The organism is Pukyongiella litopenaei, from assembly GCF_003008555.2.
Classification (GTDB): Bacteria; Pseudomonadota; Alphaproteobacteria; order Rhodobacterales; family Rhodobacteraceae; genus Pukyongiella; species Pukyongiella litopenaei.
In genome coordinates this window covers 112910-167744 of sequence record NZ_CP027665.1, presented here as the reverse complement: position 1 = coordinate 167744, position 54835 = coordinate 112910, and the positions used below count along the sequence as shown (strand labels likewise).

At 68.2% G+C, this 54835-nt stretch carries 54 protein-coding genes (2 of these 54 cut by a window edge); 33 read left to right on the top strand and 21 right to left on the bottom strand.

What is annotated here, in order from left to right:
- Positions 1-1221, top strand: partial view of a 4Fe-4S binding protein gene (locus C6Y53_RS00845; protein WP_106470711.1) — the 3' portion only. 747 nt of this gene lie to the left of the window's left edge; the window shows 1221 of its 1968 coding nt (coding positions 748-1968); the start codon falls outside the window, past its left edge; the stop codon is at positions 1219-1221.
- Here C6Y53_RS00845 and C6Y53_RS00840 read toward each other — a convergent pair.
- A complete protein-coding gene (locus tag C6Y53_RS00840; RefSeq protein WP_106470710.1) occupies positions 1215-1961 on the bottom strand; it encodes a c-type cytochrome in 747 nt (248 codons plus the stop codon). The two genes, C6Y53_RS00845 and C6Y53_RS00840, sit on opposite strands and share 7 nt — an antisense overlap.
- A gap of 65 nt (positions 1962-2026) precedes the next feature.
- Here C6Y53_RS00840 and C6Y53_RS00835 point away from each other — a divergent pair, with 65 nt between their 5' ends.
- The 4 genes from C6Y53_RS00835 to C6Y53_RS00820 are packed head-to-tail and all read left to right on the top strand — an operon-like array spanning position 2027 to position 4486.
- Entirely contained in the window at positions 2027-2224 is a 198-nt protein-coding gene (locus tag C6Y53_RS00835) for a DUF6494 family protein (protein WP_106470709.1), read from the top strand.
- On the top strand, positions 2221-3282 hold the full coding sequence (gene apbC / locus C6Y53_RS00830; RefSeq protein ID WP_106470708.1) for an iron-sulfur cluster carrier protein ApbC: 1062 nt from the start codon (positions 2221-2223) through the stop codon (positions 3280-3282). Before C6Y53_RS00835 ends, apbC begins: the two co-directional genes overlap by 4 nt.
- A gap of 33 nt (positions 3283-3315) precedes the next feature.
- The gene (locus tag C6Y53_RS00825; RefSeq protein WP_106473879.1) at positions 3316-3996 is read left to right on the top strand and encodes a biotin/lipoate--protein ligase family protein; all 681 of its coding nucleotides are present in this window, start codon (positions 3316-3318) and stop codon (positions 3994-3996) included.
- 10 nt (positions 3997-4006) lie between these two features.
- Positions 4007-4486, top strand: a complete 480-nt coding sequence (locus C6Y53_RS00820) for a DUF6505 family protein (protein ID WP_106473878.1) — start codon at positions 4007-4009, stop codon at positions 4484-4486.
- A gap of 132 nt (positions 4487-4618) precedes the next feature.
- Here C6Y53_RS00820 and C6Y53_RS00815 read toward each other — a convergent pair whose 3' ends face one another.
- Genes C6Y53_RS00815 through ccmI form a run of 3 tightly spaced genes read right to left on the bottom strand, consistent with a single transcriptional unit; the run spans position 4619 to position 6563 of the window.
- On the bottom strand, positions 4619-4864 hold the full coding sequence (locus C6Y53_RS00815; protein WP_106470707.1) for a DUF1289 domain-containing protein: 246 nt from the start codon (positions 4862-4864) through the stop codon (positions 4619-4621).
- A complete protein-coding gene (gene ruvX / locus C6Y53_RS00810) occupies positions 4861-5337 on the bottom strand; it encodes a Holliday junction resolvase RuvX (protein WP_106470706.1) in 477 nt (158 codons plus the stop codon). Before ruvX ends, C6Y53_RS00815 begins: the two co-directional genes overlap by 4 nt.
- On the bottom strand, positions 5334-6563 hold the full coding sequence (gene ccmI, locus C6Y53_RS00805) for a c-type cytochrome biogenesis protein CcmI (RefSeq protein ID WP_106470705.1): 1230 nt from the start codon (positions 6561-6563) through the stop codon (positions 5334-5336). The genes ruvX and ccmI overlap by 4 nt, the downstream gene beginning before the upstream one ends.
- Positions 6564-6813: 250 nt before the next feature.
- Between ccmI and C6Y53_RS00800 the strand changes: the two genes are divergently transcribed.
- The 6 genes from C6Y53_RS00800 to C6Y53_RS00775 all read left to right on the top strand — a co-directional run bounded on the left by C6Y53_RS00800 (position 6814) and on the right by C6Y53_RS00775 (position 13101).
- Positions 6814-8058: a sarcosine oxidase subunit beta family protein gene (locus C6Y53_RS00800; RefSeq protein ID WP_106470704.1), complete on the top strand. Its 1245-nt coding sequence runs from the start codon at positions 6814-6816 to the stop codon at positions 8056-8058.
- Positions 8058-8390: a TfoX/Sxy family protein gene (locus C6Y53_RS00795; protein ID WP_106470703.1), complete on the top strand. Its 333-nt coding sequence runs from the start codon at positions 8058-8060 to the stop codon at positions 8388-8390. The genes C6Y53_RS00800 and C6Y53_RS00795 overlap by 1 nt, the downstream gene beginning before the upstream one ends.
- A 4-nt stretch (positions 8391-8394) precedes the next feature.
- Complete coding sequence (locus tag C6Y53_RS00790) at positions 8395-8724, top strand: sarcosine oxidase subunit delta (protein ID WP_106470702.1); 330 nt, start codon at positions 8395-8397, stop codon at positions 8722-8724.
- A 67-nt stretch (positions 8725-8791) separates the two neighbouring features.
- Positions 8792-11803: a sarcosine oxidase subunit alpha family protein gene (locus C6Y53_RS00785; protein ID WP_106470701.1), complete on the top strand. Its 3012-nt coding sequence runs from the start codon at positions 8792-8794 to the stop codon at positions 11801-11803.
- Positions 11796-12371, top strand: coding sequence for a sarcosine oxidase subunit gamma (locus C6Y53_RS00780; RefSeq protein WP_106470700.1), 576 nt, complete (start codon positions 11796-11798; stop codon positions 12369-12371). The genes C6Y53_RS00785 and C6Y53_RS00780 overlap by 8 nt, the downstream gene beginning before the upstream one ends.
- A gap of 127 nt (positions 12372-12498) precedes the next feature.
- Complete coding sequence (locus tag C6Y53_RS00775; protein WP_106470699.1) at positions 12499-13101, top strand: superoxide dismutase; 603 nt, start codon at positions 12499-12501, stop codon at positions 13099-13101.
- Between the two features lie 129 nt (positions 13102-13230).
- On the opposite strand, the gene C6Y53_RS00770 is transcribed toward C6Y53_RS00775, so the two are convergent.
- Entirely contained in the window at positions 13231-13782 is a 552-nt protein-coding gene (locus C6Y53_RS00770) for an LOG family protein (RefSeq protein ID WP_106470698.1), read from the bottom strand.
- A 108-nt stretch (positions 13783-13890) separates the two neighbouring features.
- Here C6Y53_RS00770 and C6Y53_RS00765 point away from each other — a divergent pair, with 108 nt between their 5' ends.
- The gene (locus tag C6Y53_RS00765; RefSeq protein ID WP_106470697.1) at positions 13891-15219 is read left to right on the top strand and encodes a LysM peptidoglycan-binding domain-containing protein; all 1329 of its coding nucleotides are present in this window, start codon (positions 13891-13893) and stop codon (positions 15217-15219) included.
- 9 nt (positions 15220-15228) lie between these two features.
- Positions 15229-17040 carry an ABCB family ABC transporter ATP-binding protein/permease gene (locus tag C6Y53_RS00760; RefSeq protein ID WP_106470696.1) on the top strand — a complete coding sequence of 604 codons (1812 nt, stop codon included), beginning with the start codon at positions 15229-15231 and terminating at the stop codon, positions 17038-17040.
- Between the two features lie 22 nt (positions 17041-17062).
- Here the strand turns inward: C6Y53_RS00760 and C6Y53_RS00755 are convergent, their stop codons facing one another.
- From C6Y53_RS00755 to C6Y53_RS00745, 3 genes are read right to left on the bottom strand one after another with little or no spacing between them, the layout of a single operon-like run.
- Complete coding sequence (locus C6Y53_RS00755) at positions 17063-17602, bottom strand: hypothetical protein (protein WP_106470695.1); 540 nt, start codon at positions 17600-17602, stop codon at positions 17063-17065.
- Positions 17603-17660: 58 nt separating this feature from the next.
- On the bottom strand, positions 17661-21488 hold the full coding sequence (locus tag C6Y53_RS00750; protein ID WP_106470694.1) for an efflux RND transporter permease subunit: 3828 nt from the start codon (positions 21486-21488) through the stop codon (positions 17661-17663).
- Positions 21485-22723, bottom strand: a complete 1239-nt coding sequence (locus C6Y53_RS00745; protein WP_106470693.1) for an efflux RND transporter periplasmic adaptor subunit — start codon at positions 22721-22723, stop codon at positions 21485-21487. The genes C6Y53_RS00750 and C6Y53_RS00745 overlap by 4 nt, the downstream gene beginning before the upstream one ends.
- 244 nt (positions 22724-22967) lie before the next feature.
- Here C6Y53_RS00745 and C6Y53_RS00740 point away from each other — a divergent pair, with 244 nt between their 5' ends.
- From C6Y53_RS00740 to C6Y53_RS00720, 5 genes are all read left to right on the top strand, one after another.
- Positions 22968-23639: a tetratricopeptide repeat protein gene (locus C6Y53_RS00740; RefSeq protein ID WP_106470692.1), complete on the top strand. Its 672-nt coding sequence runs from the start codon at positions 22968-22970 to the stop codon at positions 23637-23639.
- A 45-nt stretch (positions 23640-23684) separates the two neighbouring features.
- Complete coding sequence (locus C6Y53_RS00735) at positions 23685-25028, top strand: PQQ-like beta-propeller repeat protein (RefSeq protein WP_106470691.1); 1344 nt, start codon at positions 23685-23687, stop codon at positions 25026-25028.
- A 46-nt stretch (positions 25029-25074) separates the two neighbouring features.
- Positions 25075-26538, top strand: coding sequence for a ribosome biogenesis GTPase Der (gene der, locus C6Y53_RS00730; RefSeq protein ID WP_106470690.1), 1464 nt, complete (start codon positions 25075-25077; stop codon positions 26536-26538).
- Positions 26539-26583: 45 nt separating this feature from the next.
- Positions 26584-27222, top strand: a complete 639-nt coding sequence (locus C6Y53_RS00725) for a MarC family protein (protein WP_106470689.1) — start codon at positions 26584-26586, stop codon at positions 27220-27222.
- A 145-nt stretch (positions 27223-27367) separates the two neighbouring features.
- Entirely contained in the window at positions 27368-28351 is a 984-nt protein-coding gene (locus C6Y53_RS00720) for a fatty acid desaturase (protein WP_106470688.1), read from the top strand.
- A 48-nt stretch (positions 28352-28399) separates the two neighbouring features.
- Here C6Y53_RS00720 and serS read toward each other — a convergent pair whose 3' ends face one another.
- Positions 28400-29692 (bottom strand): serine--tRNA ligase, encoded by a 1293-nt coding sequence (serS, locus tag C6Y53_RS00715; protein WP_106470687.1) that lies wholly within the window; start codon positions 29690-29692, stop codon positions 28400-28402.
- A 172-nt stretch (positions 29693-29864) separates the two neighbouring features.
- On the opposite strand from serS, the gene yajC reads away from it, so the two are divergent.
- From yajC to C6Y53_RS00665, 10 genes are all read left to right on the top strand, one after another.
- Positions 29865-30149, top strand: coding sequence for a preprotein translocase subunit YajC (yajC, locus tag C6Y53_RS00710; RefSeq protein ID WP_106470686.1), 285 nt, complete (start codon positions 29865-29867; stop codon positions 30147-30149).
- Positions 30150-30182: 33 nt separating this feature from the next.
- Complete coding sequence (gene secD / locus C6Y53_RS00705) at positions 30183-31844, top strand: protein translocase subunit SecD (RefSeq protein ID WP_106470685.1); 1662 nt, start codon at positions 30183-30185, stop codon at positions 31842-31844.
- Between the two features lies 1 nt (position 31845).
- Positions 31846-32814 carry a protein translocase subunit SecF gene (gene secF / locus C6Y53_RS00700; RefSeq protein ID WP_106470684.1) on the top strand — a complete coding sequence of 323 codons (969 nt, stop codon included), beginning with the start codon at positions 31846-31848 and terminating at the stop codon, positions 32812-32814.
- Between the two features lie 24 nt (positions 32815-32838).
- Positions 32839-33597, top strand: coding sequence for a sulfite exporter TauE/SafE family protein (locus tag C6Y53_RS00695; RefSeq protein ID WP_244614911.1), 759 nt, complete (start codon positions 32839-32841; stop codon positions 33595-33597).
- Position 33598: 1 nt separating this feature from the next.
- Positions 33599-33952 (top strand): Mth938-like domain-containing protein, encoded by a 354-nt coding sequence (locus tag C6Y53_RS00690; protein WP_106470683.1) that lies wholly within the window; start codon positions 33599-33601, stop codon positions 33950-33952.
- A gap of 85 nt (positions 33953-34037) precedes the next feature.
- On the top strand, positions 34038-34652 hold the full coding sequence (gene ccmA / locus C6Y53_RS00685; RefSeq protein WP_106470682.1) for a heme ABC exporter ATP-binding protein CcmA: 615 nt from the start codon (positions 34038-34040) through the stop codon (positions 34650-34652).
- Positions 34649-35305, top strand: a complete 657-nt coding sequence (gene ccmB / locus C6Y53_RS00680; RefSeq protein WP_106470681.1) for a heme exporter protein CcmB — start codon at positions 34649-34651, stop codon at positions 35303-35305. The genes ccmA and ccmB overlap by 4 nt, the downstream gene beginning before the upstream one ends.
- Before the next feature lie 45 nt (positions 35306-35350).
- Positions 35351-36124, top strand: a complete 774-nt coding sequence (locus tag C6Y53_RS00675; RefSeq protein ID WP_106470680.1) for a heme ABC transporter permease — start codon at positions 35351-35353, stop codon at positions 36122-36124.
- Positions 36121-36279: a heme exporter protein CcmD gene (ccmD, locus tag C6Y53_RS00670; protein ID WP_211299431.1), complete on the top strand. Its 159-nt coding sequence runs from the start codon at positions 36121-36123 to the stop codon at positions 36277-36279. Before C6Y53_RS00675 ends, ccmD begins: the two co-directional genes overlap by 4 nt.
- Entirely contained in the window at positions 36272-36817 is a 546-nt protein-coding gene (locus C6Y53_RS00665; protein WP_244614910.1) for a DsbE family thiol:disulfide interchange protein, read from the top strand. The genes ccmD and C6Y53_RS00665 overlap by 8 nt, the downstream gene beginning before the upstream one ends.
- Before the next feature lie 99 nt (positions 36818-36916).
- Here the strand turns inward: C6Y53_RS00665 and C6Y53_RS00660 are convergent, their stop codons facing one another.
- Positions 36917-37702: an inositol monophosphatase family protein gene (locus C6Y53_RS00660; RefSeq protein WP_106470678.1), complete on the bottom strand. Its 786-nt coding sequence runs from the start codon at positions 37700-37702 to the stop codon at positions 36917-36919.
- Positions 37703-37856: 154 nt separating this feature from the next.
- On the opposite strand from C6Y53_RS00660, the gene C6Y53_RS00655 reads away from it, so the two are divergent.
- Positions 37857-38897 (top strand): NADP-dependent oxidoreductase, encoded by a 1041-nt coding sequence (locus tag C6Y53_RS00655; protein ID WP_106470677.1) that lies wholly within the window; start codon positions 37857-37859, stop codon positions 38895-38897.
- A 66-nt stretch (positions 38898-38963) separates the two neighbouring features.
- Here C6Y53_RS00655 and C6Y53_RS00650 read toward each other — a convergent pair whose 3' ends face one another.
- The 3 genes from C6Y53_RS00650 to C6Y53_RS00640 form a co-directional block, all read right to left on the bottom strand.
- The gene (locus C6Y53_RS00650; RefSeq protein WP_244614909.1) at positions 38964-39302 is read right to left on the bottom strand and encodes a DoxX family protein; all 339 of its coding nucleotides are present in this window, start codon (positions 39300-39302) and stop codon (positions 38964-38966) included.
- A 183-nt stretch (positions 39303-39485) separates the two neighbouring features.
- Positions 39486-39896, bottom strand: a complete 411-nt coding sequence (locus C6Y53_RS00645; RefSeq protein WP_106473874.1) for a DUF1801 domain-containing protein — start codon at positions 39894-39896, stop codon at positions 39486-39488.
- Between the two features lie 60 nt (positions 39897-39956).
- Positions 39957-40628 (bottom strand): TetR/AcrR family transcriptional regulator, encoded by a 672-nt coding sequence (locus tag C6Y53_RS00640; protein WP_106473873.1) that lies wholly within the window; start codon positions 40626-40628, stop codon positions 39957-39959.
- Between the two features lie 65 nt (positions 40629-40693).
- On the opposite strand from C6Y53_RS00640, the gene C6Y53_RS00635 reads away from it, so the two are divergent.
- The 4 genes from C6Y53_RS00635 to C6Y53_RS00620 are packed head-to-tail and all read left to right on the top strand — an operon-like array spanning position 40694 to position 44647.
- A complete protein-coding gene (locus C6Y53_RS00635) occupies positions 40694-42031 on the top strand; it encodes a flavin-containing monooxygenase (protein WP_244614908.1) in 1338 nt (445 codons plus the stop codon).
- Positions 42031-42945, top strand: a complete 915-nt coding sequence (locus C6Y53_RS00630) for a bile acid:sodium symporter family protein (protein ID WP_106470675.1) — start codon at positions 42031-42033, stop codon at positions 42943-42945. Before C6Y53_RS00635 ends, C6Y53_RS00630 begins: the two co-directional genes overlap by 1 nt.
- Positions 42930-43868 (top strand): SDR family oxidoreductase, encoded by a 939-nt coding sequence (locus C6Y53_RS00625; RefSeq protein ID WP_106470674.1) that lies wholly within the window; start codon positions 42930-42932, stop codon positions 43866-43868. The genes C6Y53_RS00630 and C6Y53_RS00625 overlap by 16 nt, the downstream gene beginning before the upstream one ends.
- Complete coding sequence (locus C6Y53_RS00620; RefSeq protein WP_106473872.1) at positions 43865-44647, top strand: SDR family NAD(P)-dependent oxidoreductase; 783 nt, start codon at positions 43865-43867, stop codon at positions 44645-44647. Before C6Y53_RS00625 ends, C6Y53_RS00620 begins: the two co-directional genes overlap by 4 nt.
- A 22-nt stretch (positions 44648-44669) precedes the next feature.
- Here C6Y53_RS00620 and C6Y53_RS00615 read toward each other — a convergent pair whose 3' ends face one another.
- The 8 genes in view from C6Y53_RS00615 to C6Y53_RS00580 are tightly spaced (at most 12 nt apart) and all read right to left on the bottom strand, a layout consistent with a single transcriptional unit that may run on beyond the window.
- Positions 44670-46214, bottom strand: a complete 1545-nt coding sequence (locus C6Y53_RS00615) for a hypothetical protein (RefSeq protein ID WP_106470673.1) — start codon at positions 46212-46214, stop codon at positions 44670-44672.
- A 2-nt stretch (positions 46215-46216) separates the two neighbouring features.
- Positions 46217-48196, bottom strand: coding sequence for a hypothetical protein (locus tag C6Y53_RS00610; RefSeq protein WP_106470672.1), 1980 nt, complete (start codon positions 48194-48196; stop codon positions 46217-46219).
- A 3-nt stretch (positions 48197-48199) separates the two neighbouring features.
- On the bottom strand, positions 48200-49684 hold the full coding sequence (locus C6Y53_RS00605; RefSeq protein WP_106470671.1) for a hypothetical protein: 1485 nt from the start codon (positions 49682-49684) through the stop codon (positions 48200-48202).
- A gap of 1 nt (position 49685) precedes the next feature.
- On the bottom strand, positions 49686-52076 hold the full coding sequence (locus C6Y53_RS00600; RefSeq protein ID WP_106470670.1) for a two-component regulator propeller domain-containing protein: 2391 nt from the start codon (positions 52074-52076) through the stop codon (positions 49686-49688).
- A gap of 3 nt (positions 52077-52079) precedes the next feature.
- Entirely contained in the window at positions 52080-53819 is a 1740-nt protein-coding gene (locus C6Y53_RS00595) for a baseplate J/gp47 family protein (protein WP_106470669.1), read from the bottom strand.
- Positions 53816-54292, bottom strand: a complete 477-nt coding sequence (locus tag C6Y53_RS00590; protein ID WP_106470668.1) for a hypothetical protein — start codon at positions 54290-54292, stop codon at positions 53816-53818. Before C6Y53_RS00590 ends, C6Y53_RS00595 begins: the two co-directional genes overlap by 4 nt.
- Positions 54293-54295: 3 nt before the next feature.
- Positions 54296-54691: a PAAR domain-containing protein gene (locus C6Y53_RS00585; protein ID WP_106470667.1), complete on the bottom strand. Its 396-nt coding sequence runs from the start codon at positions 54689-54691 to the stop codon at positions 54296-54298.
- Between the two features lie 12 nt (positions 54692-54703).
- Positions 54704-54835, bottom strand: partial view of a phage baseplate assembly protein V gene (locus C6Y53_RS00580; RefSeq protein WP_211299430.1) — the final stretch only. 516 nt of this gene lie beyond the right edge of the window; only the last 132 of its 648 coding nucleotides appear in the window; its start codon lies beyond the right edge, outside the window; it ends in the stop codon at positions 54704-54706.

Sequence of the window (54835 nt, the reverse complement as noted above, 5' to 3'; positions counted from 1 at the left end):
GCGTTCGAGGCGGCGCAACTGGTCGGGGTCTTCGAGAAACCGCTCTACCTGCGGCTGGAGCCGTCGCTATGCGCCCATTCCCGCGCTCGCCAGCCGGGCTGCTCGAACTGTCTCGATATCTGCCCCACCGGGGCGATCGATCCGGCCGGCGATCATGTCACCATCGATCCGATGATCTGCGCGGGGTGCGGCTCCTGTGCCGCGCTGTGCCCGTCCGGCGCGATCACCTATGACGCGCCGCCCTTCGGGTATCTGCTGACCCGGATGCAGACGCTCGCCACGGCGTTCCGGCGGGCGGGCGGGCGCGACCCGCGCCTGTTGGTTCACGATGGGCATGGCGCAGAGATGATCCGTCTCGCCGCCCGTCACGGGCGCGGCCTGCCGGCGGATGTCGTTCCGATGGAACTGGATGTCGTATCGGGCTTTGGCCATGCCGAGATGCTGGCGGCGCTGGCGCATGGCTTTGCCGGGGTGACGGTCCTGTTGTCGCCCGCGACCGAGCGCGACGCGCTGGCCCGCGACCTGGTTCTGGCCGATGCGATCGCTGGCCCGGGACGGATCGGCCTGCTGGACGAGGCCGACCCCGATCGCATGAGCGACGCCCTTTATGGTGCTGAAAAACGCGGATCAATCGAAAACCCGGTTCTGCCGTTGGGCAATCGGCGGCAGGTGGCGCGGCTGGCGGCGCAGGCGCTGAACCCCGATGCCACCGACCCGTTGCCCCTGCCCGGACCGGCGCCTTATGGCGCGGTCCTCGTCGATACCGGGGCCTGCACCCTGTGCCTGTCCTGCGTGTCGCTGTGCCCCTCCGGCGCGCTGATGGACAATCCCGACCTGCCGCAATTGCGGTTTCAGGAGGACGCCTGCCTGCAATGCGGGCTCTGCGCCAATGTCTGCCCCGAGGATGCGATCACGCTGCGCCCGCGGCTGGACCTGTCGGACCGGGCGCTGACGCAGGTGGTTCTGAACGAGGAGGAGCCCTTTGCCTGTATCGAATGCGGTGCGCTGTTCGGGGTGAAATCCACCGTCGAGCGGATCATGGAGAAACTGGCCGGCAACCATGCGATGTTCGCCGGGTCCGACCAGGCCCGGTTGATCCAGATGTGCGACAATTGTCGGATACAGGCGCAGTTTCACAGCGAAAACAACCCATTCGCCGGCGATCCCAAACCCAAGGTGCGCACCACCGACGACTATCTGGCGAAGCGGCGGGATCACTGATGGCGCAACGGTGCGCCCAGGTCGGCGGGAGCGATGGCCGAGACATAGGCGAGGATCGCCTCCAGTTCACCGGGTTTCAGGCGCAGCGGTACGATCGGCGGCGGGCGCGCCGGATCGAAGGGCGGGGTGACGCCTTCGATCTGGGTAAAGGCCCCGTGCGGGTTGCGGGCAAAGAACCCCTCGAACCGCATGTCCCAGTCGGGCAGCGTGCGCAGCACCGCGAAAGAGGGCGTGCTGCCCAGCCCGTTCATGCGGTTTTTCGGCCCGATCACATGGCAGCGGCCGCAATGGGCAAACGACAGTTCCTCGCCGCGCGCCGCGTTGCCGTCGAAGACCGGCACACCCGGTTCCGCGGGCGCCGCCGTGACCGGGGTGAAACGCGGCGCGCCTTCGGGGCTGAACGCCGCGACGGTGCGCCGGCCGATCTCCGAGGTGAGCCAGTCGCGGAACCGTGCCGCGCCGTCGCTGTTGCTGCCGCTGTCGCCGCCGCGCAGGTAATATGTGGCCCGGTCGTCCGCGAACACCGCCACGCCGGGCGGTTCGCTGGCCAGAACCAGCGTGCCGTCAGGGTCGGGCTGCACGCGGATGCCGGTTTTCAGCGAAAACCGGGGCAGCAGGTGGCCCAGCAATCCGCTTTCCACGATCTCGGCGGGGGCGGCGAGGCCGATTGCCGCGCCGGATTGCGCCAAGAGGGGGCTGGCGGTCAGCAGCAGGCTCAGGCACATATGGATCATGCGCATGCCGCCCAACCTAGTTGCGCCGGTGCGGATGCGTCAACTTTACATGCGTTCAGGGAGCAGATGCGATGAGCGATGAGTTCAACATGTCGATGCGGAAGTTTCTCAAGCAGGTCGGTGTAACCAGCCAGCAGGCGATCGAGGACGGGTTGCGCAACGCCGGGGACGGCGCGGGCGACAGCTTCGAGGCCAAGGTGGTGCTGACCGTCGATGGCCTGAATGTCGAGCACGTCGTCACCGGCACGATCAAACGCGGCGGCGCATGAGTACCCGCGAGGCGGTTCTCGATGAACTGAAGCGGATCACGGACCCGGTCTCGGGGCAGGATATCGTTGCCGCCGGGCTGGTGCGGGCGCTGAACGTCGACGATGGCACCGTGCGCTTCGTGATCGAGATCGACCCGGCCCGCGCCGAGGCGATGGAACCGGTGCGCGCCGAGGCCGAGGCCCGCGTGCAGGCGCTCCCCGGCGTGTCCCGGGTATCCGCGATGCTGACCGCCCACAGCGCAAAGTCTCCGCCGGATCTGAAGCCGCGGCCCAAGGCCGCGCCGCAGGGGCCGCAGGCGGTGCCCGGTGTCGCGCGGATCATCGCGGTGGCCTCGGGCAAGGGCGGGGTGGGCAAATCCACCATTGCCGCCAACCTGGCCTGTGCGCTGGCGGCCGAGGGCCGCCGGGTCGGGCTGCTGGATGCCGATGTCTACGGCCCGTCGCAACCGCGGATGCTGGGCGTCTCGGGCCGGCCGGCCAGCCCCGATGGCAAGACCATCCTGCCGCTGCGTAACCACGGCGTCACCATGATGTCGCTGGGGCTGATGACCAATGACGACCAGGCGGTGGTCTGGCGCGGGCCGATGCTGATGGGCGCGCTGCAGCAGATGATGATGCAGGTGCAATGGGGCGCGCTCGACGTGCTGATCGTGGACCTGCCGCCGGGCACCGGCGACGTGCAGCTGACCCTGACGCAGAAATTCGTCGTCGATGGCGCGATCATCGTCTCCACGCCGCAGGATGTCGCTCTGCTGGACGCGCGCAAGGGGATCGACATGTTCCGGCAGATGAAGACGCCGATCCTGGGCATGATCGAAAACATGTCGACCCATATCTGTTCGAATTGCGGGCACGAGGAACACCTGTTCGGCCATGGCGGCGTGGCCGCCGAGGCCGATAAACTGGGCGTGCCGCTGCTGGCGGAGATACCGCTGCACCTGGACATCCGCACGACCTCGGACGGGGGCGCGCCGATCGTGGTGGCCAAACCCGACAGCCCGCAGGCGCAGGCGTTTCGCGAGGTCGCGCGCGGCCTGATCGCAGACGGGACGGTCTGAGCGGTGGCGCCGGCGCCCGGCTTTCCGCCGCTGATGTGCGGCGAAGCGGTGACCGGCGCCACCGATCCCTTCGATCATGCCCGCGCGCGCGCGGCGCTGGGCTGCGATGGCGGGACAGTGGTGCACAACATTCAGGCCGACCGGCTTCGCGCAGCGCTGGTGCTGGCCCCCGAGGTGCCGCTCGCCGACGCGATGGCGATGCTGCCGGTCTGCGGGATCGGCTTTCAGAACGCCCTCGGCGCGCTGGCCCCGCCCGAGGTGGCGGTGCATCTGGGCTGGAACGGCGCGATCCGCGTCAACGGCGCGCTCTGCGGCGGCTTCCGGATCGCGGCCTCGACCGGCGATCCGCAGGCGCGGCCCGACTGGCTGGTGATCGGTCTCGACCTGTCCCTGATCCGCACCACCGAGGCGCCGGGCGACACACCCGACGTGACGGCGCTCTACGACGAAGGCTGCGCCGATGTGGGCGCGGTGCAGCTGCTCGAGGCCTGGGCGCGGCACACGCTGATCTGGATCAACCGCTGGGGCGAGGACGGCAACGCACCGCTGCACAGGGAATGGATGGGTCTGCTGCATGGGGTCGGCGAACCCGTGACGCGGGCGGACTGTTCCGGCCGGTTCCTGGGCACCGACGACAGGTTCGGCATGCTGGTCCGCAACGCGGAAACCACCCGCCTGGTGCCGCTGACCCATCTGCTGGAGCCGATGCAATGAAGACGACATGATGAAACTGGCCCGCGCGATCCATTTCGACGACAGCGACACCCGGATCTTCCATTCGCCCGCCCGGACCGGCGAATGGTGCATCTCCGGCGGGTTCGAGTTCTCCGACTGGACCGGCGCCGATCTCACCGGCAAGGCGCGCCAGGCCTTTGCCAATGGCTGGCTGGGGCTGGACACGTTCGGCCGGGTCACCTTTGTCGCCGTGACCACGATCGAACAGGCCGAACTCGACGCGCTGACCATCGCCCTGGCGGGGCATTTCACCACCCTCTACGGCGCGCCCTCCATCGACGCGGCCTTGCCGGTGGCGCGGGACGAGCTTGCCCATATGACCGATCTCTGTGCCGATCATGCACCCAATACGCTGCTGACCGTGGCGCGCGATCTGACCGGGGCGGGGGTGCGCGAAAGCTTTCGCGTGATCGAGGCGCCCGAGGCGGATATCGCCCAACTCGCCATCCACGCCACCCCCGACGAATAGTCCGCCATTCCGACCGCGCCCGCCGTACCCTGACGCGGCGGGGCTCCCTTCATCTTGCCGGAAAAACTCCGGGGAGCGCGAGGGGCTGGCCCCTCGTTCCCGCACTCAGCCTTCTGCCGATGGCCGGGAAAATCAGGTCCCGGCCTTGCCCAGCCGCGCCATGCGCCCGCCGCGCCGCCGCGCCAGCCGGGGCGCGCGTGCCGGCAGTTCGGCCATGATCGCGCGGCGTTCATCCGGGGTCATCTGCGACCAGCGGGTGATTTCCTCGATGCTGCGATAACAGCCGGTGCAGATGCGTTCGGCAGGATGGATCACGCAGACCTGGATGCAGGGACTTTCCAGCTCGTCGCGCGTCCAGACCTTGCTGCGTTCGTTCATTCCCGTCCTCCCAGGTGGCGCATCCGGTCCAGCGCCCCCTGCAGGATATAGCCCGCGGCAACATGGTCGATCACCTCGGCGCGACGTTTTCGTGACGTATCCGCCTCCAGCAGCGCCCGTTCGGCGGCCACCGTGGACAACCGTTCGTCCCAGAACCCGATCGGCAGGTCGGTGAGGCGGGTCAGGTTGCGGGCAAAGGCGCGGGTCGACTGGCAGCGCGGCCCCTCCGAGCCGTCCATGTTGCGCGGCAGCCCGATCACCAGCCCGCCGATCCCGCGATCCGTCGCGATCTCCAGCAGCCGCGCGGCATCCGCGCCGAATTTCCGCCGCCGGATGGTTTCCAGCGGGCTGGCCACGGCGCGGAACCCGTCCGACACCGCCACGCCGATGGTGCGTTCGCCGTAATCCAGCCCGATCAGCGCGGTGCCGGGGGCGCAGGCGGCGGCAAAATCCTCGATTTCCTCGTGGATCATGGCTCCAGCCCGGCCTGTCGCGCGGCGGCGGCGATCAGGTCCAGCGCGTCTGGCCTGCCCGCGAACACGCGGCTGGCCTCGTCGTGGATCGCGCGGGCCCGGTCGGCTTCGCCCAGCACGCCCAGCGCACCGATCAGGCGGGCCCATTCCTCCGGCGGGCCGCCCTCGGTCGCCAGCCGGTCGGACAGCCCGTCGACCATCGACCCGATCATGTCCGCGCGGTCGGTTGCGCTCATCCGTGACGCGGCGTCGATATCGGCCGCACTCGGGCCGCGTCCGCCGGTGGGTGCGGGCAGCGCGTAATCGACGCCGGCGCGCAGCGCCATGTCCGCGATCTGCGCCCGGATCGGCGGCACCCAGGGCGCATCGGGCGGGCTGTCGTTCAGCAGGATCGCCCAGCGGCGAAAGGCCAGGTCGGGACGCCCGGTCTGGGCCTCCATCAACCCCCAGTAATACCGCGCGATGCCATTGGACGGATCACGTTTCAGCGCTCGGCTCAACGCCGCCTCGGCCTCGGGCGAGACATAGCCGCCGGCGGCAAGGATCAGCTTGTCGGCCAGTTCCGCATGATCGCCGGCAGAGGCCGCTGCCCCTTTGAGTTCGATGACCTTGCGCTGCGCGGCGTAGGAGGCGGCGAAATTGCCGACGACCGCCTCGTTGCGAGCCAGCAACTGCTGCCCCTGCAGATCGTCGGGCCGGTCCGCGACGGTGTCGCGCAGCTTTTCGAGCAGCGCGAGATAATCCGCCGCCGGTTTCTGCGCCATGTCGGGCATCGGCGGCAGGCTGTTCTCCGCCTCGGCCTGCGATGGCCGCGCCGCGCGCATCTCGGCGGCCAGCTCGATCCGGCGCGACAGCGCCAGGTCGCCATAGCCCGGCGCCCCGAGAACGCGATAGATCGCCAGGCTGCCGCCGATGACGACGAGCCCCAGCGCGGCCGCCGCGGCCAGCGTCAGCCCCCGCGATGCCCCGGCGCCCGACCCGGTGGCCCGCAGCTTGGCGTCCGCGGCCAGGATGCGCCGCGATACCTCGGTGCGCACGCGATCCGCATCCGCCGCGCCGATCACCCCGCGGGCCAGGTCGCGCTCGACCTCGCGCAGCTGGTCGCGATAGACCCGCATGTCATAGGCCGCAGCGGGTTCTTCGGTCGTATGTCGGCGCAGCAGCGCCAGCGCCAGCAGGGCCGAAACGACAAGCGCGAGCGCGGATGAGATGATCCAGAACGTCATCGGAACCTTCGCCAGATTGATACCCGGCCCGGTTTATCGCCGCCGGGGCCGGGACAAAAGCCACAAAGATGTGCGCCTTGCGAACCGTGGCGCGGCAAATCCGCGCTTTGGTGCCGCGCGGGTCGCCCGATGTCGCAAATCGTACCGAATATGCCGTGTCGGGTATCCTCCACTCTGCGCGCCGGTGGTGATACCAATGCTACAATTCGCTGATGCGATTCCCGTCGCAAACCCGTCCCGGAGGGTCCGCATGAAACGCTATTCCGCCTTCGCCGTCGCGCGCGAAGCCTTCCGCAACCACAGCGGCTGGACCCGTGCCTGGGCCAGCCCCGAGCCGCGCGACCGCTATGACGTGATCATCGTCGGCGCGGGCGGTCACGGGCTGGCGACCGCCTATTACCTGGGCCGCAATTTCGGCATCACCAATGTCGCGGTGCTGGAAAAGGGCTGGCTGGGCGGCGGCAATACCGGGCGCAACACGACCATCATCCGCTCCAACTACCTGCAGGATCCGTCGGCGGCGATCTACGAAAAGGCGCGCGGTCTCTACGAAACGCTCAGCCAGGACCTGAACTACAACGTGATGTTCAGCCCGCGCGGCGTGATCATGCTGGCCCAGACCGAACACGAGGTGCGCGGCTACAGGCGCACCGCCCATGCCAACGCCCTGCAGGGGGTTCAGACCGAATGGATCAGCCCGGCGCGGGTCAAGGAACTGGTGCCGATCATCAATCTCGACGGGCCGCGCTACCCGGTGCTGGGCGGGCTGTGGCAGGAACGTGGCGGCACCGCGCGCCATGACGCCGTGGCCTGGGGCTATGCGCGGGCCTGTTCGGACATGGGCATGCACATCATCCAGAAATGCGAGGTGACCGGCGTGCGCACCGAGGCCGGGCGCGTGACCGGCGTCCAGACCAGCCGGGGCACGATCGGCTGCGCCAAGCTCGGCCTCGTGGTCGCGGGGCATTCCGGGGTGCTGGCGGGCATGGCCGGGTTCCGCCTGCCGATCGAAAGCGTGGCGCTGCAGGCGCTGGTCTCCGAACCGATCAAGCCCTGCATGGACGTGGTGGTGATGGCCAACACCGTGCATGGCTACATGAGCCAGTCGGACAAGGGCGAAATGGTGATCGGCGGCGGCGCGGACGGGTTCAACAACTACACCCAGCGCGGCAGCTTCCACCATGTCGAGGAAACCGTGCGCGCGCTGGTCGAGACCTTCCCGATGATCAGCCGCCTGAAGATGCTGCGCCAATGGGGCGGGATCGTGGACATGACCGGCGACCGTTCTCCGATCCTGTCGAAAACGCCGCTCGACGGCTGTTTCATCAACTGCGGCTGGGGCACCGGCGGGTTCAAGTCGATCCCCGGCTCGGGCTGGGGCATGGCCGAACTGATGGCCACCGGGCGGTCGCCCCTGACCGACCCGTTTTCGCTGGACCGGTTCCGCGACGGCCGTTTCATCGACGAAAGCGTGGCCGCGGGGGTGGCGCATTGATGGCCTGTTCCCGGACCCAGGCCGACACCATGCGCGCCGATCTCGGCCCGCTGCCGGGGCTGTCGGAAAAGAAGATGTTCGGCGGGCTGTGCTTCCTCCTGCATGGCAACATGATCGGCGGTGTGGGCGGGCAGGGCGCGCTCTACCGCCCCGGCAAGGACCGGGAGGCCGAGGCGCTGGCGCTCCCCGGTGTCGGGCCGATGATCATGGGCGGGCGCAGGATGGGCGGTTTCGTCCGGCTTGACGACGACCGGTTCGATGACACCGCCACCCGCACCCGCCTGACCGAACTGGCGCTGGCCCATGTGGCGGCCCTGCCACCGAAGGAGTGAGCCGATGCTGATCCTGACCTGCCCCTGCTGCGGCGTCGAGGCCGATGAAACCGAACTGCATGGCGGGGGCGAGGCCCACCTGTCCCGCCACGGTCCGGGCTCGACCGATGACGCGTTTCGCGACTACCTGTTCTCGCGCGAAAACCCCCGTGGGGTGCATTTCGAACGCTGGCGGCATGTGAACGGATGCGGCAAATGGTTCCACGCCGCCCGCTGCACCGCCACGCTCGAGGTGTTCGGCACCTATCCGGCGCAGACGACCGAGCCGCCGCAGTCGATCCGCGACGCGATCACCGCAAGACGCTCTGGCTGGCGGTGGAGGGATATCGCCTGATGCTTCCTCTTGCCAGAAATATCCCCGCCGGAGGCTCCGGCATCTCGACCCGCGAAAGGCCAGCCGCATGAGCACACGCATCGCCACTCAGGGCCGCCTGATCGACCGCGGCAAGACCCTGCGCTTTACCTTCAACGGCCGGGACCTGACCGGCCATCCCGGCGACACGCTGGCCTCGGCGCTGCTGGCCAACGACCAGGTCATGATGGGCCGGTCCTTCAAGTATCACCGCCCGCGCGGCGCGGTGGCCGCTGGTGCCGAGGAACCCAACGCGCTGGTCAATCTCGGCGACGGGGCGCGGTTCGAACCCAACCAGCGGGCCACCACGACCGAACTGTTCGACGGGCTCAGGGCGCGATCGCAGAACCACTGGCCCAGCCTCGAATTCGATATCGGCGCCATCAATGCCAAGCTGTCGCGGTTCCTGCCGGCGGGGTTTTACTACAAGACCTTCATGTTTCCGCGCGCGTTCTGGAAACATGTCTATGAACCCGTCATCCGCCGGTCGGCGGGGCTGGGGCAGGTCCCCAAGAGCCGGGATGCCGACCGCTATGAACACCTGCACGCCAGTTTCGACGTGGCGGTGGTCGGGGGCGGCGTGGCCGGGCTGACCGCTGCGCTGGAGGCCGCCCGCGCGGGCGCGCGGGTGATGCTGATGGAGCAGAGCGCCCATTGGGGCGGCCGCGCCCCGGTCGACGGGGGCGAGATCGACGGGCGCGCGCCGCAGGCCTTCGTCGATGCCGCCCTGGCCGAACTCGGCGCGATGGACAATGTCACCCTGCGGCTGCGCTGCATGGGGGCGGGGGTCTATGACCACGGTTACCTGCTGGGCTATGAACGGCTGACCGATCACGCGCCCGAAACGGCGGCGCCGCGCCACCGGCTCTGGCGTATTCGCGCCCGCCGGATCGTGACCGCCACCGGCGCCATCGAACGGCCGCTGTCATTCGCCGGCAATGACGTGCCGGGGGTGATGCTGGCCTCGGCCATGCGCGACTATGTCGTGAACTGGGCCGTCGCGCCCGGCTCGCGCGTGGTCATCGCCACCAACAACGACGACGCCTATCGCACTGCGCTGTGCCTGCGGGCGGCGGGGATCACCGTGCTGCGGGTGCTGGATGCCCGCGAAACCGGCGGCGGAGAGCTGATGCAACAGGCGGTCGAGGCCGGGATTCGCGTCGATTGCGGCCGCGCCATCGGCAAGGTCACCGGCGGCAAACGCGTGCGCAAGGTCCAGATCTGCGCCCAGCACGGGCAGGGCGGCGCGCTCGAAGCGATCGAGGCCGACGCGGTCGCCATGTCGGGCGGCTGGTCGCCGGTCGTGCATCTTTGGTCCCATTGCGGCGGCAAGTTGGCCTGGGACGCGGCGCAGGCGCATTTCCGCCCCGACCCGGACCGCCCGCCCACCGGGGCCGACGGGCAGGGCTTCGTGATCGCCGCCGGTGCCGCCAGCGGTGTGCTCGATCTGGCCGCGGGGCTGGCCGATGCCCACGCGGCGGGCCGCGCCGCCGCCGAAGGCGCAGGGCTGAAGCCGCGGAAATCCGCCGTGCCACGGGCCGCGGCGGCGCCCGAGGCCGCACCCGAGCCGGTATGGCTCATGCCGGCCCGGGCGGAACCGGCGCTGCGGGCCAAGGCGTGGCTGGATTTTCAGAACGACGTCAAGGTGTCCGATGTCCAGCTCGCCGCGCGCGAAGGCTATGAAAGCGTCGAACACACCAAGCGCTACACCACGCTGGGCATGGCCACCGACCAGGGCAAGCTGAGCAATATCAACGGGCTGGCGACGCTGGCCGATGCGCTGGGTGCCGAGATCCCGGCCGTGGGCACCACCACCTTCCGGCCGCCCTATACGCCGATCTCGATGGGGGCGATCGCCGGCGAGGCCCGCGGCGCATTGTTTCAGCCGGTGCGGCAGACGCCGATACATGACTGGCATGCCGCCCATGGCGCCCATTGGGAACCGGTCGGCCACTGGCGCCGGCCCTACGCCTATCCGCGCGCGGGCGAAACCATCCATGACGCGGTGATGCGCGAGGTGAGGAACACGCGGGAAGCCCTTGGGATGCTTGATGCTTCCACGCTGGGCAAGCTGCTGGTCAAGGGCCCCGACGCGGGCCGGTTCCTCGACATGCTCTATACGAACATGATGTCGACGCTGAAACCCGGACGCTGCCGCTATGGGCTGATGTGTTCGGAAAACGGCTTCCTGATCGACGATGGCGTGGTGGCGCGGATCGACGACGACACCTGGCTGTGCCACACCACCACCGGCGGGGCCGAGCGCATCCATGCCCATATGGAGGAATGGCTGCAGACCGAATGGTGGGACTGGCAGGTCCATGTGGCCAATGTCACCGAACAATACGCGCAGGTGGCCGTGGTCGGACCGAAGGCCCGCAAACTGCTGGAGAAACTGGGCGGCATGGATGTCTCGAAGGAGGCGCTGCCGTTCATGGCCTGGGCCGATGGCGAGATCGGCGGAGTTCCGGCCCGCGTCTTCCGCATCTCGTTCTCGGGCGAACTGAGCTATGAAATCGCGGTGCCCGCATCGCGGGGCCGTGCCTTCTGGGACACGCTCCATGAGGCCGGGCGCGAGTTCGGGGTCATGCCCTATGGCACCGAATGCCTGCACATCATGCGTGCCGAGAAGGGCTTCATCATGATCGGCGATGAAACCGATGGCACCGTGATCCCGCAGGATCTCGGCCTCGACTGGGCGATCTCGAAGAAGAAGGACGATTACCTGGGCAAGCGGGCCCAGGCCCGCAGCCACATGACCGACCCCGGCCGCTGGAAACTGGTGGGGCTGGAAACCACCGACGGATCGGTTCTGCCCGATGGCGCCTATGCGGTCGATGAGGGCGTCAACGAAACCGGACAGCGCAAGGTCCAGGGGCGGGTTACCTCGACCTATCATTCCCCGACGCTGGACCGGGGCATTGCCATGGGGCTGGTGCGTCACGGGCCCGACCGCATGGGCGAGGTGCTGGAATTTCCCGGCACGGACGGCAAGACCTATCATGCCCGGATCGTGGATCCGGTATTCTATGACAGGGACGGGGAGAAGCAGAATGTCTGAAGCGAAGAGCGCGCTGGACGGCATGACCTTCGACGGGTTCGTGGCCCTGCGCGAAACCGGCCTGCAGGGGATGATCACCCTGCGCGGAAATCTCGATGCGCGGCCGCTGAAGGCCGCCCTGAAGACCTTTGGCGTGGCGATACCGAAACAGCGTGCGATCGTGCAGGCGGAGGACCGCGCCGCCGCATGGATGTCGCCGGACGAGTTGCTGCTGTTCTGCCCCTATGACGAGGTTTCCGGGGCGCTGGCGGCGCTGCATGTCACCCTGGCCGGCAGCCATGCGCTGGCGGTCGACATGTCGGATGCCCGCGCCATGTTCGAACTGCGCGGGGACCGGGTGCGCGAGGTTATGGCCAAGCTCGCCCCGGTGGATTTCGCCCCCGGCATCTTCGAGCCGGGAGAGTTTAGGCGGTCGCGCATGGCCCAGGTGCCGGCGGCGTTCTGGATGCCCGATGGCGAAACCATGCGGATCGTCTGTTTCCGCTCGGTGGCGCCCTACATGTTCGAGTTGCTGAAGACCTCGGCCCTGCCGGGCTCGGAGGTGGGATTGTTCCGCACCGGGGCGTGACCCGGGCGCGGGTGGGGTGGCGCGCATCCCTGCCTGCCATCCGCCGTTCTTTGGGACGCCCCCTTGACCTGCCGGGATGCGCGGCCCATGAAACGGGTAACGCACACCAATCACGGAGGGCCGACACATGGCTTTTGAACTACCGGATCTTCCCTACGCACATGACGCGCTGGCAGCCAACGGGATGTCGGCGGAAACGCTGGAATATCACCACGACCTGCACCACAAGGCCTATGTGGACAACGGCAACAAGCTGATCGAAGGCACCGAATGGGCCGGCAAGAGCCTCGAGGAGATCATCGTCGGCACCTATGATGCCGGCGCGGTGGCCCAGAACGGGATTTTCAACAATATCAGCCAGTTGTGGAACCACAACCAGTTCTGGGAAATGATGGGGCCGGGCGAAAGCAAGATGCCGGGCGAGTTGGAGAAGGCGATCACCGGCAGCTTCGGATCGGTGGACGAGTTCCGGGCGGCCTTCGGCGCCGCGGGCGCGGGCCAGTTCGGATCGGGCTGGTGCTGGCTGGTGCAGAACCCGGACGGGTCGCTGGCGGTCACCAAGACCGAGAACGGCGTGAACCCGCTGTGTTCGGGCCAGACCGCGCTGCTGGGCTGCGACGTGTGGGAGCATTCCTACTACATCGACTTCCGCAACAAGCGGCCGGCCTATCTGGAGAACTTCCTGAACAATCTCGTGAACTGGGAAAACGTCGCCTCGCGGATGAGCTGACACCGCGCGTCGCAGGACGGCAGGGCGCCCGGGCCAGATGTCCGGGCGCTTTGCGTTCAGGGCTTGCGCGGGTGGCGGATTGCGGGAGCCTCCGGCGGGGATATTTCCGGCAAGAGGAAGCGGGCGCGATCAGGCCAGGGCGGCGCGCAAGGTGGCCATTGCCGCGTCGGGGGTATCCGCCCAGTCGATGAACCCGGCCAGCGACGCCTCGGCAAAACCATCCGCGATGATGCCGTCCAGAAGCGTCCGGAGCGGTGTCCAGTAGCCGCCGGAATTCAGCACCACGATCGGCTTGGCGTGCAGGCCGAGCTGGCGCCAGGTGAGCGCCTCGAACAGTTCGTCCAGCGATCCCGCGCCGCCGGGCAGGACCACCACCGCGTCGGCATTCATGAACATGACCTTCTTGCGTTCATGCATCGTTTCGGTGACGACATAGCGGTTCAGGTCGGTCTTGCCGACCTCGCGCGAGACGAGATGGGCGGGGATGACGCCGAACGTGTCGCCGCCGCCCGCCTGCGCGGCCCGGGCGACCGCGCCCATCAGCCCCACATCGCCCGCGCCATAGACCAGACGCCAGCCTTCGGCCGCCAGCGCGTGGCCCAGGGCGGTGGCGTGTTCGGTGTAGAGCGGCGTTGCGCCTGCGCGCGATCCGCAATAGACACAGACGGATTTGGCGGACATCGGCGGCCTTTCGCGTTGATTGTCGGGTGTAACTTCGGCTCGGACCGGTGATAGCGCGGTCGCCGGAGCGGCTCAACCGGCAGCGGCAGGCGGGCAAGAGGAAAGCGCATGGCAAGATTTTCCGGCGCATATGGAACCGGGTGGGCCAGCTGGGCACTGGGCGCGGCGATTGCCGCGGTTGTGGCCCTGGCCTGGTATCGCACGCCCGGGCCGGATGCGCCCGGGCCGGATGCGCCGGGACCCGGTGACGTTCGGCCAGAGCGGGCGGAGACCGGGATCGCGGCGGGGCCAACCGGTTCGGGTATTGCACCGGAAGAAGCGGCCGTTCCTGAAACCGTTGCCGAGGTCGCCGTGATGGATGCGCCGACGCCGCAGCCCGCGCCGGTTGCGGCGCCGCCGGCGGATGCACCCGCACCGGTTTTACCCTCGATCGATCTGGCACGGGTCGACGATAGCGGGATGGTGGTGGTCGCGGGCCGCGCCGCCCCCGGCAGCCGGGTGACGGTGCTGCTGGACGGGCGCGCGGGCGCGGTGCAGGAGGCCGATGCCGGTGGCGCATTTGCCTCGATCATCGCGATGGAGCCGGGCGACGATCCCGTGGTCCTGACCCTGAGCGCGGAGGCGGACGGGGCCGTGGCGGCATCGGAAGACCAGGTGATTCTCGCCCCGCGCCCGGCTAGGCCGCCGGCCGCGGATGCCGGTCAGGTGATCGCGGAGGACGATGCGGGTGCGGTGGCCCGGCCGATGCCCGCCGGGCCGAAGGAGGACGCCAAACCCGACCAGATGGCTGTGGCATCGGTGTCGCCCGCCATGCCGCAGACACCGTCCGGGTCCGGACCCACGGCGGACGCGACAGAGGTAACAGAGGCATCGGGAACGGTCGCGGTGCTGCGGGCATCGCGCGACGGGGTGGACCTGATATCGCCCTCCGCGGACGCCGCAGGGGCGCCCGATCAGGTTCAGCTGGATACCATCGGCTATACCGATCGCGGCGAAGTGCTGCTGAGCGGCCGTGCCGGGGCCAACCGCTCGGTGCGGGTCTATCTCGACAACAGGCTGGTGGCCGAGCTGGGCGCCGATGGGGCCGGGCGCTGGAAGGGGCGGTTGCCGGATGTGCCGCCGGGGGTTTACGCATTGCGGCTCGACGAGATGGGCGATGGCGGCGGCGTGACCAGCCGGCTGGAAACCCCGTTCCAGCGCGAGGCGCCGGAGGTCCTGGAGCGGCCCGGCGCGCAATCGCCCGGATCGGCGGTGCTGCGCGAGGTGACGGTGCAGCGCGGCGACACGTTATGGGCCATTTCGCGCGAACGCTACGGGGACGGTTTTTTCTATGTCCGCGTGTTCGAAGCCAATCGTTCGGCGATCCGTGACGCCGACCTGATCTATCCCGGCCAGGTCTTTGCCCTGCCGGACGACCCGATCCAACGCCAGGAATGACCGTTCTACATGTCCCCAGCACCTGATCCCGAACTCCATGCCGACGAGCGCCGGTCGGGGATGCGCACCATCCGCAAGGTCGCCCCCTATCTCTGGCCCGACGACCAGCCCTGGGTCAAACGCCGGGTGGTGGGCGCACTGCTGCTGCTGCTGCTGTCCAAGCTGATCGCGGTCGGCACGCCGATCCTCTACAAGGGCGCGGTCGATGCGCTGGCCAAGGATGGCGCCGTGCCGGTGCTGGCCCTGGGGGCGGTGGGGCTGACCGTGGCCTATGGCGTCGCGCGGCTGTTGAACGTGGGGTTCCAGCAATTGCGGGACGCGGTCTTTGCCCCGGTGACGCAACGGGCGCTGCGACAGCTGGCGCTGGAAACCTTCGGCCACATCCACCGCCTGTCGCTGCGCTATCACATTTCGCGCCGGACCGGCGGCCTGAGCCGGATCATCGAACGCGGGGTCAAGGGCGTCGAGTTCCTGTTGCGGTTCATGCTGCTCAGCGTCGGGCCGCTGATCCTGGAGCTGCTGCTGGTCGCGATCATCCTGACCACGCTGTTCGACGTCTGGTATCTCGCAATCGTGAGCGTCACCATCGCGCTTTATGTCTGGTTCACCTTCAAGGTCACCGAATGGCGGGTCAAGCTGCGCCGCGAGATGAACGACCAGGACACCGACGCCAACCAGAAGGCGATCGACAGCCTGCTGAACTATGAAACGGTCAAGTATTTCGGGGCCGAGGCCCGCGAGGCCGAACGCTATGACGGCGCGATGCGGCAATACGAACAGGCGGCGCTCAAGACCTCCTATTCGCTGGCCTTTCTCAATTTCGGCCAGTCGCTGCTGATCACCGCGGGGCTGGTGGGCGTGATGGTCCTGGCGGCGCTGGGGGTGCAGGCGGGCACGCTGACGGTGGGCGATTTCGTCATGGTCAACGCCTACATGATCCAGATCACCATACCGCTGAACTTTCTCGGCACCGTCTATCGCGAGATCCGGCAGAGCCTGGTCGACATGGGTGAAATGTTCGACCTGCTGGAACAGCCGACCGAGGTGGCGGATCGCCCCGGCGCGCCCGATCTGGCCGTGACCGGCGGCGCGATCGAGCTGCGCGACGTCCGGTTTTCCTATGATCCGGACCGCGAGATCCTCAAGGGGGTCAGTCTGACCGTGCCCGCGGCCCGGACGGTGGCCATCGTCGGGGCGACCGGTTCGGGAAAATCCACCATCGGGCGGCTGCTGTTCAGGTTCTACGACGTGACCGGGGGCGCGCTGCTCATCGATGGCCAGGACATCCGCGAGGTGACCCAGCAGAGCCTGCATGCCGCCATCGGCGTGGTGCCGCAGGATACGGTGCTGTTCAACGACACCATCCGCTACAACATCGCCTATGGGCGCGACGGGGCCACGCAGGCGGATGTGGAGACGGCGGCTGCTGCCGCGCAGATCCACCAGTTCATCATGTCGCTGCCCGATGGCTATGACACGATGGTGGGCGAACGCGGCCTGAAACTGTCGGGCGGCGAAAAGCAGCGGGTCGGCATCGCCCGGACCTTGCTGAAGAACCCGCCGATCCTGTTGCTGGACGAGGCGACCAGCGCGCTGGACACCGAAACCGAACAGGAAATCAAGGGTGCACTGGCGCAGGCGGGGCAGGGGCGCACGGTGATCACCATCGCGCACCGGCTGTCCACCATCGCCGAAGCGGACCGCATCGTGGTGCTGGAACGCGGCGAGATCGTCGAACAGGGCACCCATGACGAACTGCTGGCACGGGGCGGGCGTTACGCCCAGCTCTGGTATCGCCAGCAGACCGACGAGGCGGCCTGAGCGGGCCAGCCCAGCGGCCGGTTCAGGGTTCTGCCCACACGATCCGGTCCAGTCCGAACGCGGTGGTGATCTCGTCCTGCAGCCGCGATTGCAGGGCGCCGTATTCATCCTGAACCTGCCGCGCGGCCGCATCGTCAGGCGTGTTGGCCAACCGGATCAGCAGCCCGGCCATCTGGCCCAGGATCGGGTGGAACCGCTCGGTCAGGATATGCCGCCGCGCGCCCAGGATCTCGAACACCTCGGTCAGGGGCACGATGTCGCCGTCGCGGATCAGCCCCTCGACCTCGGTGCCGTGGCGGCGCCGGTTCAGGTCGCTGGCGATCCGGGTCAGGCGGTTCAGGATATCGCCGATGGTCTCGTAACGTTCGAGCAGGATCATCTCCTCGAAGCGCGACCGGCGCTCGACGCCAAGCTCGAACAGCTTGGCGCGGCGGTCGAACTCGGCCAGGATCGCGCGTTCGGTGGATTTCTGGACCAGGAACACGCCGGCGGCCACCAGCGCGGCAAAGAGAATCGCCAGCGGCGAATAGGTTGCCAGCAGTTCGAGTATGTCGCCGGTCATGGTGGCCCGTCCCCGGTGGATGGGGCCAGCCTAGCAGCGGGGCGGGGCAAAGTCGCGCCTATTCGGCGGCGCGCAGCGGCGAGGCCGGCGGGTGGGGCGACTTGCCGGTGTCGTCGGGTCCATCACTGTGCGCCGGAACATCACCCGTGGCGTCCCGGGCGGCGCCGTCTTCCCAGATGATCTCGATCGGACCGAGCGCCCGCGCCGCCTTGCGCAGCCGCGCGTCGCGGGCGGCCAGCCCGTCGCGCCCGCCGGTCAGCCGCGCCCAGAGCCGGCCGATCCAGCGCATATAGGTTCCCGCCCAGACCCTGAGCGCGAGGAAGGACGGCGTGACGATCAGCGTCAGCATGGTGGCGATGCCCAGCCCGAACACCACCGCGGTGGCGAGCTGTTTCCACCACAGCGAGGTCGGGCTGTCGATGGAGTAGCCGCCGCCGATGAAATCGAGCGACAGGCCGAACATCATCGGGGTCAGGCCGGCCATGGTGGTGATCGTGGTCAGCAGCACCGGGCGGATCCGCGCCTCGGCGGTGCGCACGATCGCCTCGATCGGCGGCATGTGGCTGGAAAACTCCTGATAGGTGTCGATCAGCACGATGTTGTTGTTCACCACGATCCCCGCCAGCGCGACGATGCCGGTGCCGGTCATGATGATCGAGAACGGCTGATCCATCACCATCATCCCGATCAGCACGCCGGTGGTGGACATGATCACCGCCAGCAGAACCAGGACCGAGTTGTAGAAACTGTTGAACTGGGTCAGCAGGATCACGAACATCAGCCCCAGCGCCGCGGCAAAGGCCTTGGACAGAAAGGCTTGCGATTCGGCCTGTTCCTCGCGGTCGCCGGTCCATTCCCAGTCCACCGAGGCCGGGAAGGGGCCGGTGTCGAGCCAGGCGTCCAGCGATGCGATCCGTTCGTTGGCATTGACCGGAACCAGCCGCGCGGTGCCCGCGTCATAGGCCGCGCGGGCGTCCTCGAACCCCTCCGCGCCCAGCAGTTTCCTCAGTTCCAGCGTTGCCCCGGACGGCGCGGTCAGGGTCGGGCCGGTCGCGACCTCGCTGCCGGTCACTTCGTGCAGCAAGGCCAGCGGCGTCTCGCCGCCGGTTCCGGCGTCGCGGGCGACCAGCTTGGTCAGCCCGGTTTCCACATCCGCCTTGACGTCGTAGAAACGATGCTGGTCGACGCGGCTGATCGAGGCCAGTTTCCCGACCGGTTTGCGGGTGATGAAATTCGACAGCGGCACCAGCCCGTCATGGGTGCGCACCCGCAGGTTGTCGAGCGTGGACAGCACGCGAAACTCGTCGGGCAGGCGAACCCGGATCTCGATCTCCTCGTCCGAGCTGTCGACCCGCATGGTATCGAGCAGGATGCCGCGCGTGACCAGCTGCACCATCGCGCCCACGGTGGCCACGTCGGCGCCGAAACGGCCGGCCTTTTCCACGTCCACGTCGATCTGCCAGTCGATGCCGGGCAGCGGCAGCGTGTCCTCGATCTGCACCAGCCCGGGCATCTGGTCGAACTGCGCGCGCGCCAGTTCGGTCGCGGCCAGCAGGTCGGCGCCATTGTCGGATTTCAGCCGCAGATGGACCGGCTTGGCCGAGGCCGGGCCACGGCCCAGCGGCAGGATTTCGGTTTCAAAGCCGGGCAGTTCGGCCAGGGCGGTTTCCAGTTCGGCGATCACGGCGTCGCCGTCATAATCCTCGGCGCGAATCTCCCGTTCGAACCAGCCGCCGAACAGGCTCTGGGTGGTGGACGGGCGGTCCTCCCACGGGATCAGCTCGAACTGGATCCGGCCCACGGTATCGGCCGGCACCTGCGCGCCGCTGGCGTCGGTGTTCAGCCCGCCATCGCCGGCAAAGGCGAACATGTTGATGACCGCCGGGTGCGCGTCCAGCACCGCTTCGGCCTCGCGGACCAGCGCATCGGCCTGATCCAGCGACAGGTTGCCGCGCGCGCGCACGAACAGCGTGGCCTGTTCCGGTTCCGATTCGACAAAGAACTCGACCCCGCGCGACCGCGCCGGGTATTCCACGAACACCACCTGGAAGATCGCCATGAACACCAGGCCGATCGCCACGAGGGGCATCACCGGGTTGCCCGCGATCAGCTTGATGAAATGACCGAACAGCGTGTGCCTGTGGCCGGTCTGCACGCGGCGCGGGGTGCGTTCGATACGCGCGGCGTCCAGCGTGATCGAGGCGGCAAAGGCGGCGGCGATGAACAGCAGGGCGCCGATCAGCGACCCGGCCAGGGCAGGGGTTTCGGCGGGCAGCAGGTATTGCGGGTTCAGCACCTGCATAGCCGCCACGAACAGCCCGTAGAGCGCGACCGGCACCAGGGCCGCGCACGCGATCCAGGGCAGGCGGGCGCGCAGCCCGTCCGAGGCCCCGGCAAAGAGCCGCGAAATCCGTCCGGTGACACCGCCGACCACCGGCAGGTACACCAGCGCCACCACCAGCGATGCCGACAGCACGAAGATCAGCGTGATCGGCAGCATCCCCATGAATTCGCCGGGCACACCCGGCCAGAACAGCATCGGCAGAAAGGCGCAGAGCGTGGTCGCGGTCGAGGCGACGATGGGCCAGAACATGCGCTTGGCGGCCTCGACATAGGCATGCATGGGGCCGACGCCCTCGTGGATGCGCTTGTCGGCATATTCCACCACGACGATGGCACCGTCGACCAGCATCCCCACCGCCAGGATCAGGCCGAACATCACGATGTTGGATATCGAGACGCCCATCGCGGCGAGATAGGCAAAGCACAGCAGGAACGAGGTCGGGATCGCGAATCCGACCAGCAGCGCCGCCCGGCTGCCCAGCGCGGCAAGCACCACGATCATCACAAGCGCCACGGCGGTCAGGACCGACCCCTCGAGCTGGCGCACCATCGACCCGACGATGCGGCTCTGGTCGTTCGAGGTGCCGACCTCGACAGCGGCCTGCAATTCCGGTGGCCACTTGGCGCGGGTTTCCGCGATCACCGTCCTTACCTCGTCGACGGTGTCGATCAGGTTGAACCCCTTGCGTTTCACCACCTGCAACGCCACCGTTTTCTCGCCGTTGAACCGGGCGGTTCCGACGCGGTCCTCGAAGGTGAAATTGATCTGGGCCAGGTCGCCCAGCGTCACCACCCGGTCGCCATTGGTCTTGACCGGCAGGTCGTAGACATCCAGCGGGTCGTCGAAGGATGACGGGATCTTGACCGCGAACGTGCCCTGCGCGGTTTCCACCTCGCCGGCGGCAATCAGCTGGTTGTTGTTCTGCACCACGTTGATCAGTTCGAGCGCGGTGACATTGTAGGATTCCAGCCGCAGCGGGTCGATGATCACCTCGAGCATCTCGTCCCGGCTGCCCGCGATCCCGGCCTCGAGCACGGAATCGAGCGTCTCGATCTCGTCGCGCAGGTCGCGCGCGATCTGCGCCATGGTCCGTTCGGGCACCGCGCCGGTCAGGTTGACGATCACGATCGGAAACTCCGAGAAATTGATCTCGGTCACCTCGTATTGCTCGGCCCCGTCGGGAAACTTGCCCTGCGCCGAGTTCATCGCGTCGCGCACGTCGGCCACGGTGGCGGACTTGTCCCAGCCGAAATCGAACTCGAGCAGGATACCGGCATAGTTTTCCGCCGCGGTGGCGGTCATCTTGTCCAGCCCGTCGAGATCGGACAGCTCGGTTTCCATCGGCTTGATCAGCAGGCTTTCGCTGTCCTCGGCGGAAATGCCGGGAAACTGGACCGAGACGAACAGCATCGGGATGTCGATGTCGGGTTCGCCTTCCTTGGGCAGGCCGACATAGGCCGACGCACCGATCACCAGCGACAGCGCGATGAAGGCCAGGACCATGCGCGCCCGCGCAGCGGCCCAGTCGACGATACCGGTCATTGGTCCGTTTCCTGCCAAGTCGGTTTCACCCGAACCCCGGCGGTGACGAAATCCTGCCCGACCACGATCACGTTGGCCTCGGCGGGCAACCCGTCGACCCAGATGCCATCCACCGTATCCCTGACCAGCGACACCGGCAGGAAACCGACGATGGCATCGTCGCTGACCACCCGCACGCCGAGCTGGCCGTCATTGTTCAGCGTCAGCGCCGATTGCGGCAGCAGGTGGGCCATCGCGCCCGCCGCCTGCACGGCGATGGCGGCGGTCTGGCCGTCACGGATCGCCAGATCGGGGTTGGGCACGGAGATCTCGACCTCGAAGGTGCGGGTGAGCGGATCGGCGGACCGGCTGATGAAGGTCACCTTGCCCTCGACGCGCTGGCCGGTCGCCAGTTCGGCGCCCGCGGGCGCACCGACCTTGACCCGCGCGACCTCGGTTTCGGGGACGAACCCGACCAGCTTGACCGGGTCGAGCTGGATCACGGTGGCGCAGAGGCTGCCGGGCTGCATCAGGCTGCCCAGTTCGGCGGCATCGGATTCCAGCAGCCCGTCGAAGGGGGCGGTGATGGTCAGCCGGGCGATTTCCCGTTCCGCGGCGGCCACGGCGGCCTGCGCCGCCTCGATCCCCGAACGGGTGGTGTCCAGCCGCGTTCGCGCGGTGGCAAGGTTGGCTTCGGCGGCGCGAATGGCCGCCTCGGTCGCGGCCAGCCGGGTGTCGGAGGCATAGCCGCCTTCTTTCAGCTTTCGCGCCGCGTTGTAGTTGATCTGCGCCTCGCCCAGCCGGGCATGGGCCTCTTTCAGCCAGGCCTCGGATTCGGGCACCCGGCTGCGGGCTTCCTTCAGTTTCGCGCTGGCCTCGGCCAGCGCCGCCTCGCGCACGCCGGGATCCAGCTTGCACAGCAGGTCGCCCCGTTTGACGAAGGCCCCCTTGCGCAGCGGATCCGAGATCACGATGGCCGAGGTTTCGGCGCGCACCTCGACCTGCCGCAAGGCACGCGTCTGGCCGCGCAGGATCACCGCGCTGTCGATTTCGCGCGCGGTGCTGCGGCGCACGACGACGCCGATCAGATCCGGTTGCGGTGCGGCTTGCGCCGGGATATCGGCGGTGAATGACGGGTCTGCCTGCTGGTCCTGCGGTTCGCCGCGGGCAAAGGCCAGCAGCGCGTCGCGCTGCAGCACCAGACCATAAAGCGCGAGCATCACCAGAATCGCTGTGAGCAAGGGGATCGGTCGCATCGTCTGCCTCGGGCTCCTCCTTTCCGGCCATGAAAAGCCGGCACGGCGGTGTATATATGGGTTTTTTTCATTCCGACAGCACCCAGGGCATCAAACTTCGGGTTTTCTGCCGTGCTGCGACGGGTTTTGCGGCGGTTTGCCCGCGACTTGCGCGGCGCCGGGCCGCGTATCGGTCGCCGCCACTTGGCTTGGCCGGACGGGCGCGATAAGACGGGCGCCACAGGACCGCCCGCAGGACAGATACATGAGCGATACCGACAGTTTCATCGAAGAAGTGACCGAAGAGGTCCGCCGCGACCGTCTCTATGCGCTGCTCAAGCGGTATGGATGGATTGCCGTGCTGGCGATCCTGTTGATCGTGGGCGGGGCCGGGTTCAACGAATACCGCAAGGGCCAGGCCCGCGCCGCCGCCGAAAGGCTGGGCGACGACATCATGGCGGCCCTGGCCCCGGATGCCGCCGGGGACCGCGCCGCCGCGCTGGAGGAGATCGCCACCGACAGCCATGGCGGGCAGGCCATCGTGCGGATGCTGACCGCCGCGGCACAGTCCGAGGCCGGCGACCGCGCGTCGGCGGTGGCCCAGCTCGAGGCGGTGGGCGCCGATGGCGAATTGCCGGCGATCTATCGCCAGATCGCCACCTTCAAGGCGCTGACGCTGCAAATGGACAGCCTCGACGAACCGGCGCTGCGGCAGGGGTTCGAGGCGCTGGCCGCGCCCGGCGCGCCGCTGCGGCTGCTGGCCGAGGAACAGCTGGCGCTGCTCGATATCTCGGCCGGTGACGCCGGCGCGGCGATCGGCCGGCTGAACGCGATCCTGCAGGACGCCGAGGCGACGCCGGACTTGCAACAACGCGCGGTGCAGGTGATTGTGGCGCTTGGCGGCACGCCTCAGATGCCCGGGGCTGCCCAGGGCTAGGCGGCGGCGCGGCGAAAGGGCAGCGAAGGGAGCGGGCGCAGGCACATGACTTATCTGAACAATCCGGGGCGCGGCGGCATCGGCGCCGCGCTGATCGCCGCGCTGGTTCTGCTTACCGGCTGCGCGGAGAAAGAAGTGATCCTGCCGGGCGTGCGCGAGGACATCCGTCCCGAACTGGCCGAGGACTCGCCGACCGCGCCCGCCACCACCGCGAACCGGTCACGCGCCATCGGCCTGCCGGGGCAGCGCGGCAATGCGGACTGGCCGCAATCGCCGGGAACCCCGGCATATCGCACCGCGAATGCCGCGCTCCGGGTTGCGCCGCAGCGGATCTGGTCGGTCAATATCGGCGCTGGCGACAGCCGCAAGCTGCGCATCACCGCGGCCCCGGTCGTCGGTGGCGGCCTGGTCTACACGCTCGATTCGGGCGCGCGGGTGTCGGCGGTTACGCCGCAGGGCGCCGTCGCCTGGAGCGTGGACCTGACCCCGCCCGCCGACAAGCCCGGCGAGGCAACCGGGGGCGGGCTGGCCTATGCCGGCGGCACGCTCTACGTTTCGACCGGGTTCGGGGAACTGACGGCGCTCGATGCCCGGTCGGGGGGCGTGCGCTGGAACCAGAAGCTGGGCGCGACCGGATCGGGCGCGCCGCTGGTTAGCGGCAGCCTCGTTTACCTGGTGGCCGGTGACAGCACCGGCTGGGCGGTGAACACCGCCGACGGACGCATCCTGTGGCAGACCGAGGCCCCGGTCAGCGGGTCCAACGTCCTGGGCGCGCCCGCGCCGGTGCTCGCCGGCGACCTGGTGGTGTTTGCCTTCGGCTCGGGCGATATCGTCGGCAGTTTCCGCCGCGGCGGGCTGCGCCGCTGGAACGCCTCGGTGGCGGGCCGGCGCAAGGGCAGCGCCGCGGCCCGGATCGGCGACGTGACCGGCGCGCCGGTGGTGTCGGGCAGCCGCATTTACGCGGGCAACCATTCGGGCCGGATCGTGGCGCTGAATGCCAGCACCGGCGACCGGATTTGGACCGCCCGCGAAGGCGCGCTGGGGCCTGTCTGGCCGGTCGGCGATTCGATCTTTGCGGTGTCCGACCTGAACCGCCTGCTGCGTATCGATGCAGGCGATGGCAGCGTGATCTGGTCGGCGAACCTGCCCGGGTTCCTCAAGGACAAGCCGCGCAAGCGCGGGCCGTCCTATGCGAATTACGGTCCGATCCTCGCCGGGTCGCGGCTCGCGGTGGCCTCGGGCGACGGCCAGTTGCGGTTCTTCGCGCCGGAAAACGGGGTGCTCGTCGCCTCGACGGCCATCCCCGATGGCGCGGCGACGCCCCCGGCGGTGGCGGGCGGAACGCTGTATGTGGTCAGCCGCAAGGGTGAACTGCACGCTTTCCGTTGAGCGGCGGATGCGCTAAAGGGCGCATTCCTATTCGGGATGCATCGCCATGAGTTTCACCCTAGCCATCGTGGGCCGGCCCAATGTGGGCAAATCCACGCTGTTCAATCGCCTCGTCGGCAAACGGCTGGCGCTGGTCGACGACCAGCCGGGCGTGACCCGCGACCTGCGCGAAGGCGCGGCGCGGCTGGGTGACCTGCGGTTCACCGTGATCGACACGGCGGGGCTCGAGGATGCCAATGACGACAGCCTGCCGGGACGTATGCGGCGGCTGACCGAACGGGCGGTGGACATGGCCGATATCTGCCTGTTCCTGGTCGACGCCCGCACCGGCATCACACCGACCGACCGGGTCTTTGCCGAGATCCTGCGCAAACGGGCGGCGCATGTGATCCTCGCGGCCAACAAGGCCGAGGGGGCCGCCGCCGATGCGGGCGTGCTCGAGGCGTGGGAACTGGGGCTCGACGAACCGATCCGGCTGTCGGCCGAACATGGCGAGGGATTGAACGAGCTTTACGCCCAGCTGATGCCGATCGCCGACGAGATGGCCAAGCGGGCGGCGCAGGATGCACCTGTCACCGATGTCATGCTGGACGAGGACGACACGGGCGAAACCGACGGCGCCGGTCACGCGCCGACGCCGGAGCGGCCGCTGCAGGTTGCGGTGGTGGGGCGGCCCAACGCGGGCAAATCCACCCTGATCAACCGTATCCTCGGCGAAGACAGGCTGCTGACCGGACCCGAGGCCGGGATCACCCGCGACGCGATTTCGCTGCGCGTGAACTGGGACGGCATCCCGATGCGGATTTTCGACACCGCCGGGATGCGCAAGAAGGCGCGGGTCCAGGAAAAGCTGGAGAAGCTGTCGGTCTCGGACGGGCTGCGCGCGGTCAAGTTCGCCGAGGTGGTCGTGGTGCTGCTCGACGCCGCGATCCCGTTCGAGCAGCAGGATCTGCGCATCGCCGACCTGGCCGAGCGCGAGGGCCGTGCGGTGGTCGTGGCGGTGAACAAATGGGATATCGAGGATGACAAGCAGCAGAAGCTGCGCGACCTCAAGGAAGCCTTCAACCGGCTGTTGCCGCAATTGCGCGGCGCGCCGCTGATCACGGTCAGCGCAAAAACCGGGCGCGGGCTGGACCGGTTGCACGCGGCGATCCTGCGGGCCCACGAGGTCTGGAACCGCCGGGTGCCCACGGCGGCGCTGAACCGCTGGCTGACCGGGATGCTGGAACAGCACCCGCCGCCCGCGCCCCAGGGCAAGCGGATCAAGCTGCGCTACATGACCCAGGCCAAGACCCGCCCGCCGGGTTTCGTGGTGATGTGCAGCCACCCCGACAAGATGCCCGCCAGCTATTCGCGCTACCTCGTCAACGGGCTGCGCGAGGATTTCGACATGCCTGGCACCCCGATCCGGCTGCATATGCGTGGGCAGGGTGATAAAAATCCCTATAAGGGAAAGAAGAAGGCCGCACCGTCGCGGCTGCGCAAACATATCGAGGGCCGCAGATCCTGATCCCGTCCGGGCTGCGCGCCGGAACCGGAGCTTCGGGAGGCGCCCATGCAGTGGCAGGACATAGTCCGAGAATTCGTTACCCTCTTCGTGGTCATTGACCCGGTGGGCAGTATCCCGGTGTTCATGTATGCCACCGCCGCCATACCGGCGCGTCTTCACCGGTCGTTCGCCTTGCGGGCGGTTCTCGTGGCGGCAATCGTGCTCGGCGTCTTTCTGGTCGGAGGGCAGTTGCTTCTCGAGGCGATCGGCCTGAGGCTCGGCACGTTCCAGATCGCCGGCGGGATCGTGCTGTTCCTGTTCGCGCTCAGCATGATCTTTGGCGAGAGCAAGGCCGACAGCGAAATCAAGGAAGCGGAAACCGAGGATCTGTCGGGCGCGGTCTTTCCACTGGCGATCCCGTCGATCGCGTCCCCCGGCGCCCTGCTTGCCATCGTCATACTCACCGACAATCATGCCAACGCGGTCGCGGAACAGGCCCTGACCGGGGCGGTCCTGGCGGTCGTGCTGCTGCTGACCTTCGTGCTGCTGCTGATGGCCGGTCGCATCCAGCGGCTCATCGGCCATACCGGCGTCAGCGTCGTCAGCCGGGTCATGGGGCTGATTCTGGCGACGGTCGCCGTCGACGCGGTTCTCGAAGGCCTGGAGCAGATGGGGGTGCTGGCGCTCTCGGCATCGCCGTCATAACCGTCACGTCCCGGGCGCCGGGGGCCGGATCCGGCCAAAATGCCGCCCCGGCGCCGGCAATGATTGCGCTGGATGCGGGAACCTGTGAAAATACCCGTGAAAACGGAAGACTAACCGGTTCAACCAGGATCCATCAGGGGCGGTCATGACACTTCGTGAACACACCCGCAGGTTCGTCGACAAGGACAACCGCATCGCCGCGCTGAGCTTCTTCGGCACCTTCGCTGTCTATTTCTCGTCGCTATGGGCGGCGATCAGCTGCATGAACCTGTGGTATGTCTTGATCCCGGCCTGCGTGATCCACGCCTTTTCCGCCGTGCGCCTCTATGTGCTGCAGCATGACACCGGGCATCATTCGCTGTTCGAAACGCGCGGGCAGAACGAACTGGCCGGCCATGCGCTGTCGCCCTTCACCTTTGCGCCCTTCGAGGTGATGAAGCAGAACCACAACCTGCACCACGCCAATGTCGGCAACCTGGAACATCGCGACACCGGCGAGATCCACACCATGACCCTGCGCGAATGGCAGGCGGCGGGGTTCTGGGAACGGCTGGTCTACCGGCTCTACCGCAACCCGTTCATCCTGGTGCCGGTCGGTGCGTTCTTTACCTATTTCATTCGCTATCGCTGGCCCAAGAACACGCTGCGCTTTGGCGTGACGGGGGTCCTGCTGCACAATATCGCGGTGCTGGCCTGGGTCACGCTGATCTGGTCATTGTCGGGCTGGGCCGGGCTGGGCGTCTATTTCGCGGCCTCGATGCTGGGGGGGATGATCGGTGTGTTCCTGGTCTATCTCCAGCATAATTTCGAAGACACCTACTGGGATCGCAGGCCCGATCTGGACCCGCAGATCGCGGCGCTTCAGGGATCGTCCGCGCTGGATTTCGGGGCGTGGTTCGACCACACGGTGGCCTGCATCACGCTGCATGACATCCATCATTTCAACGCGCGCATCCCCAGCTACCGACTGCGGGCCTGCCATTACAGCCTGCCCGAAGACTGGGCGCCGCGTCGGATCGGGTTCATCGAAGCGGTCCGGGCGCTGAACCTGAAACTCTGGGACGAGGACCGGGAACGGCTGGTGCCGTTCCCCGGGGGCCGATCGCGCGGGAAAGCCGCCGCTGCCTGACTTGACCCGCGCCGGCCGGAGGGCGGCCGGTGCCGGGCAGGGCGCGGGTCAGACCAGCGTGCCGTCGGCTGTCAGCGTGGTCTTGCCGCCCAGCCAGGGGGCGAGCACGCCGGGCAGGTTCACCGATCCGTCCGCCTGCTGGCCGTTTTCCAGCACCGCGATCAGGCAGCGCCCGACCGCCAGGCCCGACCCGTTGAGCGTATGCACGAAGGCCGGCTTGCCGCCATCGGCGGGCCGGAACCGGGCATTCATGCGGCGGGCCTGGAAATCGCCCGTGGTCGATACCGACGAGATCTCGCGATAGGCGTTCTGCCCCGGCAGCCAGGCCTCGATGTCATAGGTGCGCCGGGCGCCAAAGCCCATGTCGCCGGTGCACAGGACCACCGTGCGATAGGGCAGTTCGAGCCGCTCGAGAATGTCCTCGGCGCAGCGCAGCATCCGTTTCTGTTCGGCGTCGCTTTCGTCCGGGTGGGTGATCGACACCATTTCGACCTTCTCGAACTGGTGCTGGCGCAGCATGCCGGCGGTGTCCTTGCCCGCCGACCCGGCCTCGGACCGGAAACACAGCGTGTGCGCGGTCATACGGATCGGCAGCGCGGCCTCGTCGAGAATGTCGCCCGCGACCGAATAGGTCAGCGGCACCTCGGAGGTCGGCACCAGCCACCAGCCATTGGTGGTCTGATAGCTGTCATCGCCGAACTTGGGCAGCTTGTCGGTGCCATACATCGCCTCGTCGCGCACCAGCACCGGGCTGTTGATCTCGGTCAGGCCATTGTCGCCGGTATGCACGTCCAGCATGAACTGCGCCAGCGCCCGGTGGATGCGGGCCACGGCCCCCTTCAGAACGACGAAGCGCGACCCCGAGAGCTTGGCGGCCAGCGCGAAATCCATCGAAGCGGCGACACCTGCGATCTCGAAATGTTCCCGGGGCGAGAAATTGAAACTGCGCGGGGTGCCCCAGCGGTTCACCTCGACATTTCCGGTTTCGTCCGCGCCATCGGGCACGTCTGCGGCGGGCAGGTTGGCGATCCGCGCCAGCATGTCGGTCAGCCTGTCGTCCAGCGCCCGCGCCTCGGCCTGCATCGCGGCCACTTCGGCCTTCTTGTCGGCCACCTCGGCGCGCAGGCGTTCAAAGGCGGTCTCGTCGCCGGCCGCCTTGGCCGCGCCGATCGCCTTGGCCGCCCTGTTCTGTTCGGCCTGCGCGGTTTCCGCCGCGAGGATCCGGGCGCGCCGCGTCTCGTCCACCGACAGCAGCTCTGCCGTCACGGGCGCGTCGCCGCGCCGGGACAGGGCGGCGTCGAAAGCGTCGGGGTTCTCGCGGATGGCGCGGATGTCGTGCATGGGGCGGTCCTGGCATCTGAGTCGTTTCGCGCCGTTATGCCCCAGCTTTCCGACATGTGGTAGGGCCGGTTTCGCGCCGCCTTGCAAAGCCCCCGCCGCCCGCGTAGGTTCCGCGCCAAACCGGGCCGGGGGTGCGCTCCGCGGCGATCCAGAACATGCAAAGGAACATCCCATGGAAGGTGGCGCCATCGCGCAGTTTCTCCCGCTCATCCTGATCTTTGCGATCATGTATTTCCTGCTGATCCGGCCGCAGCAGAAGAAGGTCAAGGAACATCAGGCGATGGTGTCCGCGCTGCGCCGTGGCGACCAGGTGGTGACCCAGGGCGGGGTGATCGGCAAGGTTTCCAAGGTCAAGGAAGACGGCGAGGTCGAGGTCGAAATCGCCGAGGGCGTCCGCGTCCGCGTGGTGAAATCCACCATTGCTTCGGTCATCAACAAGACCGAGCCGACAAAGTAACTCTGCCCGACAACCTATTGCAAAGGCAGGTAAATGCTGCATATCGACCTATGGAAACGGGTGCTCATCTGGCTGACCTGCGCGGTCGGGCTGTGGCTGGCGCTGCCCAATGCCTTCTATCCCCGCGTTGAGACCCATAACGACGCCGAGGCGGCGATCGCAAAGGGGCAGACCGGTCCCGAACTGAGCGCGGCGGCGGCCACATGGCCGGACTGGCTGCCGTCGGGGCTGGTCAATCTCGGGCTCGACCTGCGGGGCGGGGCGCATCTGCTGGCCGAGGTGCAGGTCGGGGATGTCTACGAGGCGCGGATGGAGGCCATGTGGCCTGGCCTGCGCGATGCGCTGCGTCCTGAGCGTGCCGCCATCGGCACCATTCGCAAGCAACCCTCGGCGCCGGATGAGATTCGCATCCGCATCGGCAACCCGGACGGCATGGCGCGCGCGCTCGAGGTGGTGCGCGGGCTGGCCCGTCCGATCCAGACGCTGACCGGGGTCGGATCGACCGATATCGAGGTCCGGCCCGAGGGCGACCAGATCGTGGTGACGCTGAGCGAGGCCGAAAAGCTGGCCAGCGACGACCGCACCGTGCGCCAGGCGCTGGAAATCGTGCGCCGCCGGATCGACGAGGTCGGCACGCGCGAACCCACGATCCAGCGTCAGGGCGCCGACCGCATCCTGATCCAGGTGCCGGGCATCGGCAGCGCGTCGGAGCTCAAGGACATCATCGGCACCACCGCGCAACTGACGTTCAATCCGGTCGTGGCCCGCGGGTCGGACCCCGATGCGCAGCCCGGCGTGGGCGAAAAGATCGTGCCGGCGCTCGATGAGGAGGGGCTATATTACACGCTCGAATCCGCGCCCGTCGTGACCGGCGAGGAACTGGTGGATGCCCAGCCCAGCTTTGACCAGAACGGGCGGCCGGCCGTCAATTTCCGCTTCAACACCACCGGGGCGCGCAAGTTCGGGGATTATACCGCCGAGAATATCGGCGCGCCCTTTGCCATCGTGCTGGATGACGAGGTGATCTCGGCCCCGGTGATCCAGAGCCACATCCCCGGCGGATCGGGCATCATCACCGGCAATTTCACCATCGAGGAAAGCACGAACCTGGCCGTGCTGCTGCGCGCGGGCGCGCTACCGGCGGGGCTGGATTTCCTCGAGGAACGCACCATCGGACCGGAGCTCGGACAGGACAGCATCGACGCCGGCAAGGTCGCGACCATGGTCGCCTTTGCCGCGGTGCTGGTGTTCATGTTCCTCAGCTACGGGTTGTTCGGTATCTTCGCCAATATCGCGCTGGTGCTGAACATCGTGCTGATCTTCGGGCTGCTGAGCCTGATCGGCGCCACGCTGACCCTGCCGGGGATCGCGGGTATCGTGCTGACCGTGGGCATGGCGGTGGACGCCAACGTGCTGGTGTTCGAACGTATCCGCGAGGAACTGAAGACCGCGCGCGGCCCGTCGCGGGCGATCGAACTGGGCTATGAAAAGGCGCTCTCGGCGATTTTTGATGCCAATATCACCACCTTCATCACGGCGGTGATCCTGTTTGCGATGGGGTCGGGGCCGGTGCGCGGCTTTGCCATCACGCTGGGGCTGGGCATCCTGACCTCGGTTTTCACGGCGATCTTTGTCACGCGGCTGATGATCGTGATGTGGTTCGAACGCCGCCGCCCCAAGACGATCGAGGTGTGACATGAGACTGCGACTCGTTCCCGCGGAAACCGCGTTCGATTTCTTCAAGCGCTGGAAACTGTGGCTGGGCATCTCGATGGTGCTGATCCTGCTGGCCTTTGGTTCCTTCGCGCTGCGCGGGCTGAATTACGGCATCGATTTCCGTGGCGGCACCACCATCCGCACCGAAAGCGCACAGCCGGTGGACGTGGCGGGCTATCGCGACGCGCTGGGGGCGCTCGGCCTGGGCGACGTGACGATCTCCGAGGTGTTCGACCCGACCTTTGGTCCGGACCAGAACGTGGCGATGATCCGCATCCAGGCGCAGGAGGGCGAAGAGGCCGTCACCGCCGACATGATCGCGCAGGTGGAACAGGAATTGCGGGCCGTGGCGCCGGATATCCGGTTCGTATCGGTCGAATCGGTCGGCCCCAAAGTGTCGGGCGAGTTGATCCAGACCGCGGTCCTGGCGGTGCTTCTGGCGATCGGAGCGGTGCTGGTCTACATCTGGCTGCGCTTTGAATGGCAGTTCGCGCTGGGGGCCGTGGCGGCGCTGGTGCACGATGTGATCCTGACCATCGGCCTGTTTTCCGAGCTTCAGATCAAGTTCGACCTGGCGATCATCGCGGCGCTGCTGACCATCGTCGGCTATTCGCTCAACGACACCGTCGTGGTGTTCGACCGGGTTCGTGAAAACCTGCGCAAATACAAGAAACGGCCGCTGTCCGAGATCCTGAACCTCAGCATCAACGAAACGCTCAGCCGCACGGTGATGACCTCGGTGACCACGTTGCTGGCGCTGGTTTCGCTCTATGTGCTAGGCGGGGACGTGATCCGCGGCTTTGTTTTCGCGATGATCTGGGGCGTGATCGTGGGCACCTATTCGTCGATCTTCGTGGCCTCCTCGATCCTGCTTTACCTCGGGGTCAAGCGCGACTGGACCAAGCCCGACAAGAGCGCCGGCAACCAGTTCTCGAACGTGGATGCGTGATATCGCCCTGCCGGGGCGGGCAGGGTGATCGGCGCGGCGGCCGGGCTGTCGATCACCGATTTGTCGATACTGGTGTTCGCCGCGCTGGTGGCGGGCACCGTTCGCGGCTTCAGCGGGTTCGGCACCGCGCTGGTCTATCTGCCGATCGCAGGGATCGTGCTGGACCCGGTCGCGGCGGTGCTGACCGTCGTTCTGATGGACGTGTTCGGACCGCTGCCGATCCTGCCGCGCGTGGCCCGAGACATCCGGCGCGGCGATCTGGCGCGGCTGCTGCTGGGGGCGGCGCTGGCCCTGCCGCTGGGGCTGGCGGCGCTGTTCGTCATCGACCCCGGCCTGTTCCGGCTCTTGGTTTCGGTATTGTCGCTGACCATGCTGGCGCTGCTGGTCGGTGGCTGGCGCTACACCGGCCAGCTCGGCCCCGGCGCGACCTTTGGCACCGGGCTGGCCTCGGGATTTCTCGGAGGCGTCGCCGGATTGCCGGGGCCGCCGGTGATCTTTGCCCTCATGGCCAGCCCGTTTCCGGCCCGGACCGTGCGCGCCAACCTGACCGCGTTCCTGTTCGGCTATGATTTCCTGGTGCTGGCGATGCTGCTGCTGGCGGGTCGGCTGGCCCCGGAACCGGCGCTGGTCGGGCTTGCCCTGGGTGTGCCCAATATGGTTGGCAACATGATCGGCGGTAAGCTATTCGTGCCGGGGCATGAACGGAGCTATCGCATGGCGGCCTATCTGCTGATTTTTGCCGCAGCAGTGTTGGGCCTGCCGATCTGGAACGGGGAAGGGTAAGATGCGCCTGAACGAAATGGCTTATCCCGACGGTCTCCCGGTGGACGGGTATGGGGCGGGGTTCTTCCGCATCGGCGGCGAGATCCACAAGGGCGCGGTGGTGACCGGGCCCGGGGGCACCGGCCCCTGGGGCGGGCTGGACGATGCCGAGCCGCTGATTGCGCTGGCGGATAGGATCGATGTCCTGCTGATCGGCACCGGTGCCGAGATGCTGCCGGTCCCGGCCCCGTTGCGCCAGCGGCTGGAACAGGCGGGGGTCGGGATGGAGCATATGGGATCGCCGGCGGCCTGCCGCACCTACAACGTCCTGCTGGCCGAAGGCCGCCGGGTTGCGCTCGCGCTGCTGCCGGTCTGAGCCGCGCCGCCCTTTTGCCCACCGGGCAGAACCACCCGGCCATTCCCGCCTTTAGCCCCGCGCCGCGATAGGATAACCGACGACCATGATGCTCTGTGCTTCTGATCTGACCGTCGCCCGTGGCGGTATCCCGGTGCTGGAAGGGGTGAACCTGACGCTCAGGCCCGGGCGGGCGCTGGTGTTGCGCGGCCCCAACGGGATCGGCAAGACCACGCTGTTGCGCACGCTGGCCGGGTTGCAGCCGCCGCTGGCCGGGCGGATCGAGGGGGCCGAGGACGGCATCGCCTATGCCGGCCACGCGGACGGGATCAAGCCGACCCTCACGGTGACCGAGAACCTGAACTTCTGGGCCAGCGTCTTTGGCGCGCCGGGCATTGCTCTGGCGCTCGATGCGCTTGCCCTGCATGATCTGGCCGACCGGGCGGCGGGGCAGCTTTCGGCGGGACAGAAGCGGCGCCTGGGGCTGGCGCGGCTGCTGGTGACCGGTCGGCCGGTCTGGATGCTGGACGAACCGACCGTGTCGCTGGATCGCACCGCGGTGGCGATGTTCGCCGATGCGGTGCGCGCGCATCTGGGGCAGGGCGGCTCGGCGCTGATCGCCACCCATATCGACCTGGGGCTCGACGGGGACGTGCTGGAACTGGGACCGTTCAAGGCCCGCCCGGTCCCGGTCGGCGATTTCGACGGAGGGTTCCTGTGATCGCCCTGCTGACACGCGATCTGAAACTGGCATTGCGCGCGGGCGGCGGTTTCGGGCTCGGGCTGGCATTTTTCCTGATCGTGACGGTGATGGTGCCGTTTGCGGTGGGGCCGCAATCGGCGCTGCTGGCGACCATCGCGCCGGGTGTCCTGTGGCTGGGTGCGCTGCTGGCCTGCCTGCTGTCGCTCGACCGTCTGCTGGCGCTGGACTGGGAGGACGGAACGCTGGACCTGCTGGCGACCGCGCCGCTGCCGCTGGAGGCGGTGCTGAGCATCAAGGCCATGGCGCATTGGCTGACCACCGGCCTGCCGCTGGTGCTGGCCGCGCCGGTGCTGGGGGTGTTGCTGAACCTGCCCGGCCCGGGATTTGCCTGGCTGGTGGCGTCGCTGGCGCTGGGAACCCCGGCGCTGAGCGTGATCGGCACCTTCGGCGCGGCGCTGACCGTGGGACTCAAACGCGGCGGGCTGCTGCTGTCGCTTCTGGTGCTGCCGCTCTATGTGCCCACGCTGATCTTTGGCGCCGAGGTGGCGCGGCGGGGCGCGACGGGGCAGGATCTGTCCACGCCGCTGCTGATGCTGGGCGGGATCACTGCGGCCAGCATCGCGCTGCTGCCCTTTGCCTCGGCCGCTGTCCTGCGCGTGAACATTCGTTGACATCTGTCAATTGAGAACCGCCCCGACTCGGACTAGATAGCCATCATGACATTCGCCGCGAAAGCCAATGCCCTGTGGGCCTATGCCAACCCGCGCAAGTTCCTGGCAACCACCGAGCGGGTCCTGCCCGTGTTCTGGTGGACAGCGGCGGCGTGCCTTGCGGTTGGGCTCGTCTGGGGCTTCTTCTTTACCCCCGACGATTACCGGCAGGGATCGACGGTCAAGATCATCTACCTGCATGTGCCCTCGGCGCTGATGGCGATTAACTGCTGGCTGATGATGCTGGCGACCTCGCTGGTCTGGCTGGTGCGGCGCCACCATGTCAGCGCGCTGGCGGCGCGGGCCGCCGCGCCCGTGGGCATCGTCATGACGCTGATCGCGCTGGCCACCGGCGCCATCTGGGGGCAGCCGATGTGGGGCACCTGGTGGGCCTGGGACCCGCGGCTGACCTCGTTCCTGATCCTGTTTTTGTTCTATCTCGGCTATGTCGCCCTGTGGGAGGCGATCGAGGACCCGGATACCGCGGCCGACCTGACCTCGGTCCTGTGTCTGGTGGGGTCGGTTTTCGCGTTGCTGTCGCGCTACGCGGTGAATTTCTGGAACCAGGGGCTGCATCAGGGCGCGTCGGTGATGCGCGCGGCGGCGATCACCGGATCGGATACCGAGGAAAAGGTCTCCAATGTCTTCTTCGTGCCGCTGATGGTCTGCATCATCGGGTTCGTCCTGCTGTTCATCGCGCTGGTGCTCTATCGCACCGGAACCGAGATCCGCGCCCGCCGTATCCGGGCGCTGCTGGCACGCGAAAGGGCAGGGGCATGATACCGGAACTGGGGAAATACGCCGATACGGTGCTGGCCGCTTATGCCGCGTCGCTGCTGTTGCTGGCGGTGCTGGTGATCTTCAGCCTGTTGCGCGGCCGCAAGGTCCGCGGCGAGATGGAGCGGGTCGAACAGAGGATGTCGCGGGATGGCTAGGAAGATCTCACCGCTGATGATCGCGCCGCCGCTGGTCTTTGCGGCCTTCGTCGCCCTGGCGCTGATCGGCATGTTCCGGGACGATCCCAACGCGCTGCCCTCGGCCCGCGAAGGCCAGCCCGCGCCGCCCGTGGTGCTGAACGAACTGCCGGGCAAGGCGATCTGGGGCGACGACACCCTGCGCGACGGCGAAGTGAAGCTGGTGAATTTCTGGGCCAGCTGGTGCGCGCCCTGCCGTGTCGAACACCCGAACCTGCAGAAGCTCTCGGACGGCGGCATCCCGATCTACGGCATCAACTACAAGGACACGCCGGAGAAGGGGCTGGCCTTTCTGGCGGAACTGGGCGACCCCTATGCCGCGATCGGCTCGGACGGCGGCAGCATGGGGATCGACTGGGGGGTCTATGGCGTCCCGGAAACCTATGTGATCGGCGGCGACGGCACGATTCACCTGCGGTTCGCGGGCCCGGTGACCGCGAAGGTGATGGAGGAAACCATCCTGCCTGCGATTGCCAGGGCCAGCGGCGGCGGCAACTGACCGCCGATCCATCACGCCCGCCGCAGGCGGGGTCGGATGGAAACTGCCGTCGCGCGGTCGCCCGTTCGGGCAGGGGGGCGGTGTCAACCGGTTGTCGGCCTAGCCCCGGATCACGTCGGCGAATTTGCCAAAGATCGGTTCGTTGGCGCAGATGACCTCGCCCGAGGCCAGCAGGTCGTCACCGTCCGCGATGGCTTCGACCAGCCCGCCGGCTTCGCGCACGATGATGGTGCCGGCGGCGATGTCCCAGACGTTCAGGCGGCGTTCCCAGAACCCTTCGTAGCGGCCCGCCGCCACATAGGCCATGTCGAGCGCCGCCGCCCCCCAGCGCCGCACGCCGGCGCAGGCGGGCATCAGCCGGGCCAGGTCCTGCAGCGTTTCGGGCAGGTCGCTGCGGCCGCCGAAGGGCAGGCCGGTGGCAAAGATGCTCTCGATCATCCGCGACCGTCCCGAGACCCGCAGCCGCGACTGGTTCAGCCAGGCGCCTTCGCCCTTTTCGGCAAGGAACATTTCATCCTTGGCCGGGTCGAACACCACGCCCGCGACGATCTTGCCCTTGTGCTCCAGGGCGATCGACACCGCCCAGTGCGGCAGCCCGTGCAGGAAGTTGGTGGTGCCGTCCAGCGGATCGACGATCCAGCGCCGGGTCGGGTCCTGCCCGGGGATCTCGCCGCCTTCCTCGGCCAGCCAGCCATAGGTGGGACGCGCGCCCAGCAATTCCTCTTTCAGGATCTGCTCGGCGGCGATGTCGGCCTTGGAGACAAAATCGCCCGCGCCTTTCATCGACACCTGCAGGTTCTCCACCTCGCGGAAATCCTTGACCAGCGACCGCCCCGCCTTGCGCGCGGCCTTGATCATGACGTTGAGATTTGCACTGCCGACCATGTCAAAGGCTCCGTTGAGGTGAAGCCGCGCATATACGCCCGCCTTTCCCGGTTGCCAAGTCCCGGATACTGTCGCAGCGTCAGGGCCGGGCCGGGCTTGTCACGCCGGTTTCGGGGCCGCACCGTTGGCGCAAATGATCCCAAAGGAGAATCCCATGTCCGAACAGATGTTCCGTATCGCGCTGGCAAGCCGCCCCGACGGGGCGCCGAGCGCCGAAAACTTCAGCCACGAAGCCGCGCCCCTGCCGGTGCCGGGTGAGGGCGAGGTGCTGGTGCGCGTGCATTACATGTCGCTCGATCCCTACATGCGGGGGCGGATGGACGACGCGAAATCCTATGCCGCGCCGGTGCCGATCGGCGGCACGATGGAGGCCGGGGGCGTGGGCGAGGTGATCGCCTCGAATTCACCGGCGTTCAAACCTGGCGATTTCGCCTTTGGCATGTTCGGCTGGGCCAGCCATGGCTGCCTGCCCGCCGACCAGCTGCGCAGGCTCGACCCCGCGATGGGGCCGGTCACCGCCGCCCTGGGTGTGCTGGGCATGCCGGGCTTTACCGGCTGGTATGGCCTGACCGAACTGGGCAGGCCCAGGGCGGGCGAGACGCTGGTGGTGGCAGCCGCCACGGGGCCGGTCGGCTCGATGGTGGGGCAGGTGGCCCGGCTGGCCGGTCTGCGCACCGTGGGTGTCGCCGGCGGTGCCGACAAATGCAGGCTGGCCACCGAGATGTTCGGCTTTGACGCCTGCCTCGATCACCGCGCCTATGACACCGCGTCAGACCTGCGCGCGGCGCTGGCCGCCGAATGTCCGGACGGGGTCGATATCTATTTCGAGAATGTCGGCGGCAAGGTGCTCGAAGCGGTGTTCCCGCTGCTCAACGAATTCGCCCGGATCCCGGTTTGCGGGATGGTCGCGTGGTACAATGCCGGCGCGCTGGGTGCGGGTGCGGCGGATGCCGGGCTGTCCGGCCCGGCGCTGTGGCGGTCGATCCTGGTGAAATACATGTCCGTCAACGGGTTCATCATCTCGAACCATTTCGACCGGTTTCCCGAGTTCCTGTCCCAGGTGGCCCCCAAGGTCGCCTCGGGTGAAATCCGGTTCCTCGAGGATATCGCCGAAGGGCTGGAAAATGCCCCGGCGGCCTTCATCGCGATGCTCGAAGGCGGCAATACCGGCAAGCAGATCGTCAAGCTGATCTGAGCAACCGGGCGGGCGCACGGATTATTAATCAGACGGGCGCCCGCCCTTCTCCCCTGTCTCAGGCGCTCAGTGATCGGCGCCGCGTATCCGGTCGATGCTCAGCGGGCCGGGGCCGGCAAAGACGAGGTAGAGGAAGAAGAAACAGTAGAGGATCGCCGCATCGCCGCCATTGTTGACCGGAAAGAAATCGCGCGGTGCATGGGCCATCCAATAGGCAAATGCCATCAGCCCCGATGACAGGAAGGCCGCCGGGCGTGTCAGCAGCCCCAGCGCGATCAGCGCGCCGCAGACCAGTTCGATGACGCCCGCGATCCAGGACAGGGAAAAGGTTTCGGTTGCGCGTTCGGTGGCCGGGAACCCCAGCAACTTCTGCGTCCCGTGCGCCATGAACGCCAAGCCGGCCATGATACGAGTCACACTCAGAGCCAGGGGCGCAAGCGAATTCAGCCGTTCGATCATCTGGTATGGTCCCTTCGGTTCCGGTTGATATCCGTCAGATTTTCTCAGGTATTCGGCGCCCATTACAACCACGTTCCTCCATCGCGTGCAACGGTGGGTTGTGGGGCCGGTCCCCGCCATCGGGCCGGATCAGCGGAGGTGATAGGTCAGCGCCGCCGCGATCAGCAGCCGCAGCTTGTCGTCATCGGGCGTCCGCCCCGGCCGGAACAGCACCGCGCGGTTGCCTTCATAGTCAAACGCATCGGGAAACAGGCTGCGAAAATCGGGCAGGATCGTGGTCTGGCAATGCACATAGAGCGCGTAGCCGCCGGCCTTGGGCAGCCCGAGCCGGATCGTCGAGCCCGAACCGGTGTCGGGCGTCAGATAGGCCGGCTGGCCCCAGCGCAGCGCCTCTTCGATCCGGCCGACATCGGGGATCCCGGCCGCCGTATCGAAGATGAGGCGCCGCAACCCGAGCAGGCCCGCGCGTTCGGCATCGGGAAACCGGGCAAAGAGCTGTTCGACCGCAGCCGACTGGAACGGAGGGGAGATCGCAGACATGATCGCAGTCATATCCGGTTCAGCCCCGATACGATAGCGGTGTGTCGGAGGGCATGGTCCTCAGCGGACCGGCGCCCCCAGCAGCGTCGTCATGCCGGCGGCACAGTAGTCGATCAGCCTGTCGATCAGCGCCGCGCGGCCCGGGTCGGGATTGCCGGGGCTCAGCGCCGTGATCCGCCATTGCGAGGTGCACAGCGCCAGCATCGCCGAGACCGAAAACACCATGCCCGCGGCCACATCCTCGGGGCTGGCGTCGGGATAGCTGGCCGACAGCCGCCGGGCATAGGTCATGGCCACCGGGTCATAGAGCCTGGCGGTCAAGTCATTCCAGCGCGGATCGGCAGAAACGATGGCGATCAGCCGCGCATAGGCCATCCATTGCGGGTCGCCGCCAAATGCCCGGTCGAGCAGCGGCATGGCAAAAGCCGCGATCAGTTCGGCGGCGGGATCGCGCGGGCAGGGGCCGACCGCCTCCAGCGCGGCGATCCGCGCGGTCGAAAGCTCGTCGGCGCGGCGGGTGACGATCCGTTCGAACAGGTCCTCCTTGGCGCCGCCGTGAAAATTCACGCTGGCCTTCTGGACCCGCGCGCGTTCGGCGATGTCACGGATCGAGGCGCCTTCGAATCCCCGCTCGGCAAAAACCTGCTCCGCGGCATCGAAGATTCGCGCCCGCGCTTCGAGCGAACGCCGTGACGGCGCCCTTTTTCTCGTTGTTACAGCATGTTGGGCCATATCAAGAAACATCTTGCCTATTTTGAACGAATGTTCAAGATAAATAAATTCGTGTAGGAGTTATCATGACTGGTTTCAATGGACGGGCGGGACCCATGCCCGGCGAGGATGCCTTTGCCCTGATTGGCGCCGGACCGATGGGTCTGGCGATGGCAAAGACGCTGCTGGAACAGGATATCCCGTTTCAGGGTTTCGAACTGGCCGACGATGTCGGCGGGCTGTGGGATATCGACGCCCCACGGTCGACCATGTATGAAAGCGCACATCTCATTTCGTCCAAAAAGATGACTGAGTTTGACGACTTTCCGATGGGGGCCGACGTGGCCGAATACCCGTCGCATCGCGAGATGAAGTCGTATTTTTCCGATTTCGCGCGGCATTTCGATATCTATCCGCATTACCGTTTTGGCGCCGAGGTGATCGAAGCCCGCCCGGTCGATGGCGGCGGCTGGATCCTGCGCTGGCGTGACAGGGACGGCTCCGAACATGAGCGCCGCTTTGCCGGGCTGCTGATCGCCAACGGCACCCTGTCGGAACCGAACATGCCCAAATTCGACGGCGCGTTCGACGGCGAGCTGATCCATGCCTCGCAATACCGTTACCCGACCCGGTTCGCGGGCAAGCGGGTGCTGATCGTCGGCGCGGGCAATTCCGGCTGCGATATCGCGGTGGACGCGATCCATCACGGTCTGTCCTGCGATATCTCGATGCGGCGCGGGTATTACTTCGTGCCGAAATACGTCTTTGGCCAACCGGCGGATACGGTGGGGGGCCGGATCAGGCTGCCGATGTGGCTCAAGCGCCGGATCGACGGGACGTTGCTGAAATGGTTCGTCGGCAACCCGCAGAAATACGGGTTTCCGAAACCCGACTACGCGCTCTACGAATCCCACCCGGTGGTCAATTCGCTGATCCTGTTCCATGCCGGGCATGGCGACCTGCGGGTCAGGCCGGATATCGACCGGCTCGACGGCAGGCAGGTTCATTTCCGCGATGGCAGCAGCGGCGAATACGACATGATCCTGGCCGCGACCGGATACCGGCTGCATTACCCGTTCATCGCCCCCGAACTGCTGAACTGGCAGGCGGATGCCCCGCATCTCTATCTCAACTGCATGCATCCCGACCGCGATGACCTGTTCGTCCTGGGCATGGTCGAGGCCTCCGGGCTGGGCTGGCAGGGCCGCCATGAACAGGCCGAGATGGTCGCGCGGTATATCGCCGGGCTTCGCGACGGCAGCGGGGCCGCGCAGCGCCTGCGCGCGCGCAAGGCCAAGGACTTCGGGCGCGTCACCGGTGGCATGTCCTATATCGACCTGCCACGGATGGCCTATTATGTCGACAAGGCGACCTATCGCCGTGAAGTGACGGGCGAAATCGCGGCCCTGAAGGCAGGTGCGTGATGGGTTCGATCGATGACGTGGTCCTGAATTTCGACGCCGGCAACCTGCGGGTCCTGAACGCGATCCTGGCAATTCTCATGTTCTCGATCGCGCTGGATCTCAGGACCGCCGATTTCAGCCGGGTGCTGCGCGCGCCCAAGCCGCTGCTGGTCGGGCTGATGTCGCAGTTCCTGCTGCTGCCGGCGCTGACCTTCCTGATGCTGCTGGCGTTCCGGCCCCAGCCGTCCATCGCGATGGGTCTGATCCTTATCGCCGCCTGCCCGGGGGGCAACATCTCGAATTTCATCACCCACCGGGCCGGGGGGAACGTGGCCCTGTCGGTGTCGATGACGGCATTTGCCACCGTTTCGGCCATCGTGATCACCCCGGCCAACATTGCCCTTTGGGGGTATCTCTACACCCCCACGCGCGCGATCCTGCAACAGGTGCGCATCGACCCGGTTTCGGTGGCCATCACCGTGGGGGTGATGCTGGTGCTGCCGCTAATCCTGGGCATGGTGCTGAGAGCCCGGCGTCCGGCGCTGGCGGCACGGATCAACCGGCCGATGCAAATGCTGTCGCTGGCGATCTTTGCCGGGTTCATCGCGGTTGCGCTGGCCGGCAACTGGGGGTTCCTGGTCCAGTTCGCCGGCGTGATCGTCGGGCTGGTTTTCGTGCATAACGCGCTGGCCTTTACCGGTGGCTATACCATCGCCACCCTGGCCGGGCTGGCCGAACGCGACCGCAGGTCGGTCACCATCGAAACCGGGATCCAGAACTCCGGTCTCGGGCTGGTGCTGATCTTCGCCTTTTTCGGCGGGCTGGGCGGCATGGCCGTCGCCGCCGCCTTCTGGGGGGTCTGGCACGCGATCGCGGGGCTGGCGCTGGCCGCACTCTTTGCACGGCGCGAGGTGTCGGCATGTCCCGCATCCTGATCACCGGTGCCGCCGGGGCCGTGGGCGCGGCGCTGCTGCGCCTGCTCGGGGACCGTGCCGGTCTCGACGTGGTGGCGACCGATATCCGCCCGCCCGAGGCCCTGCCGCCGAATGCGCGGTTCCTGACGATGGACGTAACCGGCGACGATCCGGACCGCGTGATTGCCGGGGTGCGCCCCGATGTGGTGGTGCATCTGGCCTCGGTGGTCACGCCGGGTGCGGGATCGACCCGCGACCTGGAATACGCGGTCGACGTGACCGGCAGCCGCAACGTGCTGGACGCCTGCCTGGCCCATGGTGTGCGGCGGCTGGTGGTGACCTCCTCGGGGGCGGCCTATGGCTATCACGCCGACAACGCCGTGCCGCTGGGCGAAGACGACCCCATTCGCGGCAATCGCGAATTTGCCTATTCCTGGCACAAGCGCCTGGTCGAAGAGATGCTGGCCACCGCACGCCATGAGACACCGGCGCTGGAACAGGTGGTGCTGCGCGTCGGCACGGTTCTGGGCGCGGGGCTGGAAAACCAGATCACCGCATTGTTCCACAAGCCCCGGTTGCTGGGATTGCGCGGGTCGGACAGCCCGTTCGTGTTCATCTGGGACGACGATCTGGCGCATGTTCTGGAACGCGCGGCGCTCGACGGGCCGCCGGGGATCTACAACGTGGCGGGCGATGGCGCGATGACCGTATCCGACATCGCGGCGGCGATGGGCAAGAGCGTGCGGTGGGTGCCGCCCGTGCTGGTGCGTGCCGCGCTGGTGGTGGCGCGGCCGCTGGGCCTGTCCCGCTATGGTCCCGAACAGGTGCGGTTCCTGCTTTATCGTCCGGTTCTGGACAACACCGCGCTGAAGCGCGATTTCGGCTATGTCCCGCGCCGGTCCAGTGCCGAAGCCTTCGCCCGGTGGTGGGAGACCGCGCGATGACGCGCACCGCGGTGGTGACCGGCGGCGCCGGTGGCCTGGGCCGCGCCCTGTCCGGACAGTTGCGTGCCCGGGGCTGGTTCACCGCGCTGGTGGACCTGCCCGGCCCGGAGCTTGAGGCGGCGACCGGCACGCGCCGCTGCAGCACCCATGGCTGCGATCTGACCGTTCCCGACCAGCTGCGCCGCACCTGCGCCGAGATCATCGCCGCGCGGCCGTCCATCGACCTGGTGATCTACAATGCCGGCATCTCGCAATCGGGCGCTTTCGCCGATCTTCCATGCGAAACCCATCGCAAGGTCTTCGAGATCAACTATTTCGCGGCGGTGGACTGCGCGCGCGCGTTTCTGCCCGCGCTGCGCGCGGCCGGGGGCACCCACCTGGCGATCTCGTCGGTGGCCGGGTTCGCGCCGCTCTATCACCGCACCGCCTATGCCGCCAGCAAGCACGCGCTGGAGGGGTTCTTCAAATCCCTGCGCGCCGAAGAAGCCCCCCACGGCGTGGGCGTCGCCATCGCCGCGCCGTCTTTCATCGCCACCAACCCGGCGGTCGGCCCGGCGCCGGAAACCGGGATCATGCGGCCGGGATCGGCGGCGGATGGCATCGACGCGATGACGCCGGAGGCCGCGGCGCGGATCATTCTCAGGGGGCTTGACCGGGGCAGGGACCATATCCCCGTCGGCCGGGTCGCGCGGATGGCCAGCCTGCTCAACCGGCTGTCCCCGGCGCTCTACCAGCGCGAGATGCGGCGCCGGATCCGGGGCCGCAGCGCCGCGTCCTGACCGGCGGGGGCGGATCGCCCGATCAGGGCAACCCGTAACGCAAGATCGGCGGGTCGATCGTCACGATTGCCTTGGCGCTGCTGGTCACGTTCAGGCGCGGGGTTCCGCCGAGCGCCGGGACGGCAGTGGCGAGATCGAGGCTGGTGCTGCCGGCCGTGGGCAGGGTTGCAAGCGGCAGGTCGTCCAGCGTCAGCACCGGGCCGCCGGGCGTGCCGGAAACCAGGGCCGGGCTGACCGGGCGCAGCACCGCGCTCAGCCCGCGCGTCTGATCATCCTCGACGATCACGAAGGCGGGACCGTCGCGCCGGGCGATCCGGCCCGTCCCGCCCAGCATGGCGACGGCAACGCCGCTGACCGCAACCACCCCCAGCCAGACCGGCCCGGCCGGAACGGGTGTCGCCGGAAAGGTGAATGCCGTCGCGGTCGGGCTGGCGCGGCTTGCCTCGCGCTTGTCGCTTTCGGCCAGCGCATCGCCGGGCAGGCCGTCGCGATCGGAATAGAGCATCGCGCGCAATTCGACCGGGCCATGCGGCGCGGCCAGCATGAGGTCGCCGCCCATGATCACCTGCGCCCCGGCCATGTCGATCCGGGTGGCGACCGGGCTGGCATCCGCCACGCGGAGGCCCTCGCCCGTGATCGCGGGCAGCGGGGTCGCAGGCGCGTCCTGCCGCTGTTGGCGCGGTCCCATGCCGGAGACCGTGACCGACAGCGTGCCACCGGCGAGCAGCGCCCCGTCCGGCAGGCTCAGCGGCAGGCTCTGCCGGTCCTGACGCTGTCCGGAAAACCGCAGCACCGCCTTTTCGGGCAGGGCCGCCGTTTCCAGCACCAGCGACAGGTCCAGCGCGTCGATCCGCGCGGCACAGGGTTGGTCGGCCGACAGGATCAGGTCGATCTCCAGCGGATCGGGCAGCGGGGCGGGCAGGCGGGCCAGCAGGGCCTGCAAGGCCGCGGCAAGGTCGCCGCCATGGGTGCCGTCGGCCGGGAAGACCGGGAGGCCGTCGGCATCGGTCTGGACCGGAAACGGAATGCCGGGGCCGGTTTCACCGGGCAGCCGCAGCGCCAGCCGCGGGTTGAGCGGCGCATAGCGCAGCGTCACCGCGTCAATCTCGGCCTCGCTCAGCGCGACCTCGCTGCCGTTCTTGCGTTTCAGGATCAGCGCCGCATCGGTCACGTCCAGCCGCGCGCCGCTGCTGCCATGGGTCGCGCTGCGCACCGGGTCCTCGGACACCGCCTGCCCGTCGAAACGATAGGCGGATATCCGGTCGCCATCGACCGGGGTCTTCAGGCGCAGATACCGGATCTGCCGGGCCACGGGCAGCGACAGAACCAGGTGCCCGCCCGAGGCCGCAAACGATGCCGCTTCGACAGCATCGGGCGCCAGCGCATCGGCATCCCGGTTCAGGAACCGGGTGTCCAGCACCGTGCCGGTCGCGATGGTGGCGCGGTCGGCCTGCCCGCCGGTGGGCAGGGTCAGGCGGATTATGCGGCTGAACCGCCCGCCTTCGGCGCGGTCGAGCGCGGCGGTCGCGGCCTGCGATCCGAGATCGGACTTGGTGATCCGGCTCATCGCTACGACCGCCCGTCGCGCCGGATGGTGACCGTCTTGCGTTCGAGCGTCGTCAGGTCGGTGCGCAGCTTGTTCTGGTCCTGGTTCATCTGGTCGAGCGACGCTCTCAGGCTGCTCAGAGACCGCGCGTTCGCCTTGGTCCGCAGCTGGTTTGCCATATCGGTTTCGACGGCGGCGATCCGTTCGTCCATCTCCGCGCGCGGCACCATGGTTTCCATGCGCGCATCGATGTCACGGTCGACCTCGGCCCGGAAGGTTTCGAGCCGGGTTTCGCTGATCGACCGCTGCGTCGCCAGTTTCAGCTTCGCGTCGAATTCCTCGGTGATCGTGCCGTGGAACCTGTCCAGATCGCGTTTCGACACCGCACCGCTCTCGACCGCCTTCAGCCGCTCTTCCATCTCGGCGATCTGGCGGGCGTTGGCGCCGCCATCGTCTACTTGCGCGATCCTGGCGTCCAGATCGCGGGTCAGGCTGGTATGCAGCGCGTCGAGGTCGCGTTGCGTGACGGCGCGGCCTTCGAGATCCTCGAGGCGGCCATCGATCCCGGCAAGCCTGTCGTTGATCTCGCGGCCGGGATCGAGCCGGGCGATCCTGGTGTCGATTTCGGCGGTGATGGTCTGGCGCAGTTGGTCGAGATCGCCCTGGCTGACGGCATCCCGTTCAATTTCCGCGACCCGGCTGGTCATGTCCGCCGTCAGGTTGCGTTCGAACCGGGACAGCTCGGTCTTGGTGACGCTGCTGCCTTCGAGCGTTGCCAGCCGCGTATCAAAGGCGTGCAGATCGTCGCGGGTAAGTCCGTCGAACCTGGGCGGAGGCTTGATCGTGTCCCCGACCTCCTGCACGCTGCGGATCGCCTCGAACACCGCGAAACCGCCCGCGGCAATCGCCGCCTCGGATGCGCCTGCGGCCCGGACCGTGTTGACGATGGCATCGCCTTTCAGGGTGCTCGCCGAGGCGTCGAGAAACGCGTTCACGATGCCACCGGTCGACGCATCGCGCAGCCGGCGGCCCACCGCGCCGCGCTCCAGCGCCGCGTAGCCCTGTGTGGCCTGGATGATCTGGCGCGACAGGTCACGCCCGGCCTCGGCATCGGCGGCAAGGTGTTTCAGCGCATCGGGCAGCAGCCGGTCATTGTTGATCTGTTCGGCCAGCGCGATGTGAAACGCACCCAACCAGTTGCGCAGCTCCAGCGTCAGCGAGGCCGCCTGCAGCACCTGGCCCGCGTCGTCATGGGTGAGCGCCAGCAGCGTGACCGGTTGCAGCGGCCACGGCGCCAGCCGCGAGATCACGGGGATATCATGGGTTTCGAACAGCCGGTCGATCGCGGTCTGCAACGCGCCCGCGCACTGGCCGCGATACCGTGCCGCAAGTGCGGCGATCCCCTTGTCGGCCTCGCCCGGCGTTTCGGCCGTTCGGTCCAGTTGCGACAGTTCGGCGGCGAGCGCGGCGCGTGCGCTGTCGTCCAGCGGCGGCGACAGGTCCGGCCCGAAGCTGAACCGCACCAGCCCGCCGGGTTCGGGCGCGATGCGGATCGCCGTGCCCGCCTGTATCCGCAGCCCCGACCGCGCCGACAGGATGCCGTCACTGGCAATGCAGGTCACATGCCGGGTGACGATCCCGATCCCGTCGGGATTGGTCAGCTGGGCGGCGATGTTGATGCTCTGACCCAGCCACAGCACCGGCTCCACCGGCAGGAACTGCAACCGGTCGGGCGCCAGCGGCGGGCGCGCGCCCGACAGCGCGACGGCCAGTTCGGTGAACCGCAGCACGCCCATGCCGGTCACCGCCAGCACCTGGTCGAGATTGCGGAACGGGCGCGCCGCGATCAGTTCGGCGGCGACCCGGCGACTGGCGCCGAGCCCGTCGGAAAACCCGACCGTTTCCGCCAGCGCATTTGCATCGGCCGCGCCGTTGAGGAACCGCAGGATGCGGTCTGCGTCGGTGGGGCCGATATCGGCAGGGTGCAGGATGCCGGCCTGCATGGCTCAGCCCAGATCGCGGGCGGCGAGCAACTGGCCCACCAGCTCCATCCCCGCCTTCCGGCCCAGTTCGACATTGACCTTCTCGACCTTGCTGGCGGCATCGAGCGCCATGGTCTCGGCCCGGCGCACCGGTCCGGTTTCGCCCAGCAGGTCGTTGGTAAGCTTGGTGTTTTCGGCGCGGACCTGGCCGAGAATGCGGTTCTCGGCGGCGGCGACGCTGGTCGCGGTTTCCGCCGCGACCGTGGCGGCGACCGCACCGGCGGCCTTTTCGCCCCGGACGCCGGCGCCGGCGACCGCCTTGGCCGCGCCGGTCGCCTCGGCCATGCCGGGGGACATCGCGGCCGAATAGACCATCCCCTGCTGCACCGTCAGCCCGCCGGCCACGTTGGCGACCATGGCCTGGAAATACTCGGGCTGACCGGCGGCGGGCAGGACGTTGATCGCCTCCATCGCGGCCGCATACTGGCGCTGCTGGCCGAGCAGGCCCAGCGGCTGCACCTCGGCCTGGATGGTGTTGAAGATGCCCAGAACGGCAGGTTCCAGCCCCTCGAGGATCAGCGGTGTGAAATTGGCCACATAGCCGTCGACCAGCGGCGGTGTCGGGGGCAGGTATTGGGTGATGATCCACGGATAGACCCAGTCGCGGAACGTGACCCGGATCGATCCCGCCGCCATCGCGCTGTCGGCGGTGCCGGGGCTGTCATCGGGTTTCACAAAGGCCATGACGGTGGCGTATTCGTCATGCCAGTTGAGCGTGAAGGTCGGCGCCAGCGGGATGTAGGTGCGCGTCGGGTTGTTCAGGTAGATCCCGTCGAGATAGTTGCGCATCACCATGGTGTCGCTGCGTTCATAGGCGTTGGTCACCACCTGGTAGGCCTGGGCGATCTCGCTGGCCGCCGGAGTCGAGGCCGCAAGGAAGGCGTCGGCCACGCTGTTCCCGGATATGGTGGTGGCCAGCACCGCCGAGATTTCCAGTTCTTCCTCCTCGTCGAAGGACACGCCGGTTTCCTCGCGCAGCATCGCGCGGGCTTCACCATCGGCGTTCACCCGGACCGCCACGGTCTTGCCGCCGGTGCCGGCGCGCGAGGTGAAACCGGGCGCGGCCTTGAGGCTGCCCCACACGGTCACGAAATCGACCCAGGGCCGCCTGTTGGGGTTCGACAGGTCCAGCGGGTTGCCGTCGAAATCGGTGACGCGGGCGACGATCTCGGCGCGTTCGCCGATGGCAAAGCGGCTGCGCGTGGTGGACAGCTGCAACTGCCGGTACCGGGTGCGAACCAGCGTCGCGAGATCCTGCAGGTCCTCGATCTGGCCCTGCGCCGCCTGCAGGTCGGCGGCGTTGGCGTCGATCCGCGCCCGGGCGTCCGACAGGTCCGATCGCAGGCTGTCGAACCGGGTCTCGATGGCGGCGATCAGGCCGTTCCAATCGGCGGCACGGATCAGTTCGCCATCGACCTTGCCTCCGAATTCATCAGCTAGTTCAGCCATGTCAGTCTCCTCTCACGACGGGATCGCCGAATGCCAGCCGCAGCTGCGCCGCGGCGGGGCGCACGCGGTCGGCAGCCTCGAACACCCGGTCCAGAACGGCGCCGGGCAGGGTTTCGGCGGGGTCAGGCCGGTCCAGCCTGACGGTGATCGAAAACGGCGCGCGCGGTTGCCACCGGAAGGTGACGCGCGCCGCCGGGTTGAAGGCAAAGACCTGGTCCAGCATCGCGCGTTCCTTGCTGGACAGGTAGCGGCCTTCCCAGGGGGCGGTGCGTTCGGCGGGCGGGGTGAGCAACCGGCCTTCGCGGGTCCAGGCGGGAAACGAACTGGGCGCGGGTGGCGCCGGTTCTTCCTCGCGCAGGTAGCGCCAGTGGGTCATACCCGGAGCGAGGCGCGGGATCGCGGGCAGGCCGCCTTCGGCGATCCGGTCGGGCGAGGGTTTGACCCGCAGCCGCAGCGCCGCCGGCGTGGCGCCGCCGTCCACGGCAAAGCCGTCCCCGGTCAGCGTGCCCAGCCGCGCTTCGGCGCCATCGGTCCAGTGCAGCGCCGTCACCGCGGCGTTGTCGGCGGTGATGACGGCGGGCGACTGCGCGGCAAAGCCGGTCCCGGTCGCGCCGGCGAACTGCCACGCGCCGCCGGTCCGGTCGAACCGCCAGCCGCTGCCAGGGTCTTCGGGCGCGGGCCGGGGCAGGCGGGTGAGCGCGGTGTCTGCCTCGAACCAGTCGACCCCGTCATGGACCAGCAGGCCGCGATCCGTCCCGGCCCAGATCCGCCCGCGTTCGTCCTGCGCCAGCGCATGGATCGTCCCGGTGCCGAGCGCAGGAAAGGCGCGCAGCCGCGTGGCATAGGTGTTGCGGATGCGATGCGCCCCCCAGGCGGCCAGCCCGTATTCGGTGCCGATCCACAGCAGCGTGTCCGGTCCGCGCAGCAATGCGGTGACCGGCGGCAGGAACACGTCTTCGTCGGCGGGCAGCGCATCGCTCGCCGCGTCCCAGGGCAGCCAATCCGGCACGGTTTCGTCCAGGCTGTCGCCGCGATAGACATGCCAGGTTCCGGCCCTTGCATCGAAGCGGAACAGCCCCGCCGCGCCGCCAAGGGTCACGATCCCGTCCGGCTCGGCCAGCACCGCCGCCAGCGCGGTTTCGGTTTCCGCGCGCGCGCCCGGTCCGACCGCGACGAGCGTATCGCCGGGGCCGATCGTCGCCGCGCCGGTCGCGGTGGCCGCCCAGATCGTGCCGTCGCCCGCGCGGGCCAGCGCATGGACCGCCGCCCCGGTCGCGGTGGCCGGATCGGGGGCCAGGGTGGGCGGGCTGCCGAATACCGTAAGCCGAGCGAGCCCGTTGCCATGCCCCAGCAGCAACGTGATCCCGTCCGCCAGCAGGCAGCGCAGCACCGGCAGGCCGGAAAACGCCTGGGTCCAGCCGCTGGCGGTCAATTGCCAGAGCTGCCCGTCACCGGCATCGTTCACGGCGGCCCAGAGCGCGCCATCCGGCCCGGTGGCCAGCGCCGCGACATGGCCCGCCGGTGCGCCCGCCGCCGCGGCCCACGGGCCGAGGGCGGTGGGATTGGCGGGTATGTCGTCGGGCATATCGTCGGGCAGCGACATGGCCCTGCGCAGCCCGGTTTCACCGCCGAGCCAGCTGGAATAGGTGGGGCGCAGGGCCAGCACCTGGCCCGGTTCCACCACCCCGTTATAGAGGATGCCGATCCCGGTTCCGGTGGCCGGATCGAACCGTTCGATCACCGGGTGATCGGCGATGTCGATGCGGCCGGGTTCGGGGGTCGCGCCCTCGATGAATATCTCGGGCGGGACCGGCGCCAATGTGCTGGCGTCGATCCTCCAGCGCATCAGCGGCCCGACCAGCCCCCCGGGGCTGCCCCGCGTCGCCGCGGTCTGCGACAGGGTCGCGCCGGGGGCGAACTCCTCGACGCTGACCGCGCGTTCGGGCGTGCCCGACAGCGCCAGACGCGCGGCCTGCCGCAGCGCGGCCGGGGTCGAGACACCGCCGCGCCAGAGCGCCACCGTGCCCAGCACGCGGCGGCGGAACTGTTCCACCGTTTCGCGCGCGGCGGCAGGGTCGGTGTAGGGAACCAGCGCCAGCAACCCCGCCAGCCGGGCGAGATCGTCCAGATAGGGATGCGCCTCGACCTCGGCATCGGCAGGAAGCAGCACCGGCAGCCCGGCTTCCTTGCGAAAGGCGGCGACGAAGGGCGAGATCGGCGCGTAGTCGCCGAAGCGCGACCAATGCGCCTGCATCGTGTTGCCCGCGTCGATCCGGGCGCGGCTGAGGCCTGCGCCGGTGACCCGGATCAGGTTGGGCAGCAGCCCCTCGGCGCCGGGTTCGGGGCGCCAGAGCGTCGGCAGCAGGTCGCGGATGGCGTCTTCTGCGGCCACGGCTCAGTCCTCCGCCTCGACCGACACCGCACCCAGGGTCAGCCGTTCGCCCGCGTCCAGCAGGTAGGTATCGCCATCGGCGGACAGCACGCGGGTCAGGCCGTTGGCCTGTTGCAGGAACAGGCTGACCGCATAGGCGCCGGCATCGGTCGGCAGCGCGGGCTGCGGCGATGCCGCATCGAACGCGGCAAGCGTCGCGCCGTCGCCCAGCGGCGCGGGCAGGACATGCAGCAGCTTGCCGAAGGACAGGGACCGTTCCGCCTCGGTTCCGCCGGCTGCCGCGCGGTCGGTGAGATGGGACACCGCCACATCCAGCGCGGCGGTGATCTGGTTGGCGTCGGGCGCAGGCTCGGCGGCGGAGAAGGACACGGCGAAATCCATCCGTGTCGGCAGCAGCGGGTCCGAGATCGACACGTCCGACAGGGCGGTCGCGACCCCGGCCAGGTCGATCACGCCGCCGGCGGCATCGAGCCGGTTCTCGGCCCCCGATGACAACAGCAGGTCGGCCGACAGCAGCGAGATGTCCTCGACGCCCTCGACCGCCAGAACGGCACCGACGATCCGGTTGATGCTGGCATTGTCCTTGACCGGCAGGGCGGCAAAGTAATCGGCGACGGCGCCGCGCACCGCCTCGTGGGCGGCGCGGCGGTCCGGTTCGGCCAGCCCGGCGCGGGTGGTCACCTGCAGGGACAGATCGACACCCACCGGCACCTCGGTCCCGGCCAGTTCCAGCACGATACCGGCGGGGCGGGCCTCGTCAAGGGCGCGGGCCAGCTGGGCATGGCGTTCCGGCGACATCGCCTCGGCCACCGGGCGCACCACCACCACGCCGGGCCGGTCCGCGGGTTCCTCGATCTCGCCTTGCAGTCCCTGCCGCGCCAGCGCCGCGCGCAACGCGCCCAGCGTGCCCCGTTCGGAGCCCTGCAGAAAGGCGCGGGCACGGGCGCGCAGCTCGGTATCCGTTTCCGGCGCGCCGCCGCGGGCCGCCGGGGCCGGGTTGGTGACCGACGCGACACCCGCGATCGGCACCGGCAGCACGATCAGCACATCCGCGCCGACAGGAGAGTTGCCCGGCTCGACATCGCGCGCCTCGACCGACACGCGGCGCTGTGCGGGGGTCATGGTCACGGGTTCGACGGTTTCGTATTCGACGGTCACGTCGGCGTCGATCACGCGGGTGCCCTGGGGGATGGTGATCGCCCCGGTCGCGCCCGCATCGCGCTGGAACCGCAATTCGGTCCGCGCCCGCCCGCCGGGCACGCGGGTCACGCCCAGCAGCGCCACCACGTTGTCCAGCGCCCGCCCGGTCGCGGTATCGAGAAACCCGGCACGATAGACGCCTTCCATCTCGGCATGAACGCGGGCGGTTTCGCGGGCGATGGATTCGACCAGCGTCCGGGTGACGCTGCCGACCTCGAAATCGGTCAGTTGCACGGCGGTATCGCGGCGCAGGTAATTGACCTCGAACAGGGTTCCGGCATCCGGCTTGTCGCCCGCGTCCTTCCAGATCAGCGCGGTGCCGTCGGCGGACAGTTCCACGTCGGTACCGGCGCGGAACCGGTGCGACAGCCCGTTGCGCGCGCCGTGCACGGAAACCAGCCGCCGCGCGGGCGGGGCCTCGAGCAGCGTGCGGATGCCGTCACCGGGCGGCGGGAACGGGTGCGCCTCGGCCGAGGTGCCACCCGCCAGCCCGGTGAGCATGGTTTCAAGGACTTCCGGATAGTCGCGGCGGCGAAAGCTCATCCCTGTCCTCCCGTATCGAGTTCAAGCGTAAAGGAAATGGCCAGCGGCACATCGGCGCCAACCGGCAGCGCCTCGATGGCGATGCGGATCACGTCGCGCAGGCTCGGGTGCGGGGTGACCGCGACCGACGTGACCTTGTCGATCCGCCGTTCCGCCTCGAGCGAGGCCAGCACATGCAGCTTGGCCAGGTTGCGGATGGTATCGGTGTTGCGGTCGCCGATGATCTCGTGCAGCCGCGACCCATAGGCGGGATGACCCAGCGGGGCCAGTTCGCCCTGCGGCGTCAGCAGCCGCATCACCAGCGCCTGCCCGAGATTGCCGCGACCCTCGAGCGTGTCGAAATCACGGATCGTCAGGCCGCGCCCGCCCTCGACGGTGCGTCTGGTGGTCTCCGCGGGCGCGTAGATGCGCAGCAGCCGGTTGTCGAGCAGCGTCAGCGCGATGTCCTTGCCGAGATTGGTCTGTGCGTTCATCCCTCAGCCTCCCACGAACACGGTGCCGGCGGCGATGACCGAGCCGCCCGGCAGGTCCGCCGGGTCATTGCAGGTGAGCGCGGTATCGCCCGCCCGGGCCAGCGGCTTGCCGTTCACGAACACGCTGGTCGATCCCAGCATGATCTCGGCGCGGTTGGCGGGCGGGCTCTGGAACGGGCCGCCCTGCGGGATATGCGCCGGGCTGTTGGTCGCGGTCGAGCCCTGGGTGGCCGCCGGGTTTCCGTCGATCTTCACATCGCGGCTGAGCTGTCCGTCCAGCTGGCCGGTGAACGGATGGGGCAGCGGCGTCGGGATCGGGCCGCCGGGCGATGGGATCATCACGATATGGATATCCGTCGCCACCACCATGTCGCCCTGTTTCGCTGCCGGTTTTCCCATCTCGTGCGTTCCTCAGTTCAGATTGATCATCGCGCCCTTGAGCGTCAGGTCCGCCTGTGCCTCGATCGTGACCGCGCTGCCCTTGACCGTGATCTCGGTGCCGTCCAGCACGACCGCCTTGTTCGATTTCAGTGTCAGCGTGCC

Excerpts from the sequence above, each read along its gene's own strand:
- C6Y53_RS00840 (WP_106470710.1), bottom strand. The coding sequence starts at position 1,961 with ATGCGCATGATCCATATGTGCCTGAGCCTGCTGCTGACCGCCAGCCCC.
- C6Y53_RS00835 (WP_106470709.1), top strand. The coding sequence starts at position 2,027 with ATGAGCGATGAGTTCAACATGTCGATGCGGAAGTTTCTCAAGCAGGTC.
- apbC (WP_106470708.1), top strand. The coding sequence starts at position 2,221 with ATGAGTACCCGCGAGGCGGTTCTCGATGAACTGAAGCGGATCACGGAC.
- C6Y53_RS00825 (WP_106473879.1), top strand. The coding sequence starts at position 3,316 with ATGTGCGGCGAAGCGGTGACCGGCGCCACCGATCCCTTCGATCATGCC.
- C6Y53_RS00820 (WP_106473878.1), top strand. The coding sequence starts at position 4,007 with ATGAAACTGGCCCGCGCGATCCATTTCGACGACAGCGACACCCGGATC.
- C6Y53_RS00815 (WP_106470707.1), bottom strand. The coding sequence starts at position 4,864 with ATGAACGAACGCAGCAAGGTCTGGACGCGCGACGAGCTGGAAAGTCCC.
- ruvX (WP_106470706.1), bottom strand. The coding sequence starts at position 5,337 with ATGATCCACGAGGAAATCGAGGATTTTGCCGCCGCCTGCGCCCCCGGC.
- ccmI (WP_106470705.1), bottom strand. The coding sequence starts at position 6,563 with ATGACGTTCTGGATCATCTCATCCGCGCTCGCGCTTGTCGTTTCGGCC.
- C6Y53_RS00800 (WP_106470704.1), top strand. The coding sequence starts at position 6,814 with ATGAAACGCTATTCCGCCTTCGCCGTCGCGCGCGAAGCCTTCCGCAAC.
- C6Y53_RS00795 (WP_106470703.1), top strand. The coding sequence starts at position 8,058 with ATGGCCTGTTCCCGGACCCAGGCCGACACCATGCGCGCCGATCTCGGC.
- C6Y53_RS00790 (WP_106470702.1), top strand. The coding sequence starts at position 8,395 with ATGCTGATCCTGACCTGCCCCTGCTGCGGCGTCGAGGCCGATGAAACC.
- C6Y53_RS00785 (WP_106470701.1), top strand. The coding sequence starts at position 8,792 with ATGAGCACACGCATCGCCACTCAGGGCCGCCTGATCGACCGCGGCAAG.
- C6Y53_RS00780 (WP_106470700.1), top strand. The coding sequence starts at position 11,796 with ATGTCTGAAGCGAAGAGCGCGCTGGACGGCATGACCTTCGACGGGTTC.
- C6Y53_RS00775 (WP_106470699.1), top strand. The coding sequence starts at position 12,499 with ATGGCTTTTGAACTACCGGATCTTCCCTACGCACATGACGCGCTGGCA.
- C6Y53_RS00770 (WP_106470698.1), bottom strand. The coding sequence starts at position 13,782 with ATGTCCGCCAAATCCGTCTGTGTCTATTGCGGATCGCGCGCAGGCGCA.
- C6Y53_RS00765 (WP_106470697.1), top strand. The coding sequence starts at position 13,891 with ATGGCAAGATTTTCCGGCGCATATGGAACCGGGTGGGCCAGCTGGGCA.
- C6Y53_RS00760 (WP_106470696.1), top strand. The coding sequence starts at position 15,229 with ATGTCCCCAGCACCTGATCCCGAACTCCATGCCGACGAGCGCCGGTCG.
- C6Y53_RS00755 (WP_106470695.1), bottom strand. The coding sequence starts at position 17,602 with ATGACCGGCGACATACTCGAACTGCTGGCAACCTATTCGCCGCTGGCG.
- C6Y53_RS00750 (WP_106470694.1), bottom strand. The coding sequence starts at position 21,488 with ATGACCGGTATCGTCGACTGGGCCGCTGCGCGGGCGCGCATGGTCCTG.
- C6Y53_RS00745 (WP_106470693.1), bottom strand. The coding sequence starts at position 22,723 with ATGCGACCGATCCCCTTGCTCACAGCGATTCTGGTGATGCTCGCGCTT.
- C6Y53_RS00740 (WP_106470692.1), top strand. The coding sequence starts at position 22,968 with ATGAGCGATACCGACAGTTTCATCGAAGAAGTGACCGAAGAGGTCCGC.
- C6Y53_RS00735 (WP_106470691.1), top strand. The coding sequence starts at position 23,685 with ATGACTTATCTGAACAATCCGGGGCGCGGCGGCATCGGCGCCGCGCTG.
- der (WP_106470690.1), top strand. The coding sequence starts at position 25,075 with ATGAGTTTCACCCTAGCCATCGTGGGCCGGCCCAATGTGGGCAAATCC.
- C6Y53_RS00725 (WP_106470689.1), top strand. The coding sequence starts at position 26,584 with ATGCAGTGGCAGGACATAGTCCGAGAATTCGTTACCCTCTTCGTGGTC.
- C6Y53_RS00720 (WP_106470688.1), top strand. The coding sequence starts at position 27,368 with ATGACACTTCGTGAACACACCCGCAGGTTCGTCGACAAGGACAACCGC.
- serS (WP_106470687.1), bottom strand. The coding sequence starts at position 29,692 with ATGCACGACATCCGCGCCATCCGCGAGAACCCCGACGCTTTCGACGCC.
- yajC (WP_106470686.1), top strand. The coding sequence starts at position 29,865 with ATGGAAGGTGGCGCCATCGCGCAGTTTCTCCCGCTCATCCTGATCTTT.
- secD (WP_106470685.1), top strand. The coding sequence starts at position 30,183 with ATGCTGCATATCGACCTATGGAAACGGGTGCTCATCTGGCTGACCTGC.
- secF (WP_106470684.1), top strand. The coding sequence starts at position 31,846 with ATGAGACTGCGACTCGTTCCCGCGGAAACCGCGTTCGATTTCTTCAAG.
- C6Y53_RS00690 (WP_106470683.1), top strand. The coding sequence starts at position 33,599 with ATGCGCCTGAACGAAATGGCTTATCCCGACGGTCTCCCGGTGGACGGG.
- ccmA (WP_106470682.1), top strand. The coding sequence starts at position 34,038 with ATGATGCTCTGTGCTTCTGATCTGACCGTCGCCCGTGGCGGTATCCCG.
- C6Y53_RS00675 (WP_106470680.1), top strand. The coding sequence starts at position 35,351 with ATGACATTCGCCGCGAAAGCCAATGCCCTGTGGGCCTATGCCAACCCG.
- ccmD (WP_211299431.1), top strand. The coding sequence starts at position 36,121 with ATGATACCGGAACTGGGGAAATACGCCGATACGGTGCTGGCCGCTTAT.
- C6Y53_RS00665 (WP_244614910.1), top strand. The coding sequence starts at position 36,272 with ATGGCTAGGAAGATCTCACCGCTGATGATCGCGCCGCCGCTGGTCTTT.
- C6Y53_RS00660 (WP_106470678.1), bottom strand. The coding sequence starts at position 37,702 with ATGGTCGGCAGTGCAAATCTCAACGTCATGATCAAGGCCGCGCGCAAG.
- C6Y53_RS00655 (WP_106470677.1), top strand. The coding sequence starts at position 37,857 with ATGTCCGAACAGATGTTCCGTATCGCGCTGGCAAGCCGCCCCGACGGG.
- C6Y53_RS00650 (WP_244614909.1), bottom strand. The coding sequence starts at position 39,302 with ATGGCCGGCTTGGCGTTCATGGCGCACGGGACGCAGAAGTTGCTGGGG.
- C6Y53_RS00645 (WP_106473874.1), bottom strand. The coding sequence starts at position 39,896 with ATGTCTGCGATCTCCCCTCCGTTCCAGTCGGCTGCGGTCGAACAGCTC.
- C6Y53_RS00640 (WP_106473873.1), bottom strand. The coding sequence starts at position 40,628 with ATGGCCCAACATGCTGTAACAACGAGAAAAAGGGCGCCGTCACGGCGT.
- C6Y53_RS00635 (WP_244614908.1), top strand. The coding sequence starts at position 40,694 with ATGACTGGTTTCAATGGACGGGCGGGACCCATGCCCGGCGAGGATGCC.
- C6Y53_RS00630 (WP_106470675.1), top strand. The coding sequence starts at position 42,031 with ATGGGTTCGATCGATGACGTGGTCCTGAATTTCGACGCCGGCAACCTG.
- C6Y53_RS00625 (WP_106470674.1), top strand. The coding sequence starts at position 42,930 with ATGTCCCGCATCCTGATCACCGGTGCCGCCGGGGCCGTGGGCGCGGCG.
- C6Y53_RS00620 (WP_106473872.1), top strand. The coding sequence starts at position 43,865 with ATGACGCGCACCGCGGTGGTGACCGGCGGCGCCGGTGGCCTGGGCCGC.
- C6Y53_RS00615 (WP_106470673.1), bottom strand. The coding sequence starts at position 46,214 with ATGAGCCGGATCACCAAGTCCGATCTCGGATCGCAGGCCGCGACCGCC.
- C6Y53_RS00610 (WP_106470672.1), bottom strand. The coding sequence starts at position 48,196 with ATGCAGGCCGGCATCCTGCACCCTGCCGATATCGGCCCCACCGACGCA.
- C6Y53_RS00605 (WP_106470671.1), bottom strand. The coding sequence starts at position 49,684 with ATGGCTGAACTAGCTGATGAATTCGGAGGCAAGGTCGATGGCGAACTG.
- C6Y53_RS00595 (WP_106470669.1), bottom strand. The coding sequence starts at position 53,819 with ATGAGCTTTCGCCGCCGCGACTATCCGGAAGTCCTTGAAACCATGCTC.
- C6Y53_RS00590 (WP_106470668.1), bottom strand. The coding sequence starts at position 54,292 with ATGAACGCACAGACCAATCTCGGCAAGGACATCGCGCTGACGCTGCTC.
- C6Y53_RS00585 (WP_106470667.1), bottom strand. The coding sequence starts at position 54,691 with ATGGGAAAACCGGCAGCGAAACAGGGCGACATGGTGGTGGCGACGGAT.